The organism is Sphingomonas sp., from assembly GCF_017745215.1.
Classification (GTDB): domain Bacteria; phylum Pseudomonadota; class Alphaproteobacteria; order Sphingomonadales; family Sphingomonadaceae; genus Sphingomonas.
In genome coordinates this window covers 167,882-223,956 of sequence record NZ_JAGHZV010000004.1, presented here as the reverse complement: position 1 = coordinate 223,956, position 56,075 = coordinate 167,882, and the positions used below count along the sequence as shown (strand labels likewise).

General features: G+C 67.7%; 55 protein-coding genes (2 of these 55 running past the window's edge). 36 read left to right on the top strand and 19 right to left on the bottom strand.

Annotation, left to right across the window (positions count from 1 at the left end; genetic code table 11):
* The 5 genes from J7495_RS06220 to J7495_RS06200 all read left to right on the top strand — a co-directional run.
* On the top strand, window positions 1-756 hold the 3' portion of the coding sequence (locus tag J7495_RS06220; protein ID WP_294055430.1) for a hypothetical protein. It extends 360 nt beyond the left edge of the window; 756 of the gene's 1,116 nt are visible here — the last part of the coding sequence; its start codon lies beyond the left edge, outside the window; it ends in the stop codon at window positions 754-756.
* 847 nt (window positions 757-1,603) lie between these two features.
* Window positions 1,604-2,548: a zincin-like metallopeptidase domain-containing protein gene (locus J7495_RS06215; protein ID WP_294055484.1), complete on the top strand. Its 945-nt coding sequence runs from the start codon at window positions 1,604-1,606 to the stop codon at window positions 2,546-2,548.
* Window positions 2,545-2,841, top strand: a complete 297-nt coding sequence (locus tag J7495_RS06210) for a hypothetical protein (RefSeq protein ID WP_294055428.1) — start codon at window positions 2,545-2,547, stop codon at window positions 2,839-2,841. The genes J7495_RS06215 and J7495_RS06210 overlap by 4 nt, the downstream gene beginning before the upstream one ends.
* On the top strand, window positions 2,838-3,245 hold the full coding sequence (locus tag J7495_RS06205) for a DUF2958 domain-containing protein (RefSeq protein ID WP_294055426.1): 408 nt from the start codon (window positions 2,838-2,840) through the stop codon (window positions 3,243-3,245). Before J7495_RS06210 ends, J7495_RS06205 begins: the two co-directional genes overlap by 4 nt.
* A 122-nt stretch (window positions 3,246-3,367) precedes the next feature.
* Window positions 3,368-5,233 carry a ParB N-terminal domain-containing protein gene (locus J7495_RS06200; RefSeq protein ID WP_294055424.1) on the top strand — a complete coding sequence of 622 codons (1,866 nt, stop codon included), beginning with the start codon at window positions 3,368-3,370 and terminating at the stop codon, window positions 5,231-5,233.
* Window positions 5,234-5,342: 109 nt separating this feature from the next.
* Here the strand turns inward: J7495_RS06200 and J7495_RS06195 are convergent, their stop codons facing one another.
* Window positions 5,343-5,909, bottom strand: coding sequence for a hypothetical protein (locus tag J7495_RS06195; RefSeq protein WP_294055422.1), 567 nt, complete (start codon window positions 5,907-5,909; stop codon window positions 5,343-5,345).
* Window positions 5,910-6,451: 542 nt separating this feature from the next.
* Here J7495_RS06195 and J7495_RS06190 point away from each other — a divergent pair.
* From J7495_RS06190 to rlxS, 6 genes are all read left to right on the top strand, one after another.
* Complete coding sequence (locus J7495_RS06190; RefSeq protein WP_294055421.1) at window positions 6,452-6,775, top strand: DUF736 family protein; 324 nt, start codon at window positions 6,452-6,454, stop codon at window positions 6,773-6,775.
* Between the two features lie 152 nt (window positions 6,776-6,927).
* On the top strand, window positions 6,928-7,167 hold the full coding sequence (locus J7495_RS06185) for a helix-turn-helix domain-containing protein (RefSeq protein ID WP_294055419.1): 240 nt from the start codon (window positions 6,928-6,930) through the stop codon (window positions 7,165-7,167).
* Window positions 7,154-7,738, top strand: coding sequence for a S26 family signal peptidase (locus tag J7495_RS06180; protein WP_294055417.1), 585 nt, complete (start codon window positions 7,154-7,156; stop codon window positions 7,736-7,738). Before J7495_RS06185 ends, J7495_RS06180 begins: the two co-directional genes overlap by 14 nt.
* Window positions 7,726-8,352, top strand: a complete 627-nt coding sequence (locus tag J7495_RS06175; protein ID WP_294055415.1) for a lytic transglycosylase domain-containing protein — start codon at window positions 7,726-7,728, stop codon at window positions 8,350-8,352. The genes J7495_RS06180 and J7495_RS06175 overlap by 13 nt, the downstream gene beginning before the upstream one ends.
* A 268-nt stretch (window positions 8,353-8,620) precedes the next feature.
* Window positions 8,621-8,977: a hypothetical protein gene (locus J7495_RS06170; RefSeq protein WP_294055413.1), complete on the top strand. Its 357-nt coding sequence runs from the start codon at window positions 8,621-8,623 to the stop codon at window positions 8,975-8,977.
* Window positions 8,978-9,250: 273 nt separating this feature from the next.
* Complete coding sequence (gene rlxS / locus J7495_RS06165; RefSeq protein WP_294055411.1) at window positions 9,251-11,221, top strand: relaxase/mobilization nuclease RlxS; 1,971 nt, start codon at window positions 9,251-9,253, stop codon at window positions 11,219-11,221.
* Between the two features lie 12 nt (window positions 11,222-11,233).
* On the opposite strand, the gene J7495_RS06160 is transcribed toward rlxS, so the two are convergent.
* Window positions 11,234-12,154 carry a HEPN domain-containing protein gene (locus tag J7495_RS06160; RefSeq protein ID WP_294055410.1) on the bottom strand — a complete coding sequence of 307 codons (921 nt, stop codon included), beginning with the start codon at window positions 12,152-12,154 and terminating at the stop codon, window positions 11,234-11,236.
* 367 nt (window positions 12,155-12,521) lie between these two features.
* Here J7495_RS06160 and J7495_RS06155 point away from each other — a divergent pair, with 367 nt between their 5' ends.
* Window positions 12,522-13,208 (top strand): hypothetical protein, encoded by a 687-nt coding sequence (locus tag J7495_RS06155; protein ID WP_294055408.1) that lies wholly within the window; start codon window positions 12,522-12,524, stop codon window positions 13,206-13,208.
* 21 nt (window positions 13,209-13,229) lie between these two features.
* On the opposite strand, the gene J7495_RS06150 is transcribed toward J7495_RS06155, so the two are convergent.
* From J7495_RS06150 to J7495_RS06125, 6 genes are all read right to left on the bottom strand, one after another.
* Complete coding sequence (locus J7495_RS06150; protein ID WP_294055406.1) at window positions 13,230-14,039, bottom strand: hypothetical protein; 810 nt, start codon at window positions 14,037-14,039, stop codon at window positions 13,230-13,232.
* Window positions 14,040-14,066: 27 nt separating this feature from the next.
* A complete protein-coding gene (locus tag J7495_RS06145; protein ID WP_294055405.1) occupies window positions 14,067-14,612 on the bottom strand; it encodes a hypothetical protein in 546 nt (181 codons plus the stop codon).
* Window positions 14,613-14,633: 21 nt separating this feature from the next.
* Window positions 14,634-17,489: a Z1 domain-containing protein gene (locus J7495_RS06140; RefSeq protein WP_294055403.1), complete on the bottom strand. Its 2,856-nt coding sequence runs from the start codon at window positions 17,487-17,489 to the stop codon at window positions 14,634-14,636.
* An 8-nt stretch (window positions 17,490-17,497) separates the two neighbouring features.
* Window positions 17,498-18,496 carry a PD-(D/E)XK motif protein gene (locus J7495_RS06135; RefSeq protein WP_294055401.1) on the bottom strand — a complete coding sequence of 333 codons (999 nt, stop codon included), beginning with the start codon at window positions 18,494-18,496 and terminating at the stop codon, window positions 17,498-17,500.
* A complete protein-coding gene (locus J7495_RS06130) occupies window positions 18,493-19,983 on the bottom strand; it encodes an ATP-binding protein (protein WP_294055400.1) in 1,491 nt (496 codons plus the stop codon). Before J7495_RS06130 ends, J7495_RS06135 begins: the two co-directional genes overlap by 4 nt.
* A gap of 81 nt (window positions 19,984-20,064) precedes the next feature.
* Window positions 20,065-20,766 (bottom strand): HNH endonuclease, encoded by a 702-nt coding sequence (locus J7495_RS06125; protein WP_294055398.1) that lies wholly within the window; start codon window positions 20,764-20,766, stop codon window positions 20,065-20,067.
* Window positions 20,767-20,784: 18 nt separating this feature from the next.
* On the opposite strand from J7495_RS06125, the gene J7495_RS06120 reads away from it, so the two are divergent.
* Window positions 20,785-21,198, top strand: coding sequence for a very short patch repair endonuclease (locus J7495_RS06120; protein ID WP_294055396.1), 414 nt, complete (start codon window positions 20,785-20,787; stop codon window positions 21,196-21,198).
* On the opposite strand, the gene J7495_RS06115 is transcribed toward J7495_RS06120, so the two are convergent.
* Window positions 21,173-22,480, bottom strand: a complete 1,308-nt coding sequence (locus J7495_RS06115) for a DNA cytosine methyltransferase (protein ID WP_294055394.1) — start codon at window positions 22,478-22,480, stop codon at window positions 21,173-21,175. The genes J7495_RS06120 and J7495_RS06115 overlap by 26 nt on opposite strands.
* Before the next feature lie 249 nt (window positions 22,481-22,729).
* Between J7495_RS06115 and J7495_RS06110 the strand changes: the two genes are divergently transcribed.
* Entirely contained in the window at window positions 22,730-22,975 is a 246-nt protein-coding gene (locus J7495_RS06110) for a hypothetical protein (protein WP_294055392.1), read from the top strand.
* A complete protein-coding gene (locus J7495_RS06105; RefSeq protein WP_294055390.1) occupies window positions 22,972-25,407 on the top strand; it encodes a hypothetical protein in 2,436 nt (811 codons plus the stop codon). Before J7495_RS06110 ends, J7495_RS06105 begins: the two co-directional genes overlap by 4 nt.
* A gap of 295 nt (window positions 25,408-25,702) precedes the next feature.
* Here J7495_RS06105 and J7495_RS06100 read toward each other — a convergent pair whose 3' ends face one another.
* Together J7495_RS06100 and J7495_RS06095 are read right to left on the bottom strand one after the other, a co-directional pair.
* Entirely contained in the window at window positions 25,703-26,593 is an 891-nt protein-coding gene (locus J7495_RS06100; RefSeq protein WP_294055388.1) for a hypothetical protein, read from the bottom strand.
* A 39-nt stretch (window positions 26,594-26,632) separates the two neighbouring features.
* Window positions 26,633-27,100: a hypothetical protein gene (locus tag J7495_RS06095; RefSeq protein WP_294055386.1), complete on the bottom strand. Its 468-nt coding sequence runs from the start codon at window positions 27,098-27,100 to the stop codon at window positions 26,633-26,635.
* 126 nt (window positions 27,101-27,226) lie between these two features.
* Between J7495_RS06095 and J7495_RS06090 the strand changes: the two genes are divergently transcribed.
* Window positions 27,227-29,401: a hypothetical protein gene (locus tag J7495_RS06090; protein ID WP_294055384.1), complete on the top strand. Its 2,175-nt coding sequence runs from the start codon at window positions 27,227-27,229 to the stop codon at window positions 29,399-29,401.
* A gap of 108 nt (window positions 29,402-29,509) precedes the next feature.
* On the opposite strand, the gene J7495_RS06085 is transcribed toward J7495_RS06090, so the two are convergent.
* Window positions 29,510-31,546 carry an ATP-binding protein gene (locus J7495_RS06085; RefSeq protein WP_294055382.1) on the bottom strand — a complete coding sequence of 679 codons (2,037 nt, stop codon included), beginning with the start codon at window positions 31,544-31,546 and terminating at the stop codon, window positions 29,510-29,512.
* Window positions 31,547-31,819: 273 nt separating this feature from the next.
* Between J7495_RS06085 and J7495_RS06080 the strand changes: the two genes are divergently transcribed.
* The 13 genes from J7495_RS06080 (at window position 31,820) to J7495_RS06020 (ending at window position 43,900) form a co-directional block, all read left to right on the top strand.
* Window positions 31,820-33,847 (top strand): conjugal transfer protein TraG, encoded by a 2,028-nt coding sequence (locus J7495_RS06080; protein WP_294055380.1) that lies wholly within the window; start codon window positions 31,820-31,822, stop codon window positions 33,845-33,847.
* Between the two features lie 3 nt (window positions 33,848-33,850).
* Entirely contained in the window at window positions 33,851-34,255 is a 405-nt protein-coding gene (locus J7495_RS06075; RefSeq protein WP_294055378.1) for a CopG family transcriptional regulator, read from the top strand.
* Window positions 34,252-35,241: a P-type conjugative transfer ATPase TrbB gene (gene trbB, locus J7495_RS06070; RefSeq protein ID WP_294055376.1), complete on the top strand. Its 990-nt coding sequence runs from the start codon at window positions 34,252-34,254 to the stop codon at window positions 35,239-35,241. Before J7495_RS06075 ends, trbB begins: the two co-directional genes overlap by 4 nt.
* Window positions 35,242-35,243: 2 nt before the next feature.
* Window positions 35,244-35,573, top strand: coding sequence for a TrbC/VirB2 family protein (locus tag J7495_RS06065; RefSeq protein WP_294055374.1), 330 nt, complete (start codon window positions 35,244-35,246; stop codon window positions 35,571-35,573).
* The gene (locus J7495_RS06060; RefSeq protein ID WP_294055372.1) at window positions 35,573-35,857 is read left to right on the top strand and encodes a VirB3 family type IV secretion system protein; all 285 of its coding nucleotides are present in this window, start codon (window positions 35,573-35,575) and stop codon (window positions 35,855-35,857) included. The genes J7495_RS06065 and J7495_RS06060 overlap by 1 nt, the downstream gene beginning before the upstream one ends.
* On the top strand, window positions 35,851-38,352 hold the full coding sequence (gene trbE, locus J7495_RS06055) for a conjugal transfer protein TrbE (protein ID WP_294055370.1): 2,502 nt from the start codon (window positions 35,851-35,853) through the stop codon (window positions 38,350-38,352). Before J7495_RS06060 ends, trbE begins: the two co-directional genes overlap by 7 nt.
* 6 nt (window positions 38,353-38,358) lie before the next feature.
* Complete coding sequence (gene trbJ, locus J7495_RS06050) at window positions 38,359-39,099, top strand: P-type conjugative transfer protein TrbJ (protein ID WP_294055368.1); 741 nt, start codon at window positions 38,359-38,361, stop codon at window positions 39,097-39,099.
* A 117-nt stretch (window positions 39,100-39,216) separates the two neighbouring features.
* Entirely contained in the window at window positions 39,217-40,512 is a 1,296-nt protein-coding gene (trbL, locus tag J7495_RS06045) for a P-type conjugative transfer protein TrbL (protein ID WP_294055482.1), read from the top strand.
* A gap of 3 nt (window positions 40,513-40,515) precedes the next feature.
* The gene (gene trbF / locus J7495_RS06040) at window positions 40,516-41,322 is read left to right on the top strand and encodes a conjugal transfer protein TrbF (protein ID WP_294055366.1); all 807 of its coding nucleotides are present in this window, start codon (window positions 40,516-40,518) and stop codon (window positions 41,320-41,322) included.
* Window positions 41,319-42,254: a P-type conjugative transfer protein TrbG gene (gene trbG / locus J7495_RS06035; RefSeq protein ID WP_294055364.1), complete on the top strand. Its 936-nt coding sequence runs from the start codon at window positions 41,319-41,321 to the stop codon at window positions 42,252-42,254. The genes trbF and trbG overlap by 4 nt, the downstream gene beginning before the upstream one ends.
* On the top strand, window positions 42,251-43,456 hold the full coding sequence (locus tag J7495_RS06030) for a TrbI/VirB10 family protein (protein ID WP_366810819.1): 1,206 nt from the start codon (window positions 42,251-42,253) through the stop codon (window positions 43,454-43,456). The genes trbG and J7495_RS06030 overlap by 4 nt, the downstream gene beginning before the upstream one ends.
* 3 nt (window positions 43,457-43,459) lie before the next feature.
* Entirely contained in the window at window positions 43,460-43,675 is a 216-nt protein-coding gene (locus tag J7495_RS06025) for a DUF2274 domain-containing protein (protein WP_294055362.1), read from the top strand.
* 18 nt (window positions 43,676-43,693) lie between these two features.
* Window positions 43,694-43,900 (top strand): AlpA family phage regulatory protein, encoded by a 207-nt coding sequence (locus tag J7495_RS06020; protein ID WP_294055360.1) that lies wholly within the window; start codon window positions 43,694-43,696, stop codon window positions 43,898-43,900.
* A gap of 83 nt (window positions 43,901-43,983) precedes the next feature.
* On the opposite strand, the gene J7495_RS06015 is transcribed toward J7495_RS06020, so the two are convergent.
* Window positions 43,984-44,853 (bottom strand): MBL fold metallo-hydrolase, encoded by an 870-nt coding sequence (locus J7495_RS06015; protein ID WP_294055358.1) that lies wholly within the window; start codon window positions 44,851-44,853, stop codon window positions 43,984-43,986.
* 70 nt (window positions 44,854-44,923) lie between these two features.
* On the opposite strand from J7495_RS06015, the gene J7495_RS06010 reads away from it, so the two are divergent.
* The 4 genes from J7495_RS06010 to nhaA are packed head-to-tail and all read left to right on the top strand — an operon-like array spanning window position 44,924 to window position 47,717.
* Complete coding sequence (locus J7495_RS06010) at window positions 44,924-45,238, top strand: metalloregulator ArsR/SmtB family transcription factor (protein WP_294055356.1); 315 nt, start codon at window positions 44,924-44,926, stop codon at window positions 45,236-45,238.
* 5 nt (window positions 45,239-45,243) lie between these two features.
* Window positions 45,244-45,759 carry a rhodanese-like domain-containing protein gene (locus J7495_RS06005; RefSeq protein WP_294055355.1) on the top strand — a complete coding sequence of 172 codons (516 nt, stop codon included), beginning with the start codon at window positions 45,244-45,246 and terminating at the stop codon, window positions 45,757-45,759.
* 7 nt (window positions 45,760-45,766) lie between these two features.
* On the top strand, window positions 45,767-46,543 hold the full coding sequence (locus J7495_RS06000; protein WP_294055353.1) for a sulfite exporter TauE/SafE family protein: 777 nt from the start codon (window positions 45,767-45,769) through the stop codon (window positions 46,541-46,543).
* Entirely contained in the window at window positions 46,536-47,717 is a 1,182-nt protein-coding gene (gene nhaA / locus J7495_RS05995; RefSeq protein WP_294055351.1) for a Na+/H+ antiporter NhaA, read from the top strand. The genes J7495_RS06000 and nhaA overlap by 8 nt, the downstream gene beginning before the upstream one ends.
* Here nhaA and J7495_RS05990 read toward each other — a convergent pair.
* From J7495_RS05990 to J7495_RS05965, 6 genes are all read right to left on the bottom strand, one after another.
* Window positions 47,692-49,371 (bottom strand): SLC13 family permease, encoded by a 1,680-nt coding sequence (locus J7495_RS05990; protein ID WP_294055349.1) that lies wholly within the window; start codon window positions 49,369-49,371, stop codon window positions 47,692-47,694. The genes nhaA and J7495_RS05990 overlap by 26 nt on opposite strands.
* The gene (locus J7495_RS05985; protein ID WP_294055347.1) at window positions 49,368-50,876 is read right to left on the bottom strand and encodes a DUF389 domain-containing protein; all 1,509 of its coding nucleotides are present in this window, start codon (window positions 50,874-50,876) and stop codon (window positions 49,368-49,370) included. Before J7495_RS05985 ends, J7495_RS05990 begins: the two co-directional genes overlap by 4 nt.
* Entirely contained in the window at window positions 50,864-51,511 is a 648-nt protein-coding gene (locus J7495_RS05980; protein ID WP_294055346.1) for a sensor histidine kinase, read from the bottom strand. Before J7495_RS05980 ends, J7495_RS05985 begins: the two co-directional genes overlap by 13 nt.
* 2 nt (window positions 51,512-51,513) lie before the next feature.
* Complete coding sequence (locus J7495_RS05975; RefSeq protein ID WP_294055344.1) at window positions 51,514-51,903, bottom strand: hypothetical protein; 390 nt, start codon at window positions 51,901-51,903, stop codon at window positions 51,514-51,516.
* 65 nt (window positions 51,904-51,968) lie between these two features.
* Entirely contained in the window at window positions 51,969-52,808 is an 840-nt protein-coding gene (locus tag J7495_RS05970) for a hypothetical protein (RefSeq protein ID WP_294055342.1), read from the bottom strand.
* A gap of 11 nt (window positions 52,809-52,819) precedes the next feature.
* The gene (locus tag J7495_RS05965; RefSeq protein WP_294055340.1) at window positions 52,820-53,650 is read right to left on the bottom strand and encodes a CsgG/HfaB family protein; all 831 of its coding nucleotides are present in this window, start codon (window positions 53,648-53,650) and stop codon (window positions 52,820-52,822) included.
* Between the two features lie 150 nt (window positions 53,651-53,800).
* Here J7495_RS05965 and J7495_RS05960 point away from each other — a divergent pair, with 150 nt between their 5' ends.
* The 3 genes in view from J7495_RS05960 to J7495_RS05950 are tightly spaced (at most 8 nt apart) and all read left to right on the top strand, a layout consistent with a single transcriptional unit that may run on beyond the window.
* On the top strand, window positions 53,801-54,970 hold the full coding sequence (locus tag J7495_RS05960; protein ID WP_294055338.1) for an EAL domain-containing response regulator: 1,170 nt from the start codon (window positions 53,801-53,803) through the stop codon (window positions 54,968-54,970).
* 8 nt (window positions 54,971-54,978) lie between these two features.
* On the top strand, window positions 54,979-55,911 hold the full coding sequence (locus tag J7495_RS05955; RefSeq protein WP_294055336.1) for a response regulator: 933 nt from the start codon (window positions 54,979-54,981) through the stop codon (window positions 55,909-55,911).
* On the top strand, window positions 55,911-56,075 hold the beginning of the coding sequence (locus J7495_RS05950) for an ATP-binding protein (RefSeq protein ID WP_294055334.1). Its footprint extends 1,602 nt past the window's final position; the window shows 165 of its 1,767 coding nt (coding positions 1-165); the start codon lies at window positions 55,911-55,913; the stop codon falls past the right edge of the window. Before J7495_RS05955 ends, J7495_RS05950 begins: the two co-directional genes overlap by 1 nt.

Here is a 56,075-nt window from a genome sequence, read left to right as displayed (position 1 = left end):
GGTCCCAATACGCCGGTCGAGTTCGAGGATCGATTTCCGCAGATCGAATGGGATCTCCGCGCAGTCTTGCCGGAAGCGGTCCTGCCGCGCGACCTGCCTCAGAGCTTTCCGTCGGCAGAATTCTCAAATTGGCGCTATCAAGCCCGCCGGTTCGTTCGTGGAAACGGCGAGCCCATAGTTCGCGATTACGACATAGATACCGACTTCGCCGCGGCTTGCGCCTTTGCTGAGCGCATTGCGGGCGAGATGGATGACCATGGGGCACATAAGGGCGACCGCGCGATTGCGCCGGTCGTGCGCTTTCTGGAGCGTCTTCGCCTTGCTCGCGCGGAGCATTTCGGTCGGGTTATGGAGGTCGCCGGCAAGATGGTGGGCCTTTCTGTCGGCGGAGCGGTGACCGGCGATATGGCTGCGCTTTATGTCCATTTGGCCGATCACAATCTGAGAGGCGGAGCCCAGTTTTGCTTTCTTGAAGCCATGCACACCGCGAGAGCACTAGGTTTCGAGCGCCTGTGCGTTGGAGGCTCCGAAACGGAAAGCTTGCTTCGGTTCAAGGCTTGGAATTTCGGTCATGCTTTCCATCGTTACGCGACTAAGCGGGAACTGTGCGAGATCGACACCGTAGCCGACCCCGCAAAGAATTGCGGGCATCATGCTGGGCAGGCTGAGGACCGCACTGAGGCGTCCCGCTCACACGCGCGTTCGCATCGTGCCATGCGGGGCACCAACGACTTCCTCAGTCGCGAATTCGCCTAACACCCCCGAGCACAGACGCAATCGCGTACGTTAGCCGGGCCATCGACTTGTACGGGATGGGACATCGTCGGCGACGCAGCTACCGATGCGAGTCGTGGGCTGGTCAGAAATTTGGCAAAACGGTCGAGGCGGTCGTTCGTCCGGTGTTTTCGCACCTCCGGCCATTTTCAACTATCCTCTGACACCTCGCCCGCTCGGCGGCAACGGCAGATGGACGCGGGCAAGCGGTGCGCACGCTGGCGGACATGCTGCGCATGCCGCCAGGGTTCGCGCGTTTGTCGTAGGCCCGCGTCGCACACTTGCTCGCCTGGCTTGCGGCGCAACGGCGGCTAGCCCCCAGGCCCGCGCGCACGCCGCTGCGCCGCGCCGCTCGCAAGAGTGCTCCCTTTTGTTTGATCGCCGTTCGCCGTCCGGGCGACCGCGCTCTACGCCGCCGGGCAGAGCCCGGCTCTGCCGAGCCCGTGCCGGTCTCGGCCTTCGGTGACGATCGCTGGCGCTTGGGCCGGCGCCTGACGGCACCGGCCTGACGGACGCCGCGCGTGCGCGCGGCGGCGTTGCTGGAGGCCGCTCCCGGCAAGCGGGGACGGGCGGCGCTCCCTGCTAGGCCCGCCGCGGCCGGCGGCAACCCCTCCGCTTCGCTCCGGGGTGCTCCACTTGCGTTCCGCCCTTCGGTGCCGCCGCCCGCTCGTGCGGGCCTCTCCGGTCGCTTCTCGCCGCCCGCCCCCGCTTTCCGGGAGGGCCATGGGCTTTTTCGGGTGGCGCAAGGAGGCGAGCCGTGCATTCTCCCCACCAGCGTTCCGCCAAGACCGGCCGCCGGACCCCGGCGCGTGGCGCCGGCCGCGTCAGCCTGTACGACGAAGTCACCGACCGCATCATCGCCGAACTCGAAGCCGGGCGGCTGCCATGGGTGCAGCCGTGGGGCGCGGCTGGCCCCGGTCCCGGGCTGCCGCGCAACGCGCTCAGCCGCCGCCCCTATAGCGGGGTCAACGTCCTGATCCTGTGGGGCGCGGTCATCCGCCATGGCTATCCGTCGCAGAGCTGGCTCACCTTCCGGCAGGCGCAGGAGGCGGGCGGCTGCGTGCGCAAGGGCGAGCACGGCACCAGCGTCGTCTATGCCAACCGCTTCATCCCGCGCGAGGCGGGCAAGACCGGCAGAGGGGGTGGGATCGAAGGCGCGGGCGGCGAGGGACGCGAAGGCGGCGAGCCCGCCGCGTCCGGTGACGAGCGGAGCCGCGCGATCCCGTTCCTCAAGCGTTTCACTGTGTTCAACGTGGCGCAGTGCGAAGGCCTGCGCGAAGGGCTCGCCCCGGACCCAGTGCCGCTTCCCGAGCGCGAGATCGTCCCTGTCGCAGAAGCCTGCATCGCCGCGAGTGGCGTCGAGGTGCGGATCGGCGGCAACCGCGCCTTCTACGCGCCCGGTTCCGACTATGTGCAGGTCCCGCCACAGCCCGCCTTCTTCGAGCAGGTCGACTATTACCGGACCTGCCTGCACGAGCTGACCCACGCGACCGGGCATCCGGCCCGGCTGAATCGCGACCAGTCGGGCTGCTTCGGCAGCAAGCCCTATGCGCGCGAGGAGCTGGTCGCCGAGATGGGCTCGGCGTTCCTGTGCGCGGCGCTCGGCATCGCGCCGACCGTGCGCCACGCCGACTATATCGCGAGCTGGCTCGACGTGCTGCGCGAGGACAATCGCGCGATCTTCCGCGCCGCGAGCGCCGCGACCAAGGCCGCCGACTGGCTGCTCGCGCGCCACACGCAAGCGCAGGACGCAGCGCGGGAGCGGGCGGCATGAGCACGCCCGCTCCCGTCGCGTCCGCGCCAGCCCGCTTCGACGCCGAGGCGACACCGATCGGCGTCCAGAGCCTCGTTCCCGGCGTCGCGCCGATCACGCAGGCCGACCGGCTGGCGTTGCGCGCCGCGCAGCCGCTTGGCCCCAAGAAGCCGCAGCGCGCGTGCGACCTCGGCCTGTTCGACCTCGCCGCGCGCAACCAGCTCGAGCTGTTCACGCCCCGGCCCGCGCCGACGCCCGCCGCGCCGCCCGACCGGCCTTCCTCCCCCACCTTCCCCAAGGAGTCCGACCGATGAACCTGCTCACCCCCGAGCTGCGCGCGGCGCTGCGCCGCAACGGCGACGCCCCCGACCACCCCGGCCACGACCCTGCGCCGCTGGTCAAATTTTTCAATCCGCTTGGTCCCGCGACATGGCTTGCGACCGAGCTTCATCCCGATGGCGACACGCTGTTTGGGCTCGCCGACTTGGGCTTCGGTTGCCCCGAGCTGGGCACGTTCAGCCTGTCCGAACTGGCGGCGGTGCGCCTGCCGTTCGGGCTCGGCATCGAGCGCGACCTGCTGTTCGCGAGCGACGTGCCGCTGTCGGTCTGGGCCAGGTCGGCGCGCCTCGCCGGTTCGATCCTGCTCGCCGAGCGGCTCGCGCGCACGCGCGGCGCGATCCTCTCCGACCCGCTTCCGGACCCTGAGGGGGACGGCTGAGGGTCCCATCAAAGTACTACTTTGATGGGTTCCCTGACGCGCGGCGCGTCTCGCCGCAACGAAGCCGGTCCCGCCTCACCTGCAAGCGCGACGGGACCGGCACTCCAATCAGGAGCAGTGCCATGAAACTCGAATTCATTCCCTTGGACAAGCTGACCGTCAGCAAGGCCAACATGCGCTATGCGAAGAAGGCCCCGGACGTGTCGGACATCCTGCCGACCGTGCGCACGCGCGGCGTCATCCAGCCGCTGATCGTGCGGCCCAATTGCGAGCCCGGCGTGTTCGAGATCGTCGGCGGGGCGCGGCGCTTCCACGCCGCGCGGATCGTCGCCGAGGAACGCCGCGCCGCCAAGCCTGCCAGCCCGCCCGACGCCGAGCCGCTGCCGTGCGCGATCCTCGAAGGCGGCGACGACGCCGATGCGGTCGAGGCCTCGCTGATCGAGAACCTCGCCCGCCTCGACCCCGACGAAGTGACGCAGTGGGAGACGTTCACCCGGCTGGTGAAGGAGGGGCGCAGCCTCGCCGAGCTGGTCGCGACGTTCGGGCTTCCCGAGCTGACGATCAAGCGTGTGCTCGCGCTCGGCAACCTCTTGCCGCGCATCCGCGACCTCTATCGCCGCGAGCAGATCGATGCCGCGACCGTCCGCCAGCTGACGCTCGCCAGCAAGGCCCGGCAGAAGGAGTGGCTCGCGCTCTACGACGACGAATCGGCCTATTGCCCGACCGGCCACCAGCTCAAGGCGTGGCTGTTCGGCGGCGCGTCGGTGCCGGTCGGCAACGCGCTATTCGACGTGGAGGCGAGCGGGATCGCCACCGTCGCCGACCTGTTCGGCGAGGACCGCTATTTCGCGGACGTGGGCGCATTCTGGACCGCGCAGAACGAAGCGGTCGAGGCGCGCCGCGCCGCCTATCTCGAAGCGGGATGGAGCGACGCGGTGGTGGTCGGACCCGACGCGCACTTCCATTCGTGGGAGTATGAGAAGGCGACCAAGCGCAAGGGCGGGCGCGTCTATATCGTCGTGTCCCCGCGCGGCGAGGTCACCTTCCACGAGGGCTATCTGACCGGCAGGGAGGCGCAGCGCGCGCGGCGACGCGACGGCGAGAACGGCGGAGACACCGCCGCGCCTGCCACCAAGCCGCAGCGGCCCGAGGTCACCAGCGCGATGCAGGGCTATATCGACCTGCACCGCCACGCCGCCGTCCGCGCCGCGCTGACCGGCCACCCGCAGGTCGCGCTGCGGCTGATGGTGGCGCACGCGATCACCGGCTCGCACCTGTGGAGCGTGCGCCCCGAGCCGCAGTCGGCACCGAACGATGCGGTCCGCGAGAGCGTCGAAACCTGTCGCGGCGAGACGGTGTTCGACGAGCGCCGCCGCGCGGTGCTGGGGCTGCTCGGCTTCGATCCCGAGGAGCCGACCGTGGTCGGCGGCAATGGCGATCCCTATGGCATCGTCGGCGTGTTCCTGCGGCTGCTCGCGCTCGGCGACGCCGAGCTGCTCGACGTGATCGCCATCGTGATCGGCGAGAGCCTCGCCGCCGGAAGCGCTGCGGTCGAGGCGGTCGGTGCCGAGATCGGCGTGCGCATGGCGGACTGGTGGCAGGCCGACGACGCCTTTTTCGAGCAGGTCCGCGACAAGGAAGTGCTCGCCATGCTCGTCGCCGAGGTCGCTGGTAAGAGCGTCGCCGACGCCAACGCCAAGGAGAAGGGCGCGACGATGAAGCGCATCATCCGCGACTGCCTCGACGGCACGGGCGGGCGCGCCAAGGTCGAGGGATGGGTGCCGAAGTGGATGGCATTCCCGCCCGACGCCTATACCACGCGCGGCGGCGTCGGCAGCGTCAAGGCGCGCGCGCTGGTGGTCGCCGCGCTCACCGCCGACGACGAGCCGGACCCGGCGTCGCCGGGCGCGGGCGCGCTTCCCGAGCCGGATCCGGAAGCGGAGCCGGCCGCGCAGCCGGAGCCTGAGGCGGTGCCGCTCGCGGCATGAAGACGGACGGGCGGCGGCGCGTCCTGCCGCCCGTTTCCTGCTCGAAAATGGGTCAAAATTCGGCCGCGCGCCGCCGCCCTCCGGGCTGCGGCGCGCGGCTATTTCGGGTTTATCCGAATATCTCGCTTCCCTCGCCTCGCATGTCGTCGATCAGTTTGGAGGCAAATCCGGTGACTCGCTTGTAACATCCGACATGCGCGCTGCGGCGAGCGGGACCAGAATATTTGCCTGATCGGGTCGCTATGTTCAGCGACCTTACGAGCGCTCTCACCTCGCGATCGGAGAGGATGAATGCCGCGGTACTCAACGCTATTAGGCGTCTTCTTGGTGCGGTGAAGGAAAAGCGATCGGCGACGGCTTCGGCGTAGTCTCTGGCGCTGAGCATCGTACTCGCTTGAAACGGCGTCTCGCAGCACTCCTGAAAGTAATCCATCACGGCACTGTACTGCGCCTGACTCGGAGGGTTGAAAGCCTCGTATCCCGGATAGGGAATCGTCATTCGGATTGCGAAGCGCTCGATCGAGCCGTCCTGGCCGAGGAAACGCACGATCTGCTGCCTCCTGGCTTTGTAGCGCCGCTTTTTGGGGGGCTTGACCTTACCCGCGAGCGATAGGTCTAGCTCCCAGTGACGATGGGTCACGCGATCCTCGACTTGTGGCGCGTGGGCTTCGCTCATGTTCCCTTCCAGCTCTTTCGAACTCGATTCAGGCTAAGCGGACCACGTGATCGCGCAAGAGGCTGGTGACGAGCGGTGCTGGACGCGAGTCAACATGAACGAGAGCCGTCGAGCGTCGCTGGCGTCGGCAAATGCCGGCGAGATCTCCTGCCGCCGCCGAAAATACGGATCCGATCTGCCGAGTAGCGGTTGGTCGCTCCCTTAATGCGCGGACCCTCGTCGAGTGCATCGGCCTTGTACTCCGCCCGGCGCGATGAGGCGGTTCGTGCCGGATACGGGTCTCCCGTGCGTGCCGGCGTACCCATTCCGCAGCGTCGTCCGTCGACCTGGAGCGGGCTCGGACCGCGCGAAACCATCGCGGGCGAACTCATTTCCCCGCCGGCCAAGGCCGGCTCCTCGCGGCCGCTTCGCTGCAAATGAGCCCGCCGCTCCGGTCCTCCGCTCACGCTTCGGCCTGACGGTTCGCGCGTCCCGCTGCGCCGCTCCTTTTGGTCGCCCGTCGCACGCGAAAGGGTCGTGGGCGAGCAATCAGGAGACCTTCAATGCCTTCGATCGGAACCGTTTCCCGCACCGCCAACGGCGGCTTCAAGGGCCAGCTCAGGACGCTGTCGATCCGCGCCGAGATCGAGATCAGCCCCAACCGCGGCAAGACCAGCGAGGTGCAGCCGGACTACCGCGTCGTCGCCGGCGGCGTCGAGATCGGCGCGGGCTGGGTCCGCCACGGCGAGACTTCGGGCAAGGACTATGTGTCGCTGAGCCTCGCCGCGCCCGAGTTCGGACCTCGCCGGCTCTACGCCAACCTCGGCCGTGCGGCGGGCCAGGACGACGACGATGTGTTCGCGCTGATCTGGAACCCGGCCGACTGAGCCGGCGCGAGGCCCCGCGCCCACCGCGGCGCGGGGCCAAGCCGGATCGAATTCGGAGGTCTTCGTTTTCGATCCTGCCGGCTCACGGGCCGGCGCGGCATCGCCCGCGGAACCGGACGGCATCCCGCCGCTCGGCGAACCGGAACGATCCCATGGACGACGACGATACGATCGAGCGCGCCGCACGGGCGCGGCGCGGCACGCCTTTCCTCACCACCGACCAGGCCGCGGCCTATCTGGCGCTATCGGCGCGGCTGCTCAGGAAGCTGCGCACCAGCGGCAAGGGTCCGGTGTTTCGGCGCCACAGCCGCTACGTCCAATATCATATCGACGACCTCGACAACTGGTCGCGCGAGCATTCGGCCCGCGAGGTGCGCCATGCGAAGCGGTGACGCGCGCGGGTCCGACGGGCCGCTGTTCGCCTGGGGCGAGGCGCTGCGCAGCGCCCGCGCGTCGCGCAGCCGGCTGCGCCGCCGCGCGGCCCTCGTCGCGGTTCCGGCGCTGTGCGCGCTCGCGACCGCAGTCGCGCCGCCGACCCCGCGGCTGGTCTGGAATGCCAGCCCGAGCATGGCGATCGGGCTCTATTCGGTGTCGCCCGGCGCATCGGCGGCGACCGGCGAGCTGGTGATCGCATGGCCGCCGAACAGGGCTCGCCGGCTCGCCGCTGCGCGCCGCTACCTGCCCTCGAACGTGCCGCTAGTGAAGCGCGTCGTCGCCATGCCCGGCGACGAAGTCTGCGCGCTGGGTGCACGCATCTTCATCAACGGTAGCCCCTCTGTCACCCGCCGCACCGCCGATCGGGAGGGCCGCCCGCTTCCCTGGTGGGAAGGCTGTGTGCGCCTGCGCGAGGGCCAGCGGTTCCTGCTTGTCGAATCGAGCCCGGACTCGTTCGACGGGCGCTATTTCGGCGTCAGCGAGCGCGCCGACATCCTCGGCAAGGCACGGCTGCTATGGGCGCGCTGAGCCTGTTCGTCGCGCTCGCGCCGGTCGCCACCTTGCCGGTCGCGGCCGATCCCGTCGACCAGTGGCGCGGCTTCATCGCCGAGGCGTCGCTCCGCTTCGGCGTTCCGTCGGAGTGGATCGCGCGAGTGATGCGCGCCGAAAGCGGCGGCCGCACCACGCGCGGCGGACGCCCGATCCGGTCGGCCAAGGGCGCGATCGGCCTGATGCAGCTGATGCCGGGGACCTGGGCCGACATGCGCGCGCGGCTCGGTCTCGGCGCCAATCCCGACGATCCGCGTGACAACATCCTCGCCGGGACCGCCTATATCCGGCTGATGTACGACCGGTTCGGCTATCCCGGCCTGTTCGCCGCCTACAATGCCGGGCCCGGCCGCTACGCCGCCTATCTGCGGGGCGAAGCGCGGCTTCCGCCGGAGACGATCGCCTATCTGGCGCAGGTCACCGGGCAAGCCCCGGAAGCGCGGCCGGCCGCAAGGTCAGCACCGAAGGGGATCGAACCGCCCCCCATCGATCCGCTGTTCGCGATGCGCGCAAGCGTCACGATTGCCGCAGAACCTGCTGCCGAAGCGACGCCGCGACCGCCCCTGTTTGCGATCCGCCGCGATGTCCCCTGAGCCGCAGAGGTGGGAGGGGGCTCGTCTCGTTCGTCCAAGCATGACGGACGGCGGAGCGGCTATCAAGGCCCGCGGGTGCCCCCCAATTTTGCTGCGAAATGGAGCGCGCTTCGCGCGCGCGTTGTTGGCCCCGGCGCAACAAAATCGGCTCCCCCCGCGTCCGCTTCGCGGCGCCTCCGCTTTCGCTCCGGCGGCCCTGACAGCCGCTCCGCCGCCCGTCTCTCCAACGTCGTTCTCGATCAGGAGGACGGTGTTGAGGAGTATGGTCATGTCTGTTGAAAGTATCGGAGCGGCATCGGAGCGCGTGATGACGGCGCTGGTTTCAGGGCTCGCGCTCGAGTTCGGACGCGAGGTCGGCGAAGCACTGGCGCAGCGCTTTCTCGATGCCGAAGAGGCCGATTTTCACTGGGATGCGCGTGTCTCAGAGCGCTGGCTCGGGACCTATGACGCCGCCGATGACGACGCGATCGAACTCGATCGGGTGGCGATTTTCGGGCGGTTCGACGGCGAATGGTTCGTCGCGGTGTGCATCGTCGATGGCGACGGATGCCCGCATGGGTTGATGGGTCGGCGCACATTCCGCAGCGAGCGCGCGGCCAGGCGCGCCTATGCCGATGCGCGTTGAGCAACTGATTTCAGGCCGGGGTGCGGCGTCCAGCGGGCGCCGTGCCTCGGCTCTCTTTTTGAGCCGGCAAGGGAACGAGGGAGAGGGGGCGAAGCTAGAAGGGCGAATGCAAGATAAAGGCAGTGTCTCGCGACACATGCCAAGTGATTGTCTGCACATCTTTTTTTCACGAGACAGGCCGGCGCGCCCGCGAGACGGTCGCGCGCGGAACGGCGAATTTCCGTGGGTTTTCGGGCGCAGTCGCGAGACTCCCCTCAGCGGTGGGCATGGCCGATGAGCGACGACGATTTCGAACCCAAGCTCGGTCGGATCGGCAATCGCCCCGGCAGGAAGGGGAAGCGCTACCTCGGCTTGGTGGTCGCCGCGGCGGCGCGCGCGGGCAAGGTGTTGGGCAAGCGCGGCCGGCGGTTCGACGGCAGCCGCATCGGCCGGGGCGCAGCGGTCGGGCGGCTGCTCTCGAGCCGCGACCGCCACGCCGCTTTCCGCGCCCGCCGCGCGGTGGTGAAGACCAGGCTGGTGCGGCTCGGCGGCAAGGGGATCGCCGGCGCCCGCGCGCATCTGCGCTACCTCCAGCGCGACAGCGTCACGCGCGAGGGCGAGCCCGGCCGGCTCTATTCGCCTGGCGACGACCATGCCGACGGCAGGGGGTTCCTCGACCGCTCGGCCGGCGACCGTCACCAGTTCCGCTTCATCGTCTCGGCCGAGGACGGCGCCGAATATGAAGATCTCAGGCCGCTCACGCGCCGGCTGATGGCGCAGATGGAAGCCGACCTTGGCACCCGGCTCGACTGGGTCGCAGTCGACCATTTCGATACGGGCCATCCGCACACGCACATCCTGCTGCGCGGCGTCGACGAACGCGGCGCCAATCTCGTCATTGCCCGCGAATATATCGCGCACGGCATCCGCGCCCGCGCCGCCGAGCTGGTGACGCTCGACCTGGGGCCGCGCACCGCCCGCGAGATCGAGGCGCGGCTGCGCCAGGAGATCGGCGCCGAGCGGCTGACCACGATCGATCGCAAACTCCTCCGTGCGATGGATGCCGAGCGGGTCGTGGCGAGCGCCGACCACGATCCCTTCCAGCAGTCGCTCCGCGCCGGCCGGCTCAAGACGCTTGGGAGCATGGGCCTGGCCGAAGAGCTGGGCGGCGGTCGCTGGCGCCTTGCCGAGGATCTCGAAGCGACGCTGCGTGCCATGGCCGAGCGCGGAGACATCATCCGCACGATGCAGCGCGAGCTGACCGCGCGCCGGCTCGAGCGCGAAGGCGCCGATCGCGCGATCTTCGAGATCGGCGCCGACCAAGCGCCGGTCGTCGGCCGGGTGGTCGCGCGCGGTCTCGCCGACGAGCTCCGCGACAAGCACTATCTGCTCGTCGATGGCATCGACGGCCGCGCCCATTATGTCGATATCGGGCTTGGGTCGGCGACCGCGCCGCTGTCCGAGGGCACGATCGTCCGCGTGTCGGCGCGCGAGGCGTCGGTTCGCGAGGCCGACCGCACCGTCGCCGAAGTCGCCGCGGCGAATGACGGCTATTACTCGGTCGAGCTCCATCTACGGCACGATGCCCAGGCCAGCGAAGTCTTCGCCGAAACCCATGTCCGCCGGCTCGAAGCGATGCGTCGCGCGGGGGCCGGCGTCGAGCGCGAGCCCGACGGCCACTGGCGGATCGCCGTCGACCATCTCGATCGCGCCGCCGCCTATGAACAGCGGCAGCTCCGCGAGCGTCCGGTGGAGGTCGAACTGCTTTCGCCAACGCCGCTCAAGCAGCTCGCTCGCGCGGACGCCGCGACCTGGCTCGACCGTGAGCTGGCCGCCGATCGGCCGGAGCCGTTGCGTGACGCTGGATTCGGGCGCGAGGTCCGCACCGCGCTCGATGTCCGCCGCCAATGGCTCGTCGAGCAGGGCCTTGCCGAAGAACGGGACGGGCAGCTGCGCGTGCGCGTCAACCTGCTCGCCGCGCTCCAGCGCCGCGAGCTGCTGCGCGTCGCCGACCAGCTGTCGGACGAGCTCGGCCGGCCATTCGCCGAGGCGCGCAACGGCGAGCGCATCGAGGGGCGCCTCGCGCGCCGGCTCGATCTCACCAGCGGGCAGTTTGCGCTGATTGAGAAATCGAAGGAGTTCACTCTCGTGCCCTGGCGTCCGGCGCTTGAGAAGCAGATCGGCAAAGAGGTCGGTGGAATCATGCGCGACGACGGCGTCAACTGGCGGTTCGGGCGCGGGCGCGTGGGTCCGGAGATTTCGTGAGGAGAGCGGGCGTCAGACGCCTGCTTCGGCGCGCAGCTCTTCGAGGCGCTCGCGGCAGACTTGCTCGACGACGTCGCGCAGCCGCTTCACCGACGAGGCGATCGCATCGAGATCCTCGGCCGAGACGGTGTAGCTCGCCGAATAGCGCGCCTCGACATAGGCACGCTTCAGCAGCTCGAACCGGCGCCGATCGACGCGCGTCGCGCGTGGCCAGGCTTCGATCAGCCGTGGCTCCTTGTCCTCGGCCAGCGAGCGCAGGAATTTGATGTTGTGCGAGCGGGGGAAGTAGAGGGTCCGCACCAGCAGGAAGCAGGCATATGCGGTTTCCGCCGCTTGATGCAGATTGAAGGCTGCGATCTTTCGCCAGTTGGCGGCATCTTCGTCCTTACCGGCTGCGAATGCCGCCACTTCGACCCATTTCTTCACCGCGCCGGACTGTTCGTCGAAATACCGCTGTGCCATCTCATACGCGTCGCGCGGCGCCAGCGGCTTCGGCGTAGCAAGCGCGTGGTTGGGAAGTTCGTAAAGTGCAATGCCGTCGCGCGCGATGTCGACCCAGAAATACTCTCCACGCTCGAGCGCCTTGTTCACCTCGTCGAGCGTGTGGACGATAATGTTGACCGGCCGTCCGACCGCCTCGTCCCGAAGGATCTTGTCCTCGGCAACATACCAGTAGTCCGCGATGTCGGTCAGGTCGCTGTGGCTGACGATGATCAGCAGGTCGTAGTCCGACTGATAGCCGTTCTCCGGCTCATCCACCCAATCGTCACGCGCGTAGCTCCCGAACAGGATGATCTTGAGGATCTTCCCGTTCCGCTTCCACGGCTGCGTCGCACCCGAGATCGCCTGCGCGAACTCGCCCATTAGGGTTTTCTTGACGCGCTCCAGCTCAGCCTGCTGCGCCGCGGGCAAGTGATCGACGTCGTTACGCATGGTGCGGGCCGTGATTGAAAAACGCGAGCATCCCCGATGCTACTCTGCGCGGGACTCTTCCTCAACCGCGGTCGCCGTGCGCCAAATTTAGGCATTTCACATAGCCTTGACGCCGATCCATGAAGCTGCCGTTCTCGCGATTGATTCATCCCGTATGCTAAGGGCAATTGGCGAACGCGTTCTCGAGACAAGACTTTATCACTGTACGTGACATTCCGAGGGAAACGGTATGGCGGAAACGAAAGTCTACGGGGACGGCCCAATCTTCGCCGGTACTGGCCGCTCAATAGGATGCGCCGCGGGCCTAGGTCGATGAGCTGGTGGCACTAGCTGCACTCAAACAAGCTCACGAAAGCGCACCCACGTAATGGCGCTCGATTTGGCGCAGGTTGTGGAGCGGCTAGCCCGCTTTACGGGGGCCGATCTCACCCAAAGGCTAGCTGGCTTCGAGCGGAGGGCGGTGGGTGTTTCGTCCGCCACCTGCCATAAATTTCTGTGCGAGATTGAAGCGGATGGCGCGCTGCTAGAAGCTGCCGCCGAAGTGAAGCGTCTTGCGGGTCAGATCAACGTCACCATCCATGCGCTCGGCATTCTGCTGTGCCTGCCCCACATCCTGGAGCCGGACGAGCAAGTCGAGTCCGTCTCACTGGGCGCGGGTAACGCCGGTCGTGAGTTCGATCTGGAGACCAATCGACGGGTCGCGGAATTCAAGTTCATCCGCTGGCGGGGCGGCGCGGAGTCGATCCGCCAGAACGGCGTGTTCAAGGACTTCTTCCTGCTCGCCGACAGCGAAACGACCAAGCGCAAATATCTCTATCTCCTGGGAACGCAGCACGCCGAGAAATTTCTCCAGGGCGGGCGCGCGCTCCCGAGCGTGCTGAGCAAAGACGAGATGGTGCGCGCGAGATTCTATGCCCGGTTCGAGGATCGGTTTGCCACGGTGCGTGACTATTATGCGGCGCACCGGCATTTGGTGACGATCCAAGATGTCTCCCCCTGGGTGTGGGAGCTGGCGCAGATCGTCCCGGACATCGACGAGACGGCGGCGGTGTGAGAGACGTGGCGGCGGAGCGGTTTACTGCCCCGCTTCGCCGTCGTCCGGGATGCCGCCCAGTAACAGCGCGGCCGCTATCATCGCATAGCCTTTCGGTCCCGATCCGACATTGTCGAGAACGAGACGCTGCAAATTGTCGGCGTGTGGATTTCCCCGGGTGGTCGTTCGCCGAGGCGGTCGGGCAAGCTTGCGGATTGCCTTGAAATCGACTCCGTCGACCAATGTCCGCACGCCCGCCAGCTGAACTGCGAGATCGGGCGGTGCGACGTCGAGCCAGCCCTCGGGAAGGCCGGCGGAGGCCGCGACGTCGGCGAGCGATACGCCAAGCGCGGCAATGCCCTCTTCAGTCAGCGCCTGATGCGGGCAGCTATGGAAGGGAAATGCCTCGGCGAATTCCAACGTCAATCGCGCCAGCTTCGCGACATGCTCCACACAACATTCTGCGACGTCGCGGTCGTAGAGCGCTGCCGGCATGGCGGGTTCGCGGCCGGCAAACCGGTACGTCCAACGGCGCCCCATGCCGGTGCCGCCGAAACCGACGGTCGAAACCCGGCCTTCCTTCTGCGAGAAGTTGCGCAGGAGAAGGAAGAAGCGGGCGACGGGGTCGGCACGCATCTCGTCCTGCTTTTGCGCGAGCCATTCGCGAAAGCCGGGGACATGCGCCATCTCCTTCTGAAGCAGGAAAGTCACGCTTCGCGCCGCGCTCAGAAAGGCATTGAGATTATATTGGAGTTCATACGCACGGGTTCGGCGGACGCGGCGGGCAAAATAGTCGGCCTCGAACAACCGCTCTTCGACGAGCAGCAGGCTGGTGAGGCGAACCGTTGTCATATCGGTCGATGGAGAGCGCGCACTCTCTCAGCGCTCCAGCTCGATCAGCAGGCGTTCGGCGAAGGCATTGAGCTTGGGAATCCGGTCCGCGAAAACCTCGACATGTCCCGAATTGTTGAGCAACCCGACCTCGGCGGCTTCGGCCGCCGCGAGAATCGGCGCCAACCGCTCCCTGTCCACCGAGAATAGGATGTGCGGCACCTGCGACGAATGCGGCGCCTCGCCGAGCAGGCCGCCGTTGCAACTCGAGATCGGCGCGGCGCCGGCCGCTGAGAGTGCGTAGATGGCACCTCCCGTGCCGACGTCGAATCCGCCCAGCTCACTGCAGGACTCGTAAATTTCGTCGAGCAGCTCCACCAAACGATCGTCGTCGTCGTCGCAGATCGCGCCGATCTCCTGCAGCAATTCGGCCTCTTCGGCCACAAGCTGACGCGCGTCGGCGATCGAGTAACCGCGCATATCCACATAAGCGTGGTTCAGGAGGATGCCGTCCTCCGCGTCGGCATTCTCGAACGGGCCGATCGCTGAGGGATCAACCTCGCGCACGATCTCGACGTCAACGCTCTCCCACATTGCGATTCTCCGACTTTGTCTTCACACCGGGACCACCACTGCCGCCGATTTATCCTGCCTGCGCACACCGAAGGTGATCGGCGTGGCGATGTTGTTCGGCGGGAAGAGAAGCGTAAAGCCGGTGCCGTAGGGGGCCTTGGCTTTTGCCGGCACCTTCTCCGGCGTCACGGGATAGTAGATTATCACGCCGCGACCGGGGCTTCGCAGATTTTGCAGGCCTTGATTGGCGTTGGGCAGGTCGGTTCGGTAAGCGATGTACTCGGCCAGCGCACGATGCTTGGGATCGTTGTACGTTCCGAAGCGGCCGTCGTTATAGCCGCGATGGATCACGTTGAACGGTGTTTTCCCGATCGTCAGCGGCGTGCGGTCCGAATCCACTTGCGGCGCCAAGAGCAGCCAATCGGTGACGCCGGCGCTTTGCGCGCCGGTGCGTTCCAGGAACTCGATCTGGAGCTGCATCGGCTTCGGACGGCCGCGTTCGTCGCCGGTATTAAACCAGTGAAAATCCTTGAGGAACGCGATCATGTCTTCCGGCGGCAATGCGACGGTGCGCGCGTCGAGCCGGATGGACGCGCCGCCGACCGTCGCCGCCAATTCGACCGTTTCGATCTTCCGGTCGTCGAGCAACGTCAGCAGCGCCTTGTGGTTGTGCTTGATATCGGCGTCCTTGTCGGGCGCGAACGTCGATTCCGACAAGCGCCCGCCGAAATTGCTGTAGGTGACGCGCGCGTTAAACATCTTGTTGTTCGCGGTGGGTCGCAGCATGTGGCTCGGCACCAGCGGAGGGATTTGCGCCGGGGTGATACGCTCCTCCATGTTGGCGTAGCGCTTGAGTTCTTCGCGAAACATCTCCTCGTCGCGGCAGATGGCACCGAACGCACGATAAAGATTGATGCGACGTCGGCCCGCCCGATCGATGGGTTCGTCGGTACCGATGAACAGGCGGACGAGGTCATGATAGCCGCGGCGGAAGCCGAACCACCGCCCCATCTGCATCAGCGTGTCGGCGGTTTGCGCGCGGCGGCGGTAGTAGCTGACGGTTAGGCCCTCCACGGTGTAGCCGCGCGACAGCTTGGTCCCGCCGACCAGAATCTTCCAGGTCGCTTCCTTATCGAAATCGGGCGCGTCGTCCTTGTTCTCGAAATTCAGGATCTTCACCGCATCCGCGGGATCGCCGACATCGGTCAGACATTCGCCCACGAAGGGCGCGAGGACTTCGAACGACTCCGGGAATGCCAGATCGTCGCCGCGGCGCGCGTTGACGGGCTTGAAATCCTCTTCGAACAGTTTGCGCAACCGCGTGCGGCCCTTCGATCCGTCATAAGCCGCGCCGCGGAAGGTCGTGCGGATCGCGTCCGCGAGCTGTTCGTGGTCGGCCGTGCGGGTCGACGAGTGCGCCAGCATGGTGTGATGGCGGAATTTCAGCTTGGGGTCGCGCGCGGCCCGGAACTTCTTGATCGCACCCGACAGGATGAAGCTGTCGATCGCCTTCAACAGATTGTCGGGCCGGCTGTCGTCGCCGGTGACGGCGCGGACATAGTCGACCTCGTTGGGACGCGAAGCGTCGTCGTCGTCGCGTCCGTCGAGATCGTAGAAGTCGGACACGCCCATATAGAGCGCCGGTCGAGGCAGCGAGATCATGAAGTCCTTGGGGAAGATGTCTTCCTCGTTCGCCGGGTCGACGAAGACGTTGGCGAACGGGGTCGCGGTATAGCCGACATATTGCGAGCGCGGCAGCAGCCGGAGAAGGTCGGTGATCGCCTTGTTCGTCGGTGTGATGTCGTTGCTGGCGGCGCGTACGTTGATGGAGGCTTGGTCGGATTCGTCGTCGATGATCAGGGTGGGAATCTGATCGAGGGGCGCGCCGATGCCGCGTCGCTGCAGGAGCCGGAGGTCGGCCAACAGGCGATTGAGCACGGCCGAGTGCTTTTTGACGATCGCGATGCGGGAGCGAGTGGCGAACAGATTGTCGGGGTGCCAGAGCGGCTTTTGCTGGTCGAGTCGCTCGAACTGCAGCGCCTCGATCCCCCGGCCGAGCTTTTGATAGTCGGATTCAGGACCGGTCAGGCGGTACCAATCGAACGCGCCGAGCGTGCTCGGGCGGGCTCCGTGTTTCAGGAACAAGTCCCAATCGTCGTCGGTCACATAGTCGCGATCGAGCAGCTCCTGGCCGATCATTTCCTTGTCGATCCGCCGTTGCGTTTGCGAGCGGAGCACGTCGAGCGTGCCGGCCAGGATGATGATCAGCTTGTAACCCGCGTCCGCGGCCTTCGCGATGACGCCGGTGAAGTTCGCGGTCTTGCCGCTCTGAACATAACCGACCACCAACCCCTTGGTCTGATAGGCGCCTTCGTCCGCAGGATCGGCAAGCCGCTCGACGATTCGCGCGGTGCTGTCGTCGAGCTGCCGAACGCTGTCCTCCGGCCAGCCTTGCGCGGCGAGGTGGCCGACATAGGCATTCCAATAGAAGCTGCGCGAGCGCCGAATCTGGTCGGTGTACCAAGGGGTGTGCTCGGTGGCGATGACGACCGGCGCATCGAGCTTTTGAAACGGGAATTTGGCGTCGCACAGCGCCTTGAAGTCGTCGTCCAGCCCCAGCGCTTCATAGATGCGCGCACGTCGGGTTTCGCTGTTGCGCTCCGTATCGGCCGCCCATTCGGCGGTCGATTCATTGTCCCATGCCGCAAGGGCGCGGCGGAAGACATTGGCGATTTCATCGCCGGCCGATGCCGACCTCAGATAGTCCTTGAGTGCGGCAACGGTGCAGCTCGCCGGGTCGTAGTCGTTGGCCTGGGCGCTCAACGACAGCGAGCGCTCGAGCGGCTTGGGGCCCTTTTGCATGACCTGCAGCGCACCGTTGAGAGCATCGAAGAGCATTGTCGTTCCTATCCCTGGCCGTTCGGCAGAATTTCGAGGAAGGCCGCCTCGCCGTCGCCGTATCCCAAGCCCTCGACGTCCACTCTATAGTTGAGGTCGATGATTCGTCCCGTCGCATATTCCGTCGGTACGAAGGTGAGCGCGGCGGGGGTAAGGCGCGGACAACCCTTCTCCACCGGGATCAGTCGCGCGGCGTCGCCGAGGCGCAGCCGCCGCGCATAATGGGCCGCATCGGAAGACCGGTAGCCGATCGTCTCGAGCGTGCGCAGAAATCGGTCTCGGGCGTCCGATTCGAGGCTTGCCGCGATGCGATCGACGGCCTCGGGTAGAGTCTCTCCGCCCGCGCCCGCCGCGACGAAGCGGAGCGAGACGAGAAACAGCGAACAATCCTGGCTGGGTTCGAGCTGGCGCAAACCGTTGATCATATGGACGCGGCGCGCGGCGGCGGTTGCCTTGACCTCGAACTCCGTGGGACCCCACCGGAAGTCGTGGGACTGGCCGAGCGGTCCCGTCCACGCGGCCAACGCCTCGGAGCCCCGGACTTCCATCAGGCGAGCGAGAAACCAAAGCTCGCCCAACAGGCCGAGCCGGCGCTCCTCGGTGAGCAACGCGGCGGTGTCCAACAGCGCTTGCCAACGTGCAACGCATGCATCGATCGCGGCGATCGGCGGGACATTCTCCTCGGTGACCGCGCGCATCAGGTCGGACAGCAGCAGGTAGAAGGTCGCGAAGAGATCGGAGGCGTCGCTGGCGAGTTCGACGCACCGCACACCGTCGATTTGAACCTCGGCCAAGGAAATGTGGGTCAGCGGGCTGGTCGGAACGGCGCCGTCGGGGGGAAGCGCCAGAACGGCACCGAAACGCCGGCCACCGGGCTCGACAAACAATTCGGCCTTCGGCTCGGTCCGCACGACGCAGCGTCCCGGTAAGCCGTCGGCGATATAATCGGCCCTAAGCGTCTCCCAGGCGGGCAGCAGAGGCTGTGGTTCAGGGGTCTTTTCGGTCATTTTCGCTTGACCGCCTCGACCAACACGGCGTTGCATCGCTTGAGCCACGCCTTGCGCTGCGCAGAAAAACGCTCGCGATCGAATTCGGCTTCGAGCAACAGGAACAACAGCAATTTGACGACGGGGACGTCGGTCGCCGAAGCCTTGCCCGCGCCGAGGATCTGTTGGCGATACTTGCGGTTGAGCAGGATTCGATCATCCTCGGGGACCAACATGAACACCTGGCTCTTGGGAAGCGACGCCCATTCAAACGCGATCTCGCGCGAAAATCCGTCGGGTGCGAGCTTGTCGCCAAGGGTGCGCCGCACCGCGGCGGGCAGGCCGAGGCCCGGCACGGGCGGGATGCGGGCATCGGCACGCGGCTGCCGGCGCCCGGCTCGATAGGTCTTGCGCGCATCGTCGAGATAGCCGGTCAAGCTGGTCTTGCCCGCCGTTGCGGCGCGCAGCGACTGGGCCAGCGCGGCCGTCAGCTGCACCCCCGACTTCTGTACGGACACGTCCCGGATCGCCGAGGCGGGGAGATCGACCGCAACCCGCGCGAGCGAGAGCTCCGCATCGCTCGCATCCTTGACCACACCGTTCCATCCGCCGGCCTGAACGAGCCGATCGTTGCGATAGATGTAGATGCCTTGGTGCGGCGTCCCGTTTCGCCGACCCAGCCGGAACTCGGGCTGTACCGACATGGCTGGCCAGATATGCGCGTCCAATGTCAGCTGGCCGAGCCTCGGCACCTCGGCTGTGAAGCGCTTCGGATAGCCGGTGCGGCCGCTTCTCGGATAGGCGAAGGGGTCGTGCGCGCGGACCGAGCGCGGAAAGCCGGGCTCGCCGTCGAGATCACGCGAGCCGATCAGGATCTTGAGCGCGTCCCGCTTGATATAGCGATGAAAGATCAGCCCGAGGCGCAGCTCCAGTCCCGCGAGCAGCTCCGATACGAACTCGTCGACGTCACCCGAGACGTCGAGACGATCGAGCCGCTCCCACAGAACGACCGTGCCGCTACGGCGCGGCACCCGCATGGTCGAATATCCTTGTCGGAAAGCGGTTTGGGCATCGGTGCCGTTCAGTCGTTCGCAGCGCCAATTGTCGCTGATCCCTTCGACCGTCCACCGACACGCCGATACGCTGGCGGCGCTCTTGCTGAGGACGGTCAGCGAGTTGCATTGGCTGAACGAGGCAGCCTTCAACCCGAGACCGAAGACCCCGAGTTCCTTACCGCCGCGCTCGCGCACGCCGGCAAATTGCATCGCCTCGCGGAGGGCGTCGGCCGTCATGCCGCGGCCGTCGTCGGAAATCGTCAGCGCCGCGATCCCCTCCTCGTCGCGGATCAGGGTTATCTCGACGGTCCCGGCTTTGGCATCGATCGAATTGTCGATGAGATCGGCCAGCGCGGTCTCGAGGTCGTAGCCCATGCGGCTGAATGCCGCAGCCGATCCGCGACTGTCGGGCGGCAACTCGAAGCTCTCCGCGGCGGTGACGGTCTGCGGCATAGACGTGTGATCTCTCCCCCAGGGCGATCGTATGGATCGTTCGGTTGAGCGGAAACAGAAATTCGCTCGCAATCGGTGATTCTATGTGAGGTGCCGAACTCCGGCGAGCAACACGCGTAGTTCGTCAAGAGACAGCCATGGTCGGCGACTATGGATCATGCGGTGGCAATTGGCGCACAGCAGTGCAAGATCTTCGGATCGGGTTTCCCGCACGCCGTCATATTCGGACAAGGGCGTTAGGTGATGGCAATCGATCACGCCGCGTCCGCGGGGACCGTAAGCCGCCTCGAAATCGAAGCCGCAGGTCTCGCAGGCGAGGCGGCCTTCGGCCAACAACGCCACTGCCTTGCGTGACGCCGCCAAGCCCGCGTCGCGTTCGCGCTCGAGATGATTGCGCGGAATGAGTTCGCCTTCGGATGCGCCTGCCACCGCCGGGGCGGGGAGACGAGACGCGCCACCGCGAACCTTGGCGGCCGCGGCGGCGACGGCGGCGACATCGCGTCCGAAGTCGGCCCACACGGTCCGGTCGAGTGTGCCGGCACGTTCGAGACCCTTGCCCGCGAACTCGGGATCGATGTTGCGGAAGTTCATCAGCTTCATGACGACGCTGTCGACCGAGCGGTAGTTCGGCACTTCCGCGACGGTGTCCGCGGCCCGCGCGCGCAATTCGGCGCTCAGCGCGACGACCTCGGGCGCGGTGGGACTCGGTGCGCGCGGCGTGATCGCGAGATACGCCTGCAGCGCCAGAATCAATTCGTCGCGTGACCAGTCGGGGCTTCGCATCGTAGGATACTAATCTGCATGGCCGACATCGTCTCCAAAGAAACGCGCTCGCGGATGATGGCGCAGGTGCGCAACAAGAACACCAAGCCGGAGATGCGCGTGCGGCGAGCGCTGCATGCAGCGGGCTTCCGATTCCGGCTGCATCGGCGTGACCTCGCCGGAAGGCCGGATGTGGTGCTGCCCAAATATCGGACCGCGGTGTTCGTGCATGGCTGTTTTTGGCATGGGCATGACTGCCCGCGAGGGAAGCGCCCCTCATCGAACGCCGCATTTTGGGCGGCGAAGATCGAAACGAATATCGCGCGTGACCTGGCCGCAGTCGAGCGCCTGTCGGCGGCCGGTTGGCGGGTCGAGACGATCTGGGAATGCGATTTGGAAGAAAAGACCCGGACGCTGATCGCGCGCCTCAACTCGGTTGCCCGGACTCCATAGCGCTGAGCAGATAGGACGCGAAAAAGGCGGCGAGTTTCGGCGGCACGGCATTGCCGATCATCCTCGCGACCGGGTCCACACTCTTTTTCGGATAGAAGACATAATCGTCGCCGAACGACTGAAGTTTGGCCGCCTCGCGAAGCGATATGCCGCGCAATTGGTCGGTGTCATAGTGGCCGAACCGCCCGTTCGAAATGCTGTGGCATTTGGTGGTGACTGTCGGCGACGGCCGGTCGGGTCGCATGCGGGTGTAAACATCGCTGAAACAGCGGTCGTTGAGGCGCTTGTTGACCTTGCGGTGGCATTCGAGGCTGAGGTCGCCGAACTTCGTATTTTCCAGATAGGCGTTGGATTCGCCCGGCTTGGCGCATTCCAAGCGCTTCAAATTGGTGTCGCTGAGCGCGCGCGCACGATGATTGGCGATCTCATCGTGGAGCTCGCCGGCCTTGATCGGCGGGAAATGTCCGATCGCGTCGCGGACGGTCGCGATCGGTGCATCGGGATCGGAATCCGGTACCAGCAGCTCTCTGTCGAGTAGATCGGTCAGATACTCGTCGCGCACCTTCTCCTTCAACACGGCAATCAGGATTGACCGCTTACGATATTGCGGGATCCCGAAGCGCGAAGTGCAGACGACGCGCGTCCCGGTCGCATAGCCGAGCGCTTCCAGCTCGTTGCGGAACTCTTCCCAGATGCCGCCGTATCGCGGATCCTTGATGCCGGCGACATTCTCCGACAGCACCAGTTCGGGCTTGAAGCGCGCCACCAAGCGCGCGGCTTCCTTGAGCAGATTGCGGTCGCGGTCGCGCTTCGCGATGCGTTCCTTGCTCATTTCCTTGCGCGACAGCGTGGTGAAGGGTTGGCACGGCGCGCAAATGGCGAACAGCAACGGGACACCGGGCGCCTGCTTTTTGAGCGCGGGCACCATCGCGTCGAGTTCGGCCTCAAGTTCGGCCCCCTGCCCCTTGGGATATTCTTCGGTGGCGGGGAAAATGTCGCGCTCGAGATAGCGCGGCGCCTTACCGTCGAGCGTCTCGTTGCGGTTATTCTCGACATAGGTCTCGCGGCAGGCGACTTCCTTGTCGATGCCGGCGGCGACATAGCCGCCCGCGTCGATCAGGCCGCGGGTCGTACCGCCGGCGCCGCAGAAAAAATCGAACGCCAAAAACTTGGGGCGCGGTGCGTCGGGCGTGCTCTGCTCCTGCGTCTCGGTCGGCTCGGCCTTCGGCGGACGGGCTTGCGATTTGCGCTGCGAAGCCCGTAGGCGAACGGGCGCGCGCAACGATGAGCGCCGCGGATCGCTCCGGCGCTTCAATTCAAGCCGCTTGTCTCGCCAACTCGCCACTGCGCCTCCCTCGGCGCACCATATATCGACGCGTCTCGGACACGCAAGCGCAAAGCGGACCTGCCAATATCATATTGTAGTTAAACGATAAAATCAACAGGCGTCGGGTATGCTCGGCGCGTTCTGCGGTGCTATCGACACGTAGATTTGAAGAATGTACGAGTATGGCGGCGGGGAGCTCCACCGATGCGCGAAAAGGGTCAGGATCGATTTATCCGGTTGGCGGAAGCTCGGGTCGAGCGCGCCATCAAGCATATCCGCTTAATCGGAAACCTCGCGGACCGTTCGAACTACGACTATACCGAAGAGCAGGCGGCGGCGATCATCGGCGCGCTGCGGCGGGAAGTGGCCGATTGCCGCGCACGGTTCGGCACGGCGCGTAGGCCCAAACGGTCCGAGAGCTTCCGGCTGCCGGTCAAGCGCCAACGATGAAGAACCTGTGCCTCGCCCTGCTCCGCGCCGAGACCGAAGCCGAGGCCGAAGCGTTGCTCAACGCCGATCCGCTCATGCGCGAGTCCGCAAATTGGCGTCCGCTCGACGGCCGTGAAACGAATTTCAACGTCACGTCCAACCAAGCGTCGGACGGCGGCAAGGCGCTGACCGAGCTGATGACCAACATGGTCGATGCCGTGCTGCTCAAGCATGCCTATCTTAAGGACATCGACCCCAAATCGCCGCAGGCCCCGCAGACGATGTACCAAGCGGTCGACCGTCTGATCCGCAACCTGCGCGGCGGGAAACTTGTCAACGCGGATCCGCGTGATCCTTGGCTGCGCGAATTCGCGCAGAAGAACCTCGTCATCGGTATTTCCGGCGCGAAGTCGAAGACCGAAGGCCTGCCCTGCTACACGTTTGTCGACAACGGTGAGGGGCAGCATCCCGATGCCTTTCCGGACACCTTCCTGTCGCTGAGCGCGGGCAACAAAAAGAGCATCCCGTTCGTCCAGGGCAAGTTCAACATGGGCTCGTCGGGCGTGCTCCGTTATTGCGGCCGCCGCTGGTTCAAGCTGATCGTGTCCCGGCGTTTCGACGGGACCGGGCCCTGGGGGTGGACACTTATGCGCCGCAGGCCTGGCGACCGCGATACCATGCCCGTCGCCGAATATTTCGTGCTCCCGGATGGCTCGATTCCGCAGTTTGAAATGGATTATCTGTACCCGCTCGGGCTCGTCGACGGTCATCGCTACGAAGGCGTTCATTTGACGAGCGGAACGGTGATCAAGCTGTTCGACTACCAGGTCGGCAGTCGTTTTCTGAGCTTCAAGGGCTCGCGCGATGCGCTCAACGAGAATCTGGTCGAGACGATCTTGCCGTTTCGAATCCTGGATCTGCGTCAGAAGGCCGATGCGAAACGCGGCGGCGATCGCGCGCTCGGCGTCGACGCCCGCCCATTTTACGGCATGGAATTCCTGCTGCTGAACGCGCACGGCGAGGAAGGCGGAGAGGAAGAGAGCGAAGCCGCCGGCAGCGCTCCGATCTTCGTCGGGCGCTTCACCGACCCCGGCTTGGGCGAGGTGCGGATCGGTGCGATCGGGTTGAAACGCGATTTGCCGGGATGGCTCAAGCCGCAGAATTCCAACAACCGCGTCTTCCATGCGGTGAACGGCCAGGTGCAGTTCAAACAAAGTCGGGGCTATCTGTCGCAAAGCTGCGGGTTCCCCGCGCTGAAGGATCGCGTGGTCGTCGTCGTCGATGCGAGCGGCCTGAGCTTTTCGGCCCATAACGAGGTGTGGAAAGGCGATCGCGAGCATATCTCCAGTACACTGGACGGCGAGCGCTATCTCGATCTGGTCACGCGCACGATCCGCGAATCCGACGCGCTGAAGGACTTCCAGCGCCGGGTGGCCCAGGAAGAGCTCGAGCGGGCGGCGAAGAACGAGGGCAATAGTCTCTTCCAAAAGCTGCTCGATCGCGATCCGACGCTGGCAGGCCTGTTGTCGTCGCGCGATCCGACGATCCGCGTGCCCGGCGGCGGGTTCGGCGCCGACGACGAAGAGCTCTATGACGGTCTGTACAGTCCGACGCGCCTGACGCTAGACGACCGGTCGCGCAGGACGGTCGATATTCCGATGCGGCGCGGCCGCGCCGTGATCGCCCATACCGATGTCGAGAATGGCTATTTGCGACGTGCCGACAACGGCGGCAGCATTCTGATGGATGCGAAGGTTCGCGAGAGCTTCAGCGTCCGCGAACACTTGAAGGACGGGCGTCTCAGCGTTCATTTCGTGCCCGCCGAGGGTCTGTCGCCCGGCGATATGATCGAGGTGCGCCTTGGCCTGGTGGATCGGGCGATGCCGGAACCGGTGTTCGCGGAGCCGACAATGCTGCGGGTGACGGCCGATCGGGAGGATGTCGAGGACGAGGACAAGCCGAACGGACAACGCAAGCCGCGCAAGGCCGACGGCGGCGACAACGGTTCGGGTTCGGGGCCGACGCACGGCATGCCACGCTTCGTGCTGCTGACGCGGGACGGTCGCTCGGTCGAGGGCATCGAAACCGAGGCCTGGCCCGCTGATTTCAACGAACATGACGGCGGAGAGATCGTCGATCTCGGCGAGGGAGAGACGCTGTACAAGATCAACTACGACAATGCGTATCACCTTCGCTATCGGTTGACGCAAAGGGGCTCGCTGGCGCGCGAGGTGGTGACCGAGAAGTACATCCTCGGCATGCGCATTTTGTTGCTCGGCTACGAACATGCGATGCGAAGCCTAAAGCACATCGGCGGATCGGCGATCGGTGAGTTCTCGGATGACTTTCGCCGTATGGCGGCGCGCGGCGCAGCGTCGACCGTCCTCGCTTTGGCGGAGAATCTGCCCAAGATCGTCGACACGTCGTCGATCGGATCGGAAGAGGCCGAATAGAGTCGCGGGGAGCCCGAAGCGGGCCGTCTGCCTCTCGACACCCGATATGACCCTGCCCAAATCGCATTGTTGATTGCGGGCTCGAACACGACGCCCTCGTGCGCGACGATACCGGCTGCACGTGCAAGCCTTTCCTACCCCCACGCTGCGGCGCTGGCCAAAGATTTGCTACGCTTCGGGGGCGGAGCCTGAAAGGTGTCGATGCGACCTGTGGCGGCGCAGAGAGGGATAGCGCACAGTATAGCTAAGTGGGGCTTGGCGGACATCGAGCGGTATTTTTCCGCGTCGAAGCGGCTCAGGCGTCCAATCGTGAAAACTCCAGCTGGTCGATGAAGACGCTGAGCGGCTCCTTCTCGATGTCGCAGAATTCGGCGAGATTATTCCAGAACGGCCAACCGCTTTTCAGGCTGTAGATCCGGATCCCGTTTTCCCAGCCGAAGGACCCACTCAGTTCCTCGTGGCAGGCGAGCTTGTAGGATTCGAGCAGCGCGAGGTTGGTCTTGATTTTCTGCAGGCTGATCTTGTGGGACGTCCTGAAGTCGTCGACTTTGAGTGCCACATCGCCATAGGCCTGCTGGACAACGCCGCTGTCGCGCATGAACCAGGCACGCTCGACCACCGCTCCGAAGAAACGCCTGACCTCGATCGGCACGGTGACGAATTTCGCGAGAAAGGCGTTCAGCTCCTCCACCGCTTCGTCAATCTCGACCGGCGCGTGGTTCCAGCCCAGCACCGCATTCATGCGTGCGAGATTCGCGACCTTCGGCGTCGGCGCCGACCGCGTCTGATCGATGAACGCCTCGAGCATGATGGCGCTGGGATCGGTGAACCGGGCCTCGTGATCCGCCTTCATCTTGACCAGCTTTGCGACCGTGTAGGTTTTCTCGTCGTTGGTTTCGATATGATGCTGGTAGCAGAGCAGCATCAGGTTCTTGAACGCCCGCCGCTCCTCGTTGGACATGGTCGCGCGGAAGCGTTCGCCCTTGACGCCTTCGATGTGGCAAATCTGCCCGATGAAATCGCCCTGCGCGTTCATCATGATGTTGTTGCAGCCAGAGAATGCGCACAGGTTTCCCGACTTCAGGAACAATTGCCTGAGTACGTCCTTGCTCGGTTCGAGTCGTTTGGGATCGTCGTCTTTGCTTGCCATCGGCGGCGCATAGCGCGCCGGTCGGACGCCCGCCATCCTCGCGCGGCCGACTGCGGGTGACCCGAAGGCTACCCGTCAATAATATCGGTCATAGTCGGCCGTGATGCCGGCACGATCGGCGAACTCGCCGAGAATGACGATCGTGGTAGGCAAAAGCAGCCGCATCCGGTTCGGATCGTCCCAACTCTCGTTTCCGTGCTTGCCGCCGTGAAAGAGATTGTTCCTGACCGTCTGCGCCAACCGCACGACCCGTTTGAGGTCGCTCGGCTGTTCGGCAAAATGAACGTCGCGGAATTCGAGTCCCGCCGGACCGACGATTTGCTGTTGCGGATTGGCGGCAATCAGGGCCTTCGCCGCGGACGTCGGTTCGTAGTCGCCTTGCCAGGCGTCGACAAAGCCTTGCCAGCTCGGTTCAGCTCTCGTGCCGACGATCCGGCTCTTAAGGTAGCCGTTTTCCTTCAGCGCGAATTCGAACCGCGAGAACCAATAGAAGAACTCGAAAGCCAGCGTTCGAACATCGTCCGGAATGGTGTCGTGTTGCATTCGCGCATCCTTCCGGCCGCGTGGCACCGCGATCAAGCCCCATTCGCCATGTCGTGCCTGCCCGGTCCTCACCCCGACGCTTCCGCCGCGCTAGGGCGGGATCGCGCGTGCTGTTAAGGATCGGGCATGGCCAAGAAGCGCGGCAAGGCCCCGATGGGGCTCGACGATATCGTCATCGGAAGCGGCCTGCCGGCGGCGGATGCCTATGGCTGGGATCACTCTCCCCGTTTTCCGGCAGGGGAAGAAGAGCGTCTGTACCGCGATGCCACGACAACGCTCGAGGCGGGGTTTCGAACGGTCGACACGCTCATGGTGATGACCGCGCTCGGCGCGATCGAGAAGATCACGGCGCTTGACCCGCCGCCGCAACGGATCAGCATCGCCGGGGTCGAACTTGCCCAGGCGCTCATGCTCCGGGAAAGCGCAGCGGGCGATCCGCCGTTCCCCGCGCAGATCCGACGTGTCACGGATGCGTTCGAGGCACACCTCCACCTTTTTCTCGGCCAGACCTCGAAGCCGCGCAGCGGCGCCAAGGAGAGCCTGCTCACGCGCCGCATGATTCAGACCCTGATGGTGCGCCACACATTCTATGCGCACCATGCAGCAAAGATATTCCGGACGATCGGGGATGAGTTGGCGCCTTTCGGCGACCGGGTGCTCGGCATGTCGCTCAAAGACGCGTCGCTGGTGGCGATGGCGGCCGCAAGCCTCGTCGCGACGCTGGTCGATTCCAGCAAGGTGCCGGGCGAGATCGATGCCTGGCTCAAGGATGGAAGCACGCCGTTCAATCCAGAATGGGTGTCGCTGTTCGAGGTGTCCGTGCCGATGCTCGCGCTTGCGCTGCCGCACTTGGGCGCGACGACGATCGTGGCGGTTCTCGACCTGCTGTCGATCGAGCCGGGCGCGCTTGTAGGCGCCAACCCGGACCATCTTCATCTCGACAACCCGGTCTGGAAACGGCCGTTCGTGAAGGCCGACGGCCGCTGGTTCTGCTTCTCGCCCGGAACGGTGCTGGCGGCGCATGCCGATATTCTATCGACGCTCGCAGAGGAGGTGTCGAGCAAGCCGGGGGAACTGTTGGGCAAGGCACGCGGCGATGCCCTCGAAGCGATGACGGCGCGTGCGCTCCTCGAGATGTTTCCGCATGGCGAGGCGCTGACGTCGGTCTTCTGGACCGATCCCGCGAGCGGCGAGGAGCACGAAACGGATCTCCTTCTCCTGCTCGACGAGCATGTGCTGATCTTCGAATCGAAGAGCCATGTCCTCTCAACGGTCGCCCGGCGCGGCAGCGCGGCCTGGTTCGATCTGTTCGACGACATCGTCGTCGAGGCTTCGGTGCAGGCCTCGCGACTGGAGGCCATTCTGCGCGACCGCGGCGACGCCGTTTTGAAGTTGAGGACGGATCAGGGCGAACGGACGCTCGTCAAGGAAGGCATCCGGCAGATTGCCCGATTCGGCATCTCGCTCGAGCGTGTGACGATGGCGAGCTATGGGGTCGAAGACGCGCTTCGCGAGCGGATCGCGCGGCGGGGCGCCAAGCCGATGCCCGTATTCACGATCGGCGACCTCTGGCTTGTCCGCGACCTGGTCGGCAGCGAAGGCCGCTGCCTCCATTTCTTTCTGCGGCGGGCCGAGCTCGAACGGGACCACGAATTCGTTGCCGACGAGCTCGACTTGCTCGCGCTGTACCTCAAGACCGGCTTCACGCGGCTATGGCGCAAGGGCTTCGATCTCGGGCCGCTCGTTCTCTACGGCCTGTCCGACCTGCTGCGGTATCATGTGAAGGGTTCCGCGCACCACGACCCACGGGTGCGCCCGCCGAAGCGCACAAGCGGCTGGTGGGACCGCATCATCAGGGATCGGGAAGACAAGCGGCCGAGGGGATGGACCGACATGGTCTACGATCTGCTGAACGTTCCGCTCGTCTCGCAGGATAAATTCTGGACCGACATCGTCGCCATGCGCCGCAACATTAGGCGCATGGCTGGAAAACGCCTTCTCAACGGCGTGCTGATGCAGGTTCCGGAGCAATTGCACCCGAGCGCCTTCGCGTGCCTAGTTGCCGGCAAGATGACCGATATGGAGCGCGTCAATGCGGCCCGCGCCGCGTTTGCGGAGCTGGACGAAAAGCATCCCGATGAGCGGCTGTTCGTGTTCTGTCTCGATGCAACGCGCGATCTCCGCGATCCGGCGCTACCCTATTATCGCGGTGTCGAATGGGAGCGCGAAGTGGAGGCGCGGGTCGAAGAGGGCGAAGAACTCGCCACCGATCTGTTCTTTGCGGTAGACCGCGAGGCGTGATGCCGCTGGGGCCCGCGTGCAGCTCCCTCGTCGTGGCTATCCTGGCAGCGCTTAGAATCGCGAATCCCGCGAGATCCCTTGAAGAAGGGGGATGTGCTTAGGAAAAAGCTAGGTCTCGCTGATTGAAGTGATATCTCCGATGCTTTCGATCGGTATCAACGGCTCTTGCTCCGTCGTATTTTCGTCCGAACCCTTGGTGTCCGCGCGGATTGCCTGCACGCGCGGATCGTCCGGGGCCCGCTCCGTCACAGCGGCCATGAATTCCATCCATTGAGCCTTGGCCTGTCCTAAGAGAGCGCTCCACTCCAGGCAGAACATGCTGGACTGGCCCAGCGAAGCGATCTCTTCGAGGATATCGGCCTTCTTGTTGAGGTGGTCGGCCACCAGCAAGCCGCTGACATGACTGATCTTCAGGTCGGAATTGCCGGAGATGCGTGTTTTCAGAACCTGAACATAGTGGCGAAACCGATTGATGTGGTCGCGATCGATTGTCAGTCCCGGACGCATGAACTCAACGACCACAAGTTCATGCCCGGAGCGGAGGACCAAATCCATGCGGCCTTGCCAATCTGGGTCTTTGGTGATGCCGGCTTCTTCCAGAGCGCTCACGATGAAGCTGTTGAGACTGATCTCCTTGCGAAAGGTCTCCCAGCGCGGGCCAATCAGCCAAGGATTCACCGCGATATAGTCGCGAACGGCATTTTCCAGATCGCGGTCCGCAATCCGACGCTCGAGCCCCTGGATAATGCCGATTCGGGTCTCGACGACCTCGGCCATATGCAGAGCGCCTATGACCTGGGCTTCGGCCAGCAGGTGAAGAAGTGCGCCTTCCGCAAGGCCGTCCATGCGCGAGATGTCGTCGATGAGACCGCGAAGCCGGCCCCCCTCCCACGCCGTCAGAATGGCTTGTGCCAAGCCACCGAACTGTTCGTCGTCGATGGCTTCCACCTGCGCGACGCGGAGCAACGCCGTACGGACGATCTTGCGTTCGGTCGGCGGCAGATTCTCCAGGCGCTGCGCAAACGGTTCGACACGTGCGTCAAGGCGGTTCACCTTCTCCTGGGCCCGCCGCTCCTTCCACAGGACAAGAAGCTCTTTGAGACGCACCTGGCCCCATTCCTGCAGTTCCAGCGCGACCGGTTCTTCCCAATTGATCCGTTGCCGCTCGGTGGTAATGACGTCGCCGCCCAGCTGATCAAGGTAGTCGGCGACAACCTTCCCGGTCAGATATTGTTGACCGTGCTGACCGCCCAGGCCGCCCGAAAGATTGAAGAAGAACGGGTTCTGGGCAATCTTAACTCCGCAGAATACCGATACGCCTCGAAACTCCTCGCTTTCGATCGGCGTGGTGGAAAACCGAACCCGCCAGCGAATCTTGCGTCCTTCGGACAGCTCCTCGACTCCCCAATCGCCATCGAGGTTCATGCCGGCCGGGCGCTCTCCCGCTTGATAGTCGCGTGGAAAATCGAACTGAACCGAAAAGGGCTCGACATCCTCGGGCAGGGAGAGGCCATTGACCGTGACGATGAAGTCATCAGCTTGCGACGCTAGAAGGAAGCGCCTGGACATACTCTTGGCAAAGGGCTCGGGGTTGCGGACGGTCTGCAACTTCAATTCCGTAAGCTTAATTGTCGTCCCCTGGTGCGGAATGCGGGCGGCGTCGGCATCGAGATGCTCGATGACGGTAACCGGCTCGGGTGTGACGTCGACGTAGGCGTCCGAGCGCAACTTGCGGATATCCAGTTCGAAAACCGTCTTCTCGCCGCTTTCGCCGCTTATTGTCTCCACGCGCATGACGTCGGCGATGCCGAAACCGGCAAATTTACCGATACCTTTGCGGCCGAGCACAGGGCGCCCGCCCGCCGATACAGCGCCAGCCTCCACGCGTCGATTGCGACCCACGTTCAAATAGAAGTCCTGGCACTCTGCAAACGTCATCCCGCGCCCGGTGTCGACTACGAGCAGTTCGGGGCTACCATCGAGACGGTCGGGCAGTGTGACCGCGACACTCTTCGCGTCGGCATCCCAAGCATTGGCGATCAGTTCTGCCACCGCCGCCACCGGACTTTGGTACATTTGGATGCCCAGCGAATCCAAGATCCGGCCGTGAAACTTAAGGAACAACTTGGGAGAGCTGTCCGGCATGTTGGACACCTTCTACTAGCAGCGATCGACATTCACCGAAGGCGACGGAGACGTCGCTGCGGATCATGCGGTGAGAATTCGTACCAAGCAATGCGAGACTCTCCGCGCTCTATCGGTCAAAGGCGGCCTAGAGCCGTATCGTTTCGCTTGGAGCCTGCGGAGATTCCCCGATGATCACCTTCGGTGCCCCAACGAGTGTCTGATGCCCGGCGGCAATTTCCCGGAGATTCGCGGCTGAGCCCGAGCGAATGAGTCGCGCGGGCGGAGGCCCGCATGACTCCGACCAAACTGCTCCTCGGTCAGATCCTCCTGGTCTTCGCGATCGTGATCGCGGGGATCTGGTTCGCGACCCAATGGGCAGCGGCCGAGCTCGCATATCAGCCCGAGCTGGGGCCGGCGTGGTTCACGCTCTTCGGTCGACCGATCTATCGACCCTGGGCGATCTTCCCTTGGTGGTACCATTTTGACGCCTATGCGCCCCACGTTTTCGACCGCGCGGGGACGATTGCGGCGGCGAGCGGCTTCGTCGGCTGCGGGGCCGCGATCGCCGGATCGCTGTGGCGCGCGCGGCAACGCCGGAATGTCACGACCTACGGCTCGGCGCGCTGGGCGACACCCCGCGAAATCGAGCGAGCCGGTCTCTTCGGCGACACGGGCGTATTCCTCGGCCGCTCGGGCGCGCGTTATCTGCGCCACAGCGGTCCGGAGCACGTCATGGCGTTCGCGCCGACCCGCTCGGGCAAGGGCGTCGGGCTGGTCGTGCCGACCTTGCTCGGCTGGACCGGCTCGGCCGTCATCCACGACATCAAGGGCGAGAACTGGCAGTTGACCGCCAGCTGGCGCGCGCGCTTCTCGCACTGCCTGCTGTTCAACCCGACCGACGCGCGCTCGGCCTGCTACAACCCGCTGCTCGAGGTCCGCCGCGGCGCCGACGAAGTTCGCGACGTCCAAAACATCGCCGACATCCTCGTCGATCCCGAGGGCGCGCTCGAGCGGCGCAACCATTGGGAGAAGACCAGCCACTCGCTGCTCGTCGGCGCGATTCTCCACATCCTCTATTCCGAGGAGGAGAAGACGCTCGCCCGCGTCGCGACCTTCCTTTCCGATCCGCAGCGCTCGTTCGCGGCGACGCTGCGGGTGATGATGACCACCAATCATCTCGGCACCGGCGACGCGCCGCGCGTCCATCCCGTGGTCGCGAGCGCCGCGCGCGAACTCCTCAACAAGTCCGACAACGAGCGCTCGGGCGTGCTTTCGACCGCGATGAGCTTCCTCGGGCTCTACCGCGATCCGACGGTCGCGGCGGTGACGTCGCGCTCGGACTGGCGCGTTGCCGACCTCGTCTCCGCGAAGGCGCCCGTCTCGCTCTATCTGGTCGTGCCGCCGTCGGACATCAGCCGAACCAAGCCGCTGATCCGGCTCGTGCTCAACCAGATCGGGCGCCGGCTGACCGAGGACCTGCCGACTGCAGGTACGCCCAAGCGGCAACTGCTGCTGATGCTCGACGAGTTCCCGGCGCTCGGCCGCCTCGACTTCTTCGAGACCAGCCTCGCCTTCCTCGCCGGCTATGGCGTGCGCGCCTTCCTGATCGCGCAGAGCCTCAACCAGATCGAGAAGGCGTACGGCGAGCACAATGCAATCCTCGACAATTGCCATGTACGCGTGGCGTTCGCGACCAACGACGAGCGCACCGCCAAGCGCATCTCCGACGCGCTCGGTACCGCGACCGAGCAGCGTGCGATGCGCAACTATGCCGGCCACAGGCTGTCGCCGTGGCTCGCGCACGTCATGGTCAGCCGGCAGGAGACCGCCCGCGCGCTGCTGACGCCGGGAGAAGTGATGCAGCTGCCGGCGCATGAGGAGCTGGTGCTCGTCTCGGGCACGCCGCCGATCCGCGCGAACAAGCTCCGCTATTATGAGGACGGCACGTTCGCCGAGCGGGTGGTCTCGCCGCCGGCGCTGGCGAGCGGCGGCTATGCCGACCGCCCGGCGCCGCGCGGCGACGACTGGTCCGCGCGCAAGGCCGAGGTCGATGCGCGCCTCGCAGCCGCCAACGATGCCGAACCCGATGATGCCCCGTCGGGTGGGCGCGACCAGGAACGCCACCCGGGCATAGAGCTCCCGACCAAGGCCGATCCCCAAGCGGCGCCCGACCCGCTCGGCGGAATCTGCGAGGACGACGGCGACCCCGCGGTCGACCAGCGGGGCATCGACCAGGCGCGGGCGGCAGGCGTCGCGCGGTCGGTCTACGCGATCGATGCGGACCCGCGGCACGGCCACGACCTGGTGCTGGGGGACTGAGCGATGCCGCAGAAGGTCCGCTACCAGCTCTTCGTCCCGCAACCCTTAAGCGAGCGGCTTGAGGCCCTCGCCGCCAAGCCCGGCGCGACGCGCTCCTCGCTTCTCGCGCAAGCGCTCGAGTCCTGGCTCGACCGCCGCGGCACCTCCGAGCTCGACGAGCGCTTCGGGGTCCGGCTCGACCGCATCAGCGCGAGCCTGGCGCGGATCGAGCGCGGCCAGGAGATCCTGCTCGAATCACTTGCGCTGTTCATCCGCTACGAGCTCGCGATCCACGCGCCGCTCGCCGAGAACGACCATGCCGGGCGCGCGCTGGCGCGCGAGCGCTTCGAGGCGTTCGTGAACCAGGTCGGCCGCCAGCTCGCCGCCGGCAAACGCACGCTAGCGCCAGCCACGGAGAGCGAGCGATGAGCGGCGCGCTTTCCGCCGACCGGCAGCGCGCGATGCTGCGGACCGCAATGGGCCCGGCGATCGCCGCCGCGCTCGCCGATCCGCTGGTTGTCGAAGTGATGGTCAATCCCGACGGCGCGCTCCGGCTCGACCGGCTCGGCGAAGGGCGGACCGACACCGGGATCCGGCTCGAGCCCGCGCAGGTCGAACGCATCATCCGACTCGTCGCGAGCCACGCGCGTGCCGAGGCCCATGGCGGCGCGCCGATCCTTTCGGCCGAGCTGCCACCGCATGGCGAAGGCGCGGGGGAGCGGTTCGAGGGCGTGCTCCCGCCGGTCGCGCTCGCGCCCTGCTTCTCGATCCGCAAGCCCGCCGCGCGCATCTACGGGCTCGCCGACTATGTCAGCGACGGCATCATGAGCGCAGCGCTTGCGCGCCAGCTCGCGCGCGCCGTCGCGGAGCGGCGCAACATCCTCGTCGCGGGCGGCACCAGCTCGGGCAAGACCACGCTCGCGAACGCGCTGCTTGCCGAGATGGCCGAGCTCGACGAGCGCGTGATCCTGATCGAGGACACGCGCGAGCTGCAGAGCGCGGTACCCGACACAGTCGCGCTGCGCACGCGCGCTGGCTCGGTCACGCTCGCCGACCTTGTCCGCTCGACGCTGCGCCTCCGGCCCGACCGCATCATCGTCGGCGAGGTGCGCGGCCCCGAAGCGCTAGAGATGCTCAAGGCTTGGAACACCGGCCATCCGGGCGGGATCGCAACGGTCCACGCCAACAGCGCCCGCGCCGCGCTCCACCGCCTCGAGCAGCTCGTCCAGGAGAGCGTCGTCACGGTTCCGCGCCGGCTGATCGCCGAGGCGATCGACGTGATCGTGTTCATCGCCGGCCGCGGTCTCGCGCGCCGCGTCGAGACGGTCGCGCGCGTCGCCGGACTCGATCCGGACGGCAACTTCGCCGTCGTCGACCTCGCTCCCGATCCCACCGACCAATCCGAAGGAGAATGACCATGCGCCTGCCCGTCCCCTGCCGCCGCCGCGACCTGCTCTCGGGCGCGGCCCTCCTCATCGCGCTTGCCGCCGCGGGCGCCGCTCAGGCGAGCGGCTCGGGCATGCCCTGGGAGGAGCCGCTCCAGAAGGTGCTCGAATCCGTCCAGGGTCCGGTCGCCAAGATCGTCGCGGTGATCATCATCATCACCACCGGCCTCACCCTCGCGTTCGGCGAGACCTCCGGGGGCTTCCGCAAGCTCATCCAGATCATCTTCGGCCTGTCGATCGCGTTCGCCGCGTCGAGCTTCTTCCTGTCCTTCTTCAGCTTCGGCGGCGGGGCGCTGGTGTGATGAGCACCTCCGGTCCCGCCGACGGCCAACACATCGCCGGCTTCGAAGTACCGATCCACGCCAGCCTCGGCTCGCCGATCCTCTTGGGCGGCGCGCCGCGCGGGATCGCGATCGTCAACGGCACGCTCGCCGCCGCGGTCGGCCTCGGCTTGCAGCAATGGATCGCCGGGCTCGCGCTCTGGCTCATCGGCCACAGCCTCGCGGTCTTCGCCGCGCGGCGCGATCCCGACTTCGCGCCCGTGCTCGTCCGCCACTTGCGCCAGCGGGGGTATTTCGCGTGCTGAACCTCACCGAATACCGCAGCCGTCCGAACCGGCTCGCCGACCATCTGCCCTGGGCCGCACTGGTCGCCGACGGCGTCGTGCTCAACAAGGACGGCAGCTTCCAGCGCACGCTGGCGTTCCGCGGCCCCGACCTCGAGAGCGCGACCGAAGCCGAGCTGATCGGCGCCTGCGCCCGCGCCAACAACGCGCTCAAGCGCTTCGCTACCGGCTGGGCGCTGTTCTTCGACGCCGAGCGGCGCGACGCGATCGGCTATCCCGACAGCGCTTTCCCCGATCCCGCTTCCTGGCTCGTCGATGCCGAGCGCCGCGCCGCGTTCGAGGCCGAAGGCGCGCATTTCGAGAGCCGCTTCCACCTGACTCTGGTTTGGCTGCCGCCGGCGGATACGAGCGACGCCGCCGGCCGCTCGGTCGTCGACCGTCCCGCATCGGCCGACGGCCGCGACTGGCGCGGGGCGCTCGCGGCGTTCGTCGCCGAGACCGACCGCGCGCTCGACCTGTTCGCGGCGTTCATGCCCGAAGTGCGTGCGCTCGGTTCGGCCGAGATGCTCGCCTATCTCCATGCCTGCGTATCGACGCGCCGCATGCCCGTAGCGGTGCCCGAGACGCCGATGTACCTCGACGGACTGCTCGTCGACGAGCCGCTGACCGGCGGGCTCGAGCCGCGGCTCGGCGACACGCACCTGCGGACACTGACCGTGCTCGGCTTCCCGGGCATGAGCCGCCCCGGCCTGCTCGACGCGCTCAACCACCAGGACTTCGCCTATCGCTGGGTCACGCGCTTCATCGCGCTCGACAAGGCCGACGCGACCAAGGTGCTGACGCGCATCCGGCGCCAGTGGTTCAACAAGCGTAAGTCGATCACCGCGCTGCTGCGCGAAGTCATGTACAACCAGCCGGCGCAGCTGCTCGACAGCGATGCCGACAACAAGGTGGTCGATGCCGACCTGGCGCTCCAGGCGCTCGGCGGCGACCATGTCGCGTTCGGCTATCTGACCACGACGATCACGCTCGCCGACGCCGATCGCGCCCGCGTCGAGGAAAAGGTTCGCGCGGTCGAGCGCATCGTCAACGGACTGGGCTTCACCACCATCCGCGAGGGGGTCAACGCCGTCGAGGCATGGCTATCGTCGCTCCCCGGCCACGCCTACGCCAATGTCCGCCAGCCGCTCGTCCACACGCTCAACCTCGCCCACCTGATGCCGCTGTCGAGCGTCTGGGCCGGGCCGGCGGCGAACCGGCACCTGAGCGGACCGCCGCTGCTGTTCGCGCAGACGAGCGGATCGACGCCGTTCCGGCTGTCGACCCATGTCGGCGACGTCGGCCACATGCTCGTCGTCGGTCCGACCGGCGCGGGCAAGTCGGTACTGCTGGCCCTGATCGCGCTACAGTTCCGCCGCTACGCAGACGCGCAGATCTACGTCTTCGACAAGGGCTTCTCGGCGCGCGCCGCGGTGCTTGCCTGCGGCGGCGCGCACCACGCGCTCGGGCTGGGCGGAGCCGCCCAAGGTTCCGACGATCCAAAGGATCGGGGGAATGGTGGCGGAGGGAGCGATGCCGGCGAGGGCCGCGCCATCGCCTTCCAGCCGCTCGCGGCGATCGACCGTGCCGACGAGCGCGCCTGGGCCGCCGAGTGGATCGCCGCGCTGCTCGCGCACGAGCAGGTGACGGTCACGCCCGAGGTCAAGGAGACGCTCTGGTCGGCGCTCGCCAATCTCGCGACCGCGCCCGTCGAGCAGCGCACGCTGACCGGCCTGTCGCTGCTCCTGCAGTCGGCGGCGCTGCGCTCGGCGCTCGCGCCCTACACGCTGGAAGGCCCGTTCGGGCGGCTGCTCGACGCCGCCGAAGACGAATTGCGCGTCGCGGACCTCCAATGCTTCGAGACCGAGGCGCTGATGGGCCACGCCGGCGCGGTTGCGCCCGTGCTGACCTATCTGTTCCACCGCCTCGAGGAGCGGTTCGACGGACGCCCGACGCTGCTTGTGCTCGACGAAGCCTGGATCTTCCTCGACCATCCGCTGTTCGCGCAGCGCATCCGCGAGTGGCTCAAGACGCTTCGCAAGAAGAACGTCGCCGTCCTGTTCGCGACGCAGAGCCTCGCCGACATCGCGGCCAGCACCATCGCGCCCGCGATCATCGAGAGCTGCCCGCAGCGCATCCTGCTTCCCAACGACCGCGCGATCGAGCCGCAGAGCCGGCAGGCCTATGAGCGGTTCGGCCTCAACGAGCGCCAGATCGAGCTCGTCAGCCGCGCGAGCCCCAAGCGCCACTATTACCTCCAGTCGGCGCGCGGCAACCGCCTGTTCGAGCTGGGGCTCGGTCCGATCGCGCTGGCGCTGTGCGGCGCTTCCGATCCCGCCTCGCAGGCGCGGATCGACGCGATCCTCGCCGAGCACGGCGCCCACGACTTCGCTGCCCGCTTCCTCGAATCCGCCGGCCTCGACTGGGCAGCGCCGCTCCTGGCCGGCTTCCCGCAAACCCCCTTGTCCCCGGAGTAACCTGTGATGCGTACTTGCCTGTTCAAGAAGTTCCTGCTCGCCTCGGCGCTCGGCATCGCCGCCTGCACCGCGGTCGCCACGCCCGCGTCCGCGCAGATCAGCGTGTTCGATCCCACCAACTATTCGCAGAACCTGCTCTCCGCCGCACGCGCGCTCGAGCAGATCAACAATCAGATCCAGTCGCTCCAGAACGAAGCGTCGATGCTCGCCAACATGGCGAAGAATCTGAAGCCGACCGAGTTTCCGCAGCTCCAGGCGCTGACCGAGCGGCTCAAGCAGATCGACCAGCTGATGGCGCGCGCGCAGGCAGTCGACTTCCGCGTCGACACCCTCGACGACCAGCTCCGCAAGCTGTTCCCGCAGGGCTTCGACCAGGCACTGACCTCGGACGCGCAGGTCCAGGCTGCCAAGGCCCGGCTCGACGCGCAGATGGCCGCCTATCAGCAGACGATGCGCGTGCAGGCGCAGGTGGTCGAGAACGTCCGCGCCGATGCCGAGACGCTCAACGCGATCGCCGCGCGCAGCCAGGGCGCCGAAGGCGCGCTCCAGGTCGGCCAGGCGACCAACCAGCTGCTCGCGCTGCTCGCCAAGCAGCAGCTCCAGCTGCAGAGCATGATGGCGGCGCAGTACCGTGCCGAAGCGATCGAAGCCGCGCGGCGCGCCAAGGCCGAGGCCGATGCGCGCGCCGCCACCAAGAAGTTCCTCGGCTCCGGCAGCGCCTACACGTCCCAGCCCCCGGGCAACTAGGCGCGGCCGACCGGCGGCGGCGTGCTTTCGCCTCGCGCGCCGCCGCCCGCCGCGGGGCGTCCTGCGCTCCCCTCGGGGCGCCCCGCGGCACCCAGCTTGATGAAGGACAGGCAGCAAGTGAACGACCTCAACGTCATCGACCGGTTCATGGCCGACTTCACGCGCTACATCGACAGCGGATTCGGCCTGCTGGGCCCCGACGTCGCCTTCCTGACGACGACGCTGATCGGCATCGACATCACGCTCGCGGGCCTGTTCTGGGCGATGGGCGGCGAGCAGGACGTGCTCGGCCGCCTCCTCAAGAAGATCCTCTATGTCGGCGCCTTCGCCTTCATCCTGAGCAGCTTTTCGACGCTCGCCGACATCATCTTCCGGTCCTTCGCGCAGGCGGGGCTGACCGCCGGCGGCGGCACGCTTTCCGCCGACGACCTGCTGCGGCCCGGAAGGCTCGCCGGAACCGGCTTCAGTGCCGCCTGGCCGCTGCTCGACCAGGCATCGGAGATGATGGGGTTCATCAGCTTCTTCGACAATTTTCTGACGATCGCGGTGCTGCTGTTCGCCTGGGCGATCGTGATCGTCGCCTTCTTCATCCTCGCGGTGCAGATGTTCGTGACGATCATCGAGTTCAAGCTCACGACGCTCGCCGGCTTCATCCTCGTGCCGTTCGCGCTGTGGAACCGCACCAGCTTCCTCGCCGAGCGCGTGCTCGGCAACGTCGTGAGCTCGGGCATCAAGGTGATGGTGCTGGCCGTGATCGTCGGCATCGGCGCCAATTTCTTCGCCGAATTCACATCCGCGCTCCAGGGCCAGGAGCCCGATATCGGCCAGGCGATGAGCCTCGTGCTCGCCGCGCTCTCACTGTTCGGCCTCGGCATCTTCGGCCCCGGCATCGCATCGGGCCTGGTGTCGGGCGCACCGCAGCTCGGCGCCGGCGCGGCGGTCGGCACGGTCGCCGGCGCCGCCGGCATGACCATGCTCGCGGGCGGTGCTGCTGTCGCGGGCGCGCGGGCGCTGGGTGGTGCCGCGCTCGGCTCGGTGCGCGCCGGGACCGCGATGGGATCGGCGGCGTCGACTGCCTACCAGCTCGGCCGCGAGACCGCGGCGGAGCCCGGCGTCGCGGCGGGCCTCGGCGGCGTCGCCCGCGCTGCCGGCAACGCGGCGCGGAGCCGCGCCTCCAGCGCGCTCGGCCTCGGCGAGGCCGTAGAGAGCGGGCGGACCGCGGCGTGGAACGCGCTCAACGACGCCGCTCCCGCCTCGGCAGCGCCCGCCGGCGCCGGCATGCCCAGCTGGGCGCGTCAGATGCGTGAGCAGCAGAGCGCGCGCCACCACCGACAGATTGCACTGCACACCCTCAGGGGCGCCGACCGCGGCGGCGCCGCCGCCATTCCCGACATCAAGGAAAGGGACGATTGAGCCATGATCTTCAAACGCAGCGTCCAGCGCTACGGACGCACTCCCGAACCCGAGACACCCTTCCAGCGCGCCGGGCAATTGTGGGACGAACGCATCGGCTCCGCGCGCGTCCAGGCGCGCAACTGGCGGCTGATGGCGTTCGGTAGCCTGGCGCTCGCCGGGGGTTTCGCCGGCGCGCTCTGCTGGCAGTCGCTGCAGAGCCGCGTCGTCCCCTATGTCGTCGAAGTCGACAAGCTCGGCGAAGCGCGCGCGGTCAACGAGGCCGACAGGGCCTATCGGCCCACCGATCCGCAGGTCGCCTGGCACCTCGCGCGGTTCGTGACCAGCGTCCGCTCGGTGTCGCTCGATCCGGTGCTGATGCGCCGCGACTGGCTCGCGGCCTATGACTTCGCGACCGAGCGGGGCGCCCGCTTCCTCGACCAATATGCCCGCGCGGCGCAGCCGTTCGCGCGCATCGGCGAGCGCACCGTCTCGGTCCAGGTGACGAGCGTTGTGCGCGCGTCGGATCGCTCGTTCCAGGTCAAATGGACCGAGAGCGCGTTCGAGCGCGGCGCACCCTCCGGAAGCGCGCGCTGGACCGCGATCCTGACGGTCGTGGTCCGGCCTCCCGCCAGCGCCGAGATGCTGCGCAAGAACCCGCTCGGCGTCTATGTCGACGCGGTCGACTGGAGCCGCGAGCTCGACGCGCCGGCGCCCCAGCCCTCCGCCGCACCGCTTGCACAACCGCCCGCCAACCTGCCGCTCGGATCGCCGCTCGATCCGAACCTCGGCGCAACGCCCGCTCCCGCCCCGATGGAGACTCCGTCATGAGAACCATGCCCCATTTCTGCGCGCCGCTCGTCCTGCCGCTGCTGCTCGGCGCAGCGCCGCTCCAGCAGTCGGCGCCAGCGCCGGCGCAATCCCGACAGGAGGCCGGTGCCGCCGTCCCGAAAGCGGCACCGCCCCGCACTGCGGCGCGGCCTGCGCCCGAGCGCCGCACGGTGCGTCCAGGCCCTGCGCGCGTCGCCGCCGCCAACGCCGCGGCAGTGCGCGAGCCGGTCCGCGAGAATTACGTCAATGCGATGCAGGTCTATCCGTTCAGCGACGGGGCGATCTACCAGGTCTATGCCGCGCCCGAGCGCGTCACCGACATCGCGCTCCAGCCGGGCGAGACGCTGGTCGTGGTCGCGGCGGGCGACACCGCGCGCTGGGTGATCGGCGACACCACCAGCGGCAGCGGCGCCGAGCGGCGCACGCATGTGCTGGTCAAGCCCTTCTCGAGCGGGCTGGCCACCAACCTCATCATCACCACCGACCGTCGCAGCTACCATCTATCGCTGACGAGCACGCGCGGCGCCGCGATGGCGAGCCTGTCATGGACGTATCCCGCGGACGCGCTGATCGCGCTCCAGCGTTCCGCCGCCGAGACGCAAGCCGCCGCTCCCGTGGCGCAGGGGCTCGCGGTCGACCAGCTCCGGTTCGACTATGCGATCAGCGGCGACAAGCCGGACTGGCGGCCGCTTCGCGCGTTCGACGACGGGCGGCAGACCTTCATCGAGTTTCCCGAGAGCATCGCGGTCGGCGAGGCCCCGCCGCTGTTCGTGATCGGCGCCGAGGGCGACGCCCAGCTCGTCAACTATCGCGTCCGCGGCCGCTTCTACATCGTCGACCGGCTGTTCGACCGCGCCGAGCTCCGCCTCGGGACGAAGAAGCAGAAGATCGTGCGGATCGTCCGCGGCACGAAGCGGGGGAGGCGGTCGTGAGCGAGATTCCCGAAGCCGCTGTAGCGGTGCCGAAGGCCGACCCTGAAACGCTGGCGATACGGGCGCGACCGGCACGCGCGATCCGCTTCCGGCGCGGCGTGATCATCGCCGCCGCGGCAATCGCCTCGCTGGCGGTGATGGTGATCGCCTGGATGGCGCTCAAGCCGGTGAGCTTCACCGGCGCCGGCGCGCCCGAGGAGCGCGTCCGCACCGACAATCGCGCGCCGGCGGACACGCTGAGCGGGTTGCCCGCGTCCTATGGCGACGCGCCTCGGCTCGGCCCGCCGCTGCCGGGCGATCTCGGCAAGCCGATCCTCGATCACCGGCGCGCGATGGCCGCGGAAGGCGCACCGGCTCCGGTCACCCAGGACACCACCGAGCAGGACCGCCGTCTCGCCGAGGCCAGGGCCGCGCGCGAGTCTCCGCTGCTCGCGGCAGCTGGCACGCGATCGGCCACGCCCGCCCAGGCAGCGGTCGCCAATCCGGCAAGCCCTCCGCCGACCGGTGTTGCCAGCGATCGCCTCGCGCTCGATCCGGCTCGCGATCCCAATTCCCAGCAGCGCAAGATCGACTTCGCCTCGGGCCGGGACGCCGGTGCCGCGGTCAATCCCCATCGGGTCGAGCAGCCCGCCTCGCCCTACATGCTCTCCGCCGGCAGCGTGATTGCCGCGAGCCTGATCACGGGCATCCGCTCGGACCTGCCCGGGCTGGTGACCGCGCAGGTCAGCGAGAACGTGTTCGATAGTGCGACGGGTCGCATCCTGCTCGTTCCGCAGGGCGCTCGCCTGATCGGCACCTACGACAGCGTCGTCGCCTATGGCCAGTCGCGCGCGCTCGTCGTGTGGCAGCGGATCGTCCTGCCCGACGGCGCCTCGATCCGGATCGACAATGTGCCCGCGACCGACCCCTCGGGCTATGCCGGGCTAGCCGACAAGGTCGACTTCCACACCTGGTCGCTGCTCAAGGGCATCGCGCTCTCGACGCTGCTCGGCGTCGGCCCGGAGCTGACGCTGTCGAGCGACAGCGACCTGATCGACGCAATCCGCCGCTCGAGCCAGGACAATGTCGCGCGCGCCGGCGACCAGATCACGTCGCGCAACCTCCAGGTCCAGCCGACGATCACCATCCGCCCCGGCGCGCCCGTGCGGCTCGTCGTCCACCGCGACCTCATCCTCCAGCCCTGGCACCCAGAGGAGCGCTAACCCATGCCCGACCTTCGCCTGTCCCGCATTCCCGACCGGACGCCGGTCAAGATCGCGATCGCGGTCCTGCCCGACCTGCACCAGGCGCTCAGCGACTACGCCGAGGCGTATCGCGCCGCCTATGGCCAGGCCGAAACCGTCGCCGACCTCATCCCCTACATGCTGCAGAGCTTCCTCGAGAGCGACCGCGCCTTCGCGCGCTCGCGCCAGAAATCATGAGCCGGAAAGGATAGTCCGATGTCCGAGACCCCCGATCGCATCCTTCGCCTCAAGGCCGTGCTGGAGCGCACCGGCCTCACCCGGTCGACCATGTACCGGAAGATGCAGAACGGCAGCTTCCCGAAGAACATCCAGATCAGCGACCGTTGCATCGGCTGGCGCCAGTCGGCGGTCGACGCCTGGATGCGCAGTCCGATGCGCTATTCCGCCGATGCAGAGCGATAGCTCGAGGAGGAAGGCCAAGCTCGCTCTGAAAACTCGCTCCGCCTTTCCAATCCACCCATCAAGCCGGACAAAAGCGCGTCCACTCATCCCTTCATCTTCACCGGAATCCGCAGATATCGCACGCCGTTCGCCTCCGCCTCCGGGAAGCGGCCGGCACGGATGTTCACCTGGATCGACGGCAGCAGCAGCCTGGGCACGGCCAGCGTCTCATCGCGCGCCTCGCGCATCGCGACGAACGCATCCTCGGTCACGCCGTCATGGACGTGCACGCTGGCGCGCCGCTGCTCGGCGACGGTGGTTTCCCAGCGATAGTCGTCGCGGCCCGGCGCCTTGTAGTCGTGGCAGAGGAACAGCCGCGTCTCGCCGGGCAGCGCCAGCACGCGGCGGATCGAGCGGTAGAGCATGCGCGCGTCGCCGCCGGGGAAATCCGCGCGGGCGGTGCCATAGTCGGGCATGAACAGCGTGTCGCCGATGAAGGCCGCGTCGCCGATCCGATAGGCGACGTCGGCGGGCGTGTGGCCGGGCACGTGCATCACCTCGATCGTCAGCCCGCCGAGCGTTACCGCCTCGCCGTCGCGTAGCAGCCGGTCGAAGTCCGATCCGTCGGTCTTGAGATCGTCCATCGCGAACACCGGGCGGAAGATCCGCTGCACGTCGCGGATATGCTCGCCGATGCCGATCCAGGCGCCGGTGCGCGCCTTGAGGAAGGGCGCGGCGGAGAGATGGTCGGCGTGCGCGTGCGTCTCGAGCACCATGACGATCCGCAAGTCCTGCCCGGCCGCGGCGGCGAGGATGCGCTCCGCCGAGCGCGTGTCGGCCTCGCCGCTCGCCAGGTCGAAGTCGAGCACCGGATCGATCACCGCTGCTTCGCGCGTGGCGGGGTCGGCGACCAGATAGCTGATCGTGTTCGTCGGCTCGTCGAAGAAGGCCGTGATGGCGGGCATGTCTGACATTGCGATCTCCATTGTCGCTTGACAATATATTAGAGATTGCTAAATTAGCAAGTGCTAATGGAGAAATGCGATGCTCAAGCCGCCAATGGATCTCGCGACTTTCGAGGCCAAGGCCGGAACGGTTGCCGACACGCTCAAGGCGCTGGCGAACGACCGGCGGCTGATGCTGCTGTGCAAGCTGGTCGAGCATGAGGAGCTGACGATGGGCGACCTCGCGCGCGAGGTGGGCCTGTCCCAGTCCGCGGCCTCGCAGCATCTCGCCAGGATGCGCGCGGAAGCGCTCGTCGCGACGCGTCGCGAGGGCCAGACGCTCTGGTACCGGATCGCCGATCCTAGGGCCGGAACGCTGCTCGCGACGCTCTACCAACTTTACTGCAAGGAGTAACTCGAATGACCATCGGATCGATGGCGCCCCGCGACGCCGCGGCGGCGATGGCCCGGGGCGCGACCCTGATCGACATCCGCGACGCCGACGAGCATGCGCGCGAGCGCATCCCCGGCGCGCTCAGCGTGCCGCTCGCGCGGCTGGCGACGGAGACGCTGCCTTCGGGCACGCTGATCTTTCATTGCCGCTCGGGAATGCGGACCCAGGCCAATGCCGCGACGCTGGCTTTGGCGGGCGTTGACTGTCATCTGCTCGCCGGCGGCATCGATGCTTGGCGCGCCGCCGGGCTGCCAACCCGGATCGACCGGCACCAGCCGCTCGAGATCATGCGGCAGGTGCAGCTGATCGCGGGCGGGCTGGTGCTGCTCGGCGCGGTGCTCGCGCTCGCGGTCTGGCCGTGGTTCGTCGTGCTGTCGGCGATCGTCGGGGCCGGCCTGATGATGGCCGGCGCAACGGGCTGGTGCGGCATGGCGCGCCTGCTGCGGCACATGCCGTGGAATCGCCGGACCGGAACGGTTTAGGCGGGTCATGACGCTTGCGCAGATCCTTGCCGCGCTCTTCTCGGGCGGGCTGATCGGCGCGGTGCTCGGGCTGATCGGCGGCGGCGGATCGATCCTGGCGGTGCCGCTGCTCGTCTATGTCGTGGGGGTCGGCTCGACCCACGCGGCGATCGGCACGGCGGCGGTCGCGGTTGCGGCCAATGCGCTCGCGAGCCTTGCCGGGCATGCGCGCGCCGGAACGGTCAAGTGGCGCTGCGCCGGCGTGTTCGCGTTTGCCGGAGTCGCCGGCGCGGCGATCGGTGCCGAGCTGGGCAAGGCAGTCGACGGCAAGGCGCTGCTCTTCCTGTTCGGGCTGCTGATGGTGGGGGTCGGCCTGTCGATGCTGCGTCCCCGCCGCTCGGCCGAGGCGCCCGACGTGCGGCTGACGCGCGAGAGCGCGGCGGCGCTGCTGCCGCGGCTCGTGCCGATCGGCTTCGGCGTGGGGCTGGCCGCGGGGTTCTTCGGGATCGGCGGCGGGTTCCTGATCGTGCCGGGACTGGTCGCGGCGACCGCCATGCCGCTGCGCGCCGCGGTCGGCACCTCGCTGGTCGCGGTGGCGGCGCTGGGGCTCACCACCGCCACTTCATACGCTTTGGCGGGGCTCGTCGACTGGCGGCTGACCGGGCTGCTGGTCGCGGGCGGCATCGCCGGCGCGCTGCTCGGCGTGCTGGGCGGACGCCGCCTGGCCGCGCGGAAGGGATTGCTCGAGCGGCTGTTCGCCGTCGTCGTGATCGGCGTCGGATGCTATGTGGCCGTCCATGGCTGACTTCCGCGACAAGCCCACCTCCGTCCTCCGCGCATTTTTCGCGACCGAATCCGCAGGCGGCTTCGTGCTGATTGGCGCGGCGGCCTTCGCGCTTATTGTCGCCAACTCGCCGCTGGCGCACGGCTATTTCGCGCTGCTGCACGTCTATCTCGGGCCGCTGTCGCTGCTCCACTGGATCAACGACGGGCTGATGGCGGTGTTCTTCCTGCTCGTCGGGCTCGAGCTCAAGCGAGAGCTGCTCGACGGCGAGCTCTCGACATGGGACCGCCGCGCGCTGCCCGGCGCCGCGGCGCTCGCGGGGATGGTGGTGCCGGCGGCGATCTATGCCGCCGTCAACGCGGGCGACGCGGGCGCACTGCGTGGCTGGGCGATCCCCGCCGCCACCGACATCGCCTTCGCGCTCGGCGTGCTCGCGCTGCTGGGCCCGCGCGTGCCGGTCTCGCTCAAGATCCTGCTGACCGCGATCGCAGTGATCGACGATCTCGGCGCGATCCTGGTGATCGCGGTCTTCTACACCGGCGAGCTGTCGCTGCTGCCGCTGGCGGGCGCGGCGGCGGCGATCGCGCTGCTTGCGGGGCTCGCGCGGCTGGGCGTCCGCGCGCTCTGGCCTTATCTGGCGATCGGGCTGCTCGCCTGGGTCGCGATGCTGCTGTCGGGCGTGCACGCCACGATCGCCGGGGTCGCCGTGGCTATGACGGTGCCGCTGACGCCGAGCCCGGGCCGGCCCGAGGATCGCGCCTCGCCGCTGCACCGGCTCGAGCACGGGCTGCATCCGATCGTCGCGTTCTGCATCGTGCCGCTGTTCGGCTTCGCTAATGCCGGGGTGAGCTTTTCCGGGCTGGGCGCCGACGCGCTGCTCGGCACGGTGCCGCTGGGGATCGCGGCGGGGCTGTTCCTCGGCAAGCAGGTCGGGATCCTCGGCGCCTGCTGGGCGATGATCCGGCTGCGGCTCGCCGAGATGCCCGCGGGCGCGGGCTGGCGGCATCTCCACGGACTCGCGCTGCTCGCGGGGATCGGCTTCACGATGAGCCTGTTCATCGGCGCGCTCGCATTCGGCGAGGGCGGCGGGCGCGCCGATGCCGTCAAGCTCGGCGTGCTGGCGGGTTCGCTGCTCTCGGCGCTCGCCGGCTATGCGGTGCTGCGCCGGGCTAGCCGGCCAGCAGCGCGGCGGTGACGAGGACCACCAGCGCCACCAGCGGCGCGCCCATCCGCGCATAGTCGGTGAAGCGATAGCCGCCGGGGCCCATCACCAGCAGATTGTTCTGGTGGCCGATCGGCGTGAGGAAATCCGACGAGGCGCCGATCAGCACCGCGAGCAGCGCGGCGTCCGGATCGAGCCCGAGCAGCGCGGCAGTGTCGAGCGCGAGCGGCCCCATGATGATCGCGGTCGCGACATTGTTGAGGAACACCGACAGCACCAAGGTCAGCGCGCACAGCGCCGCGAGCGACACGAAGGCGCCGCCGCCGGCGAGCTGCCCGCCCAGCCACTGCGCCACCGCCGCCGCCGCGCCGCTCGTCTCGAAGCTCTGGCCGACCGGGATCATCGCGGCGAGCAGCACGATCACGCTCCAGTCGACCGAGCGATAGAGTTCCTCGGGCGGGATCAGCCGCAGCAGCGCGATCGCCAGCGCCGCGCCGCCGAAGGCCAGCACGAGCGGCACCAGCCCCGCCACCGCCAGCGCGACGGCGAGCAGGAAGATGCCGAGCGCCAGCGCCATCCGGCGAAGGTCGGGCGGGGGTTCGCCGTGCTGGCGGTCGATCTCCAGCAGCCGCGCGCGCGGCACGAAGGCGGCGATCACCCGGGGCTCGCCACGAATGAACAACTGGTCGCCCTCGGCGATCCGGAGCTCGGCGAGCGGGCGGCGCATGCGCGCGGCGCGCGGGCCGGCGGCGATCACGCGCAGCGCGCCCGCGCTCTCCGCCGAGATCGCATCATGGCCGAGCCCGACCAGGAACGAGCCGTGCGCCACCACGACGCGCACCGTCTCCTCGGACGAATGCGGGCTCGGATGAATGTCCTCGACCAGCGGCACCCGCTCGGCCAGCTCGCGCGCGGGGCGGCGCGACAGCAGCAGCAGCCGCTCGCGCGCCCGGGTCAGGATGCGTGTGCCGTGCTTGCGTAACGCTCGTGCCAGATCCGTGGTATCCGGCTGATGCAGGCGGTCGGCCACCTCGACCTCGAACACACGCCATGGCCGGCTCCGGTCGACGCGTTCGCGCCGGGCGCCCGGCAGCAGGCGCCAGCCGACGAAGGCGAGATAGGCGAATCCCACCACCGCCACCGCGCCGCCCACCGGCGTCATCGCGAAGAATCCGAACGGCGCGCCGAGCCGCTCCTCGCGCACCGAGGAGAGGATCAGGTTGGCGGGCGTGCCGATCAGCGTGGTCATGCCGCCGAGGATCGTCGCGAAGGCGAGCGGCATCAGCGTCGCGCCGGCGCCCCGCCCGCTGCGCCGCCCGATCTCGGCGGCGATCGGCATGGTGATCACCAGCGCCGCGATGTTGTTCATCAGCGCCGAGAGCAGCGCGCCCACGAGCAGCACCGCCGCGAGCTGGAGCGCGAAGGGCGCGTGCGCCGGGATCAGCCGGCGCGCGATCAGCGTAGGAGCGCCGCTCAGCTCGACCGCGCGCCCGACGATCAGCACCGCGGCGACCGTCGCGACCGCAGGATCGGCGAAGCCCGAAAGCGCATCCGCCGGTGCGACCAGCCCAAGCGCGATCGACAGCCCCAGCGCGAGCAGCGCGACCGCGTCGTGGCGCACCCGGCCGCTGACGAACAGCGCCAGCGCGAAGGCGAGCGTGAGGCCGCTGAGCGCGGCCGGGCTCATTCCGCCTTGGCCGCGGGCGCGGGCTGGATCACCGCGCGCCAGGGCGCGGCGTTCCGGCCGGCGGGCTCGACCATGCCGGTCACATCGCTGACGGTGATCCCGAGCTGCGCAAGCGCTGCCGCGACCGATTGCCCGCGCGCGAGCGCGACTCGCCGCTCGCCTGTCGAGGGCCGCGCCCGCCGGCTGTCGGCGAGCCCGGTCACCCGGACTTCGCGGATGCCCCAGCGCTGCAGCGCCCAGGCCGCGGCCTCGACTGCCTGTTGCCCGGCCGGATCGAGTTCGCTCCGTCCGCTCGCGAACGGGATCGGATCGAGCGGGCGCGGCGGCGGCACGAGGCGGACCTGCGCCTGCGGCATCAGCCGGGCCACGACGGTCTCCAGCGTCCGATAGTCGGTGAGGCCGCCCTCGCCCTTTAGCTTTATCGTTGCGACCAGCATGCCGCCCTCGTCGCGGACGCTGTCGACGGTCGCGGCGTCCTCGAGCAGCGTGCGCAGCCGCGTCTCCGGCGTGGCTTCCATAGCCTGCTTTCCGGCAAGCGCGTCATTGGCGAGCGCACTTCTGTCGGCCCGTGCCAGCTCGGCGTCGGCGGTGAGGATCTGCTGGACGTCGACCGAGACCTGCCTGCCGAGCGCGGCCTGGAGCTTGCCGGGCAGCCCGGCGACGAACCGATCGGTGATGACCACCGCGCGCACTTTGCTGAGCGTGCCGCGCTCGATCGTGACGCGCACGTCCTCGACGCGCGCCGTGTCAGGCGCGAAGGCGCGTTGGATCGCGGCCTTGGCGCGCAGGCTCTGGCGCGCCTCGACCGCGATGTCGCGCAGCGAGAAGCCGAGCGGCAGCGCCAGCAGCAGGAAGGCCGAGGCGAGCACGATCTCCTCCCAGCGCGCGCGCTTGCGCCGCGCCGGGCGGAAGCCATAGGCGCGCGCGACCACGAACACGCAGCCGAGGATCGCGACGACATTGGTCATGAACAGCAGGAACGAGCCGCCCGCGATGCCGAGATCGCCCGACGCCAGCCCATAGCCGGTGACCGCGAGCGGCGGCATCAGCGCGGTCGCGATCGCGACGCCCGCGATCACGCCGCCGCGACGGGTGAGCGTGACGAACGCCGCCACCAGCCCCGACATCACTGCCACGGCGAGATCGAGCAGCGTCGGCCGCGTGCGCGCGAGGATCTCCGGCGTCGCCTCCGCGATCGGCGAGATCCACACGATCACCGCGCCCGCCAGCACCGACAGGATCGCCCCCAGCGCGAGCGCGATCGCGGCGCGCCGGAAGTCGTTCGGCTTCACCAGCGCCAGCGCCAGCCCCATGCCGAGGATCGGCCCCATCAGCGGCGAGATCAGCATCGCGCCGATCACCACCGCCGCGGAGGATTGCAGCAGGCCGAGCGTCGCGACGCCGCACGCGCCGACCAGCAGCGCGTAATAGCCCCAGGTCGCCTTCGCCCCGGCGACGATCTCGGCTTCGACCGAATCGCGGTCGGCCTGGCTCAGCCTGCGCACGCGATTCCTCCCGACTGCCAGTCGATGCCGGTTTCCTTGATGGTCGCGTTCACCGGCCCGCCGAGCGCCGCCGCGAGGCTGCGCCGGATCAGGCCGGTGCCGAAACCTTCGCGCACAGGCAGCGCGATGGGAGGCCCGCCCCGCTCGCGCCATTCGAAGCGAATCGCCCCGCTCACCGGATCATGCGCCCACCAGCGGATCACGACGATCCCGTTAGGCTGCGACAGCGCGCCATATTTGAGCGCATTGGTGGCGAGCTCATAGAAAGCCATCGACAGCCATCGCGCCTGCTCGGGCTCGAGCGCCTGGCATGGGCCGCTCGAAAGCAGCATCGCTGGGTCGACCCCCAGGTCGTCGTGCAGCGTCCGCGACAGGACGCGCGCGATGTCGCATTCGTCCCAATGGCCGGGCTCGAGCAGCTCGTGCGAGCGCGCGAGGTGATCGAGCCGCGCCGACAGCCGGGCGTGCGCCTCGCTCAGGCTTGCCGCCTTAAGCAATGTCTGGTTGGCGAGCGCCTGGACCACCGCCAGCAGATTGTGGTGGCGATGGCGCAGCTCGGCGGCGGCCAAGGCGTCGAGCCCGTCCGCCGCAGCGCACGAGGCCACGGTGTCGAGATGGAGCAGCGGCTGGTTCATCGTCAGCCCCCGTTGCCCGAGCCGATGGTGCCGATGTCGACCACGTTGCCGGTGGCGACGACGGCCGTCGAGTTGACGTCGCCGATGTTGCTCTGGTCGGAGTGGACCTTGACGTCGGCGCGGCTGTTATCGCCCACGGTGACGTTGACCACCGTCATGTTGGCGACCGAGGTCGTGCTCGGCAGGCCGGCGCCGCCATTGCCGGCGCCGCCGATCGCGGACCCGCCGCCCTTCTCGGCGCGCTCGACCTGCCACATCAGCGTGGCCGTTGCCAACGGCGCGCCGCGGTCGCGGAAGTCCCATGGGTGGGCATTCTGGGGGTCCTGCGCCTGCGCCGGCGCTGCGGCGAGCAGCGCTGCGGCGACCGCTAGGCCGCTAAGGGGAAATTTCATCGCCTCCTCCTTTCGATGGGTGAAACGGGGCCGGGCGGCGGGAGACCCGCCCGGCCCCGTCGGCATCACAGCCCGAGGTCGAGCGTGCCGATCCGGACCGTCGCGGTGCCGAGGTTGCCGATCGACGTCGCCGTCGCCGCGGCGATCGGCCGGTCGAGCGCGCCGAGCGCGCCGGTGTTGTTCATCGACACGCCCGTCGTCGCGTGCGCTTCGGTGCGGCCGACGCTGAGCTGCGTCAGGTCCGCCGACATCAGCGCGTTGGTGACATAGCCGCCGGTCGGGTCGGCCGAGGCCAGCTCGGCGGGCGGCGCGGCGAGCTCGAGCTGCGCGGCGTTGCTCGTCCCGCGGGCCTCGGACGAGGCGGTCGCATCGACGATGCCGGTCGCGTTCGCATGCGCGGTCACGTCGTGCGGCTGGAACAGCCCGTTGGCGGAGTCGGTCATCCGCGCTTCGGCGAACGCCTGGTTGGCGTCGGTCGAGGTCGGGTCGGACGCGGTCGGCACCTGGGCCGAGGCCGGGTCGATGTTGCCGACATGGGACTGGCCCATGCTCACCGACATCGGCACCTCGGCCGAGGCGGTGTAGAGGTTGGCATAGCCGCTGGCATCGGCCTCGACATGGCCGAGCGTGTCGGCCTCGAGCAGCGTGCCGGAAACGGGCACGATCGACGCCTGCGCGTCCGCCTGGGCATGGACGTTGCCGATGTAGATCTGCGCGGCCTGCACCGCCATGTCGCCGGTCGGCAGCGCGTCGAGCGTCGAGGTGTCGACCTTGGTCGAGGTGTCGGTGCGCGTGCGGTCCCAGCTCCAGCGGACGCTGTCCTGCGCCAGCGCGGGCGTGGCCAGCGCGATCCCCGCCGCCATCGCGGCGATGCCGGCGGCGTTCTTCAGGGTCGTGTTCTTCATGGGATAATCCTTCACTTGCTGTTGGGGGCCGCGGCGCCGCCGTCGGTGCGGCGGCATCCTTCGCTTGGGGGGAGGCCGAGATAGTCGGTCATGATCTCATGCACCGCCATCTCGGCCACGGAGCGGACGCCGAGCTGCAGCGGCTCGTTGCGGATCTTCCCGGCGTCCAGTTCGACCAAAGTGCCGCTGAAGAAGCGGAACACATTGGCCTCGACCTCGCGGCCGACGATCTGCTTCTGAAGCGTCACGACATGCGCGACCTCCAGCGTGCGCGCGTTCACCATGCGCAGGTCGAGCGCGACGTTGACCACGGCGGCCTTGGCGCCGCCGCCGATCCCCTTGATCCAGAGCCCCGCGCCCTGGCTCAATATGTTGTAGTTGAGCTCGGTGAGCGCGCCGACGACGTAGAAGTCGATCTGGCGCAGCGCGCCGGGCTTGAGCGGGTCGGAAACCAGCGTGTTCTTGCGGAAGGTCAGCTCCTGGTTGGCGACGCGCAGGTCGGCGCGCTCGACCAGGCGGACCTTGCCGGTCTTGTGGAAGGCGCTGATCACCATCTCGGTCGCGCCCTGGCTCAGCGCATAGCCATGGTCCTGCACGCTGAACTGGCCGGTCTTGTCGGCCACCTCGCCGACCGCGATCGCGGGCAGATTGACGCCCGGCGCGGCGGCCAGCGCCCGGAGACACGCCGAATAGGGCGTCTCGTTCGACGTGACCGGGAATTGCGACGCCGTGCGGATGCCGGCAGCGGTCTCGCGCGCCGGAAATCCGGTGCACGCGCCGAGCGACGCGGCGATGGCGAGCGCCGCGGCGGTGCGGCCCAGATCGGGGAAGCTGATGTCCATGGCGCTGAGGTAGCCGTCCGAATCGCGTTGCGGCGGGCAACTCGCGGCGGATCGGCGGGATCGGCGCGGGATCGCCTCGATCCGGTGTCATCGCGAAATCGAGACCGTCTCGCGCGCGCTATCCGGAGCGGACAATCATCGGAGCATCAAATGTCCCTGCCCAACGTCATGGTGATCGACGACGATCCGCTGGTCGGCGAGGCGCTGGCCGAGGGGATCGGCGATCGCGGCGGCGCCTGCCGCACCTTCACCGATCCGCGCCGCGTCACCGAGCAGGACTGGAGCTGGGCCGCCTTCGCCGTGCTCGACCTCCAGCTCGGCGAACAGGACGGGCCGCAGCTCCTGCGCCGCTGCCGCGATCTGCCGAACCGTCCTCGCCTGATCCTCGTCAGCGGCTTCGATCCGATGGTGCTCGACGCGAGCGCGCGGGCGGCGCGCGACATGGGTTTCGACGTCGCCGGCAGCATTCCCAAGCCGATCCCGATGGCCCGGCTCGCACGGCTGCTCGTCGCCGATGCGCCGTCCGGAGAGGAGCCGCTTCCGGACTCCGTCCAGCGGATCGAGCGCGATTTGCTTGCCGAGGCGATCGACCGGCACGAGATCGACCTTGCCTATCAGCCGCAATATGATCTTCGGACTGGCGATCTGGTCGGATTCGAGGCGCTCGCGCGCTGGGAATCCCCTGCGTTGGGCGGCCCGGTCCCCGCCGAGCGCTTCGTCGCGGCGGCCGAGCAATTCTCCCTGGCGGGACGGTTGACCGAGCATGTCGTGGCGCATGCCGCCACCGATATCGCCCGCTGGGCCCGGCGCGGCTTCCGGTCGCGCGTGTCGATCAATCTCTCAGGCGCGGTGCTCGACGACGCGACGCTGGTCGATCGACTGCGGCGGCTGATCGGCTCCGAACGGGGCTTGCGCGAACGCATCACCTTCGAACTGACCGAGACCGCCGCGGCACGGCTTCGCGATACCGCGCTCGAGACGCTGGTACGGCTGCGGCTCGCCGGCTTCGGGCTCTCGCTCGATGATTTCGGTGCCGGGCAGAACCGCTTCGACCGGCTGATCGACGCGCCGATCACCGAGCTCAAGCTCGACAGGCGCTTCGCCGAGCGCCTCGCGACCGAGGCCGGGCCGCGCATCGTCCAGGGCCTCGCCGCCTATGCGCATGCGCTGGGCGCCAAATGCGTTGCGGAAGGCATCGAGACCCAGGCGCAGCTCCTCTCCTTCCGCGAGGCGGGCTGCGACATCGGGCAGGGCTGGCTGCTCGGCAAGCCGATGGGGCCGCGCGACTTCGATCGGGCGATGTTCGGCCAGCCTAGGTAATTTTCCTGATGGCCGCGCCCAACGCGCCCTTAAGCACGATCTGCCAAGCCGCGCGGATGCACGCTCCCGAAATCCTGCTCGTCGAGGATGACGACGCCTGCGCCGAGGCGCTCGGCGAGATGCTCGCCGATGGCGGCCATGCGTGCGTTCGCGCGCGCGACCCTGGTGAGGCGCTGCTCGCGATCGGCGATCGGCCGCGGATTGGCCTGCTGTTGCTCGACCTGCATTTGCCCGAGATGGACGGGCTTCGCCTCCTCTCCGAGCTTCGCACCGCCGCGGGTCAGCGCGGCGAGCTGCTCCAGGCGATCCTCTGCTCGGGCGCGGCGCAGTTCGAGGACCTCGACGGTGCGATGCGTCTTGGCGTCTCTGCATTCCTGCCCAAGCCGATCGAGCGGATCGCGCTACTCAATGCGCTGACCGACGCGGCCGGTACCTGGCGATCGCTCGAGCGCGACCGCGCCGTGCGCGAGGGGCTCGCCGAGCGTTTCCGCCAGCTCGAAGGCGGGCTGGCGACGGCGCTGCGCGAGATGGCCGAGATCCGCGCCCCCCTGCCGGCTCCCGCCCCGCCCATGCGGGCAATCGGCGCGCCCGGCGTCGACCGGGCCTGGGAGGTTCTTCAGTCGCGCCGCCTCGTAGCGGAAGCGCGCGCGCTCGACCGGCTGCTCGCGCGCCATGCGCTCGACACGGTCGGCTGGCGCGTGATGCTCGCGATGTTCGAGGCCGACGCCAATGCCGGCGAGGCTTCCGCGACCAACATCGCGCTCGCCTGCGGAGCGAGCGCCAGCGCGGGCCTGCGGCGGATCGGCGACCTCGCCGATCGCGGCTTGCTCGACCGCCGCGAGGATCCTGGCGACGGGCGCCGCATCATGCTGCGCCTGACCGACACGGGACGCGCCCTGTGCAGCGACGGCATCGCCGCACTCGCGGCGGCTGCGCCCTGATGCAGGTGGTCGGCCGCTGGATCGATCGCCTCAGCTTCGACGCACGCCGGGCGCTTGGCGTGGCCGCGGTCGAAGCGCTGCTGCTGGCGCTGCTGATCGCGACCGTGCTGGCCTTCGCCGAAGGTGCGCTCGAGCGCGAGATCGAGCGCGACGCCACGGTCAAT

Coding starts and splice junctions, on each gene's coding strand:
- J7495_RS06210 (WP_294055428.1), top strand. CDS start 2,545: ATGAGCACGCCCGCTCCCGTCGCGTCCGCGCCAGCCCGCTTCGACGCC.
- J7495_RS06205 (WP_294055426.1), top strand. CDS start 2,838: ATGAACCTGCTCACCCCCGAGCTGCGCGCGGCGCTGCGCCGCAACGGC.
- J7495_RS06200 (WP_294055424.1), top strand. CDS start 3,368: ATGAAACTCGAATTCATTCCCTTGGACAAGCTGACCGTCAGCAAGGCC.
- J7495_RS06195 (WP_294055422.1), bottom strand. CDS start 5,909: ATGAGCGAAGCCCACGCGCCACAAGTCGAGGATCGCGTGACCCATCGT.
- J7495_RS06190 (WP_294055421.1), top strand. CDS start 6,452: ATGCCTTCGATCGGAACCGTTTCCCGCACCGCCAACGGCGGCTTCAAG.
- J7495_RS06185 (WP_294055419.1), top strand. CDS start 6,928: ATGGACGACGACGATACGATCGAGCGCGCCGCACGGGCGCGGCGCGGC.
- J7495_RS06180 (WP_294055417.1), top strand. CDS start 7,154: ATGCGAAGCGGTGACGCGCGCGGGTCCGACGGGCCGCTGTTCGCCTGG.
- J7495_RS06175 (WP_294055415.1), top strand. CDS start 7,726: ATGGGCGCGCTGAGCCTGTTCGTCGCGCTCGCGCCGGTCGCCACCTTG.
- J7495_RS06170 (WP_294055413.1), top strand. CDS start 8,621: ATGTCTGTTGAAAGTATCGGAGCGGCATCGGAGCGCGTGATGACGGCG.
- rlxS (WP_294055411.1), top strand. CDS start 9,251: ATGAGCGACGACGATTTCGAACCCAAGCTCGGTCGGATCGGCAATCGC.
- J7495_RS06160 (WP_294055410.1), bottom strand. CDS start 12,154: ATGCGTAACGACGTCGATCACTTGCCCGCGGCGCAGCAGGCTGAGCTG.
- J7495_RS06155 (WP_294055408.1), top strand. CDS start 12,522: ATGGCGCTCGATTTGGCGCAGGTTGTGGAGCGGCTAGCCCGCTTTACG.
- J7495_RS06150 (WP_294055406.1), bottom strand. CDS start 14,039: ATGACAACGGTTCGCCTCACCAGCCTGCTGCTCGTCGAAGAGCGGTTG.
- J7495_RS06145 (WP_294055405.1), bottom strand. CDS start 14,612: ATGTGGGAGAGCGTTGACGTCGAGATCGTGCGCGAGGTTGATCCCTCA.
- J7495_RS06140 (WP_294055403.1), bottom strand. CDS start 17,489: ATGCTCTTCGATGCTCTCAACGGTGCGCTGCAGGTCATGCAAAAGGGC.
- J7495_RS06135 (WP_294055401.1), bottom strand. CDS start 18,496: ATGACCGAAAAGACCCCTGAACCACAGCCTCTGCTGCCCGCCTGGGAG.
- J7495_RS06130 (WP_294055400.1), bottom strand. CDS start 19,983: ATGCCGCAGACCGTCACCGCCGCGGAGAGCTTCGAGTTGCCGCCCGAC.
- J7495_RS06125 (WP_294055398.1), bottom strand. CDS start 20,766: ATGCGAAGCCCCGACTGGTCACGCGACGAATTGATTCTGGCGCTGCAG.
- J7495_RS06120 (WP_294055396.1), top strand. CDS start 20,785: ATGGCCGACATCGTCTCCAAAGAAACGCGCTCGCGGATGATGGCGCAG.
- J7495_RS06110 (WP_294055392.1), top strand. CDS start 22,730: ATGCGCGAAAAGGGTCAGGATCGATTTATCCGGTTGGCGGAAGCTCGG.
- J7495_RS06105 (WP_294055390.1), top strand. CDS start 22,972: ATGAAGAACCTGTGCCTCGCCCTGCTCCGCGCCGAGACCGAAGCCGAG.
- J7495_RS06100 (WP_294055388.1), bottom strand. CDS start 26,593: ATGGCGGGCGTCCGACCGGCGCGCTATGCGCCGCCGATGGCAAGCAAA.
- J7495_RS06095 (WP_294055386.1), bottom strand. CDS start 27,100: ATGCAACACGACACCATTCCGGACGATGTTCGAACGCTGGCTTTCGAG.
- J7495_RS06090 (WP_294055384.1), top strand. CDS start 27,227: ATGGCCAAGAAGCGCGGCAAGGCCCCGATGGGGCTCGACGATATCGTC.
- J7495_RS06085 (WP_294055382.1), bottom strand. CDS start 31,546: ATGCCGGACAGCTCTCCCAAGTTGTTCCTTAAGTTTCACGGCCGGATC.
- J7495_RS06080 (WP_294055380.1), top strand. CDS start 31,820: ATGACTCCGACCAAACTGCTCCTCGGTCAGATCCTCCTGGTCTTCGCG.
- J7495_RS06075 (WP_294055378.1), top strand. CDS start 33,851: ATGCCGCAGAAGGTCCGCTACCAGCTCTTCGTCCCGCAACCCTTAAGC.
- trbB (WP_294055376.1), top strand. CDS start 34,252: ATGAGCGGCGCGCTTTCCGCCGACCGGCAGCGCGCGATGCTGCGGACC.
- J7495_RS06065 (WP_294055374.1), top strand. CDS start 35,244: ATGCGCCTGCCCGTCCCCTGCCGCCGCCGCGACCTGCTCTCGGGCGCG.
- J7495_RS06060 (WP_294055372.1), top strand. CDS start 35,573: ATGAGCACCTCCGGTCCCGCCGACGGCCAACACATCGCCGGCTTCGAA.
- trbJ (WP_294055368.1), top strand. CDS start 38,359: ATGCGTACTTGCCTGTTCAAGAAGTTCCTGCTCGCCTCGGCGCTCGGC.
- trbF (WP_294055366.1), top strand. CDS start 40,516: ATGATCTTCAAACGCAGCGTCCAGCGCTACGGACGCACTCCCGAACCC.
- trbG (WP_294055364.1), top strand. CDS start 41,319: ATGAGAACCATGCCCCATTTCTGCGCGCCGCTCGTCCTGCCGCTGCTG.
- J7495_RS06025 (WP_294055362.1), top strand. CDS start 43,460: ATGCCCGACCTTCGCCTGTCCCGCATTCCCGACCGGACGCCGGTCAAG.
- J7495_RS06020 (WP_294055360.1), top strand. CDS start 43,694: ATGTCCGAGACCCCCGATCGCATCCTTCGCCTCAAGGCCGTGCTGGAG.
- J7495_RS06015 (WP_294055358.1), bottom strand. CDS start 44,853: ATGTCAGACATGCCCGCCATCACGGCCTTCTTCGACGAGCCGACGAAC.
- J7495_RS06010 (WP_294055356.1), top strand. CDS start 44,924: ATGCTCAAGCCGCCAATGGATCTCGCGACTTTCGAGGCCAAGGCCGGA.
- J7495_RS06005 (WP_294055355.1), top strand. CDS start 45,244: ATGACCATCGGATCGATGGCGCCCCGCGACGCCGCGGCGGCGATGGCC.
- J7495_RS06000 (WP_294055353.1), top strand. CDS start 45,767: ATGACGCTTGCGCAGATCCTTGCCGCGCTCTTCTCGGGCGGGCTGATC.
- nhaA (WP_294055351.1), top strand. CDS start 46,536: ATGGCTGACTTCCGCGACAAGCCCACCTCCGTCCTCCGCGCATTTTTC.
- J7495_RS05990 (WP_294055349.1), bottom strand. CDS start 49,371: ATGAGCCCGGCCGCGCTCAGCGGCCTCACGCTCGCCTTCGCGCTGGCG.
- J7495_RS05980 (WP_294055346.1), bottom strand. CDS start 51,511: ATGAACCAGCCGCTGCTCCATCTCGACACCGTGGCCTCGTGCGCTGCG.
- J7495_RS05975 (WP_294055344.1), bottom strand. CDS start 51,903: ATGAAATTTCCCCTTAGCGGCCTAGCGGTCGCCGCAGCGCTGCTCGCC.
- J7495_RS05970 (WP_294055342.1), bottom strand. CDS start 52,808: ATGAAGAACACGACCCTGAAGAACGCCGCCGGCATCGCCGCGATGGCG.
- J7495_RS05965 (WP_294055340.1), bottom strand. CDS start 53,650: ATGGACATCAGCTTCCCCGATCTGGGCCGCACCGCCGCGGCGCTCGCC.
- J7495_RS05960 (WP_294055338.1), top strand. CDS start 53,801: ATGTCCCTGCCCAACGTCATGGTGATCGACGACGATCCGCTGGTCGGC.
- J7495_RS05955 (WP_294055336.1), top strand. CDS start 54,979: ATGGCCGCGCCCAACGCGCCCTTAAGCACGATCTGCCAAGCCGCGCGG.